Source organism: Pseudomonas paraversuta (assembly GCF_904067025.1).
Lineage (GTDB): Bacteria > Pseudomonadota > Gammaproteobacteria > Pseudomonadales > Pseudomonadaceae > Aquipseudomonas > Aquipseudomonas paraversuta.
The window spans coordinates 170,147-225,925 of record NZ_CAJFDA010000001.1; the positions used below are offsets into that span (position 1 = coordinate 170,147).

Sequence of the window (55,779 nt, forward strand, 5' to 3'; positions counted from 1 at the left end):
TTTGCATCACACTGACGACGCCAAGCAGGAGCCCGAGCAGCGCCACCGTAATCAGTGCAGAAATGCTTAGAAACAGCCGGGTTCGCAGCTTGATCGCAAGTTTCATCGTATGCGGCTCACAAGTTGTACTGCTTGCGCTTGCGATAGAGTGTCGAAGCGTCGATGCCCAGGGTTTTTGCTGCCTGGTCCAGGGTTTCACTCGTGGCCAGTACCGCACCGATGTGGGCTTTTTCCAGCTGGTCGAGACTCAGTGCCGCACCAATGCGCGGAGTGTTGGGCGTGGTTTGCTCGGCCATGCCCAGATGGCTGACTTCAACCACTTCCTGCGGGCAAATGATGCTCGCACGTTCAACCACGTTGCGCAGCTCGCGAATGTTGCCGGGCCAGCGGTAATTGGCCAGCGCCAGTCGGGCTTCTTCGCTGAAGCCCCGGGCTGGGCGAGCGTACTCTTTAACGAAGCGGGCCAGAAAGCGATCGGCCAGGGTCAGAATGTCTTCACTGCGCTCGCGTAGCGGCGGCAGGTGCAGGGTGATGACGTTCAGGCGGTAGAGCAGGTCTTCACGAAAGCGCCCGTCGCGAACCATGTCTTCAAGATTGAGGTTGGTGGCCGCCAGGATGCGCACATCGGCGCGCCGGGTCACGGGGTCGCCGACCCGCTCGTAGGCCTTGTCCTGAATGAAGCGCAGCAGTTTTGGCTGCAATGTCAGGGGGAAGTCGCCGATCTCATCGAGAAACAATGTACCGCCGTCCGCCTGGTTGACCCGGCCCAGTGTGCTTTCACTGGCGCCGGTGAAGGCGCCGCGGGTGTGGCCGAACAGTTCGCTCTCCATCAACTCGGCTGTCAGCGACGGGCAGTTGATGGTTACACAGGATTTCTTGGCCCGTTTGCTCCAGCCATGGATGGCTTGGGCCAGTTCGCCTTTACCGGTGCCGGATTCACCGAGAATCAAGATGTTGGCATCGGTGCCTGCTACCTGGCGCGCGGTTTCCAGCACCGCCATCATGGCCGGGCTGTGAGAGTCGAGCCCGTCTTTAGGCTTGCGAATTTCACCTTCCAGGGCTTCGAGGCGGGCGGAAAGCTGGCGTACTTCCAATTGTTTGGCGGTGGCCAGACGCAACTGATCAGGGCTGCAGGGTTTCACCAGATAATCGGCGGCGCCTGCCTGAATGGCATCCACGGCGGTGTCCACAGCCGAGTGGGCAGTCACTATCACGACCCGCATCCATGGCGCCTGAATGCGCATATGGGCCAGGACATCCAGGCCATTGTCTTCACCCAGACGCAAATCCAGAAAACACAGGTCGAATACTTGTCGCTGCAGCAGCGCATCGGCTTGTGCCGCACTGTTGGCGGTGGCAACGGTGTAACCCTCGTCTTCGAGGCAATAGCGAAATGTACGCAGGATGGCGGACTCGTCGTCCACCAGCAGAATGCGGCCCTGGTGCTCTTTGGCTGTATCCATTTCCTGCCTTCCTCTATGAGTGTTCATGGTTAGTGTCGGAATAATCGGGCAAGTTGCATGATTTTTTCACGATTTTTTAAGAGGCTAGCAGGGAAGGCCTTTGGCTGCATTGCCTAACTAGATGATTTAGAAGCTTTTAAACCTGAATGGACGCAGCAGGTGAGTGCTCATTGGTGCCTCTGTGCCTCACGCAAGCCTTCAGGGCTCTACACAGATCGTGCAGAACGCACGACAGTCTCGGCAGCATCGTGCAGGATGCGCGCACAGCTGTCTTTTTAAAGCGTTTAACTCGTTGATTTATAAGGATTTATTTATTTTATAAAAGCTGGCATGCAGCCTGCAATAACTCAGGTATAGACGCCGTACAGATCAGTCATGACTGGCGGACCATTCCCTGAATTGACCACCGAGTGGCAGGAGTTTGAGCATGCATCGCCAAGGTTTCGCCAGCTTTCATATTTCGCCACTGCACCTGCAGCAGGGTCTGTTCGCCAGCCTTGCTTTGGTGGTGACCCTGATCGGTGGTCAGCAACTGGTTCGCTGGGAGCAAGCGTCGCAGCCTGTGGCCGCGCCCTTGCCTGTTGTCGCCTATCAGCAACAACACTTCAGTACGATCAAGTCGAGTGCACTGAATGCGCGAGTCACTGCCGCGGACAGTTATGCACTGACCGCCGCCGAAGAGACGCAAACAGCTAATTCGCAACCTGCACCGGAACGTTGGGTGTTTTAAGTGTTCACAGTTTTGAGGCCCTTGCTGGCATCGGAATGCACCATTGGTATTAGGCTATTCCCACAGTAATAAGGAGAAACACCATGTTGAGTTGGGCAGTTACCTTCCTGATCATCGCCATCATCGCTGCTGTACTGGGCTTTGGTGGTATAGCGGGCACCGCGACCGGCATTGCCAAGATTCTCTTTGTCGTATTCCTGGTGATGTTCGTGGTGTCCTTCATCTTTGGCCGTCGTGGTAAAGGTTGATCATGCTTAGCCGATCCCTGAAGGCATTGGCCGCTGCCCTGTTGGTGGGCAGCAGTGCCATGGCCCTGGCCGCAAACGATGGCCAGTCGCACGCTAACCAGTTACTCAGCGATCCTGACTACCGTGAGGCCTGGCAACAGGTGGTGAAGAAGGAGGAGCGTTTGCCCGAGTGGGTGATGAACCTCTCCGGTGCGGCCGAGCAAATGAATGCCGTGACTGAAGATGGCGACAAGTATCTGGTCGGTCCTTTATGTGAAACCGCCGATACCTGCACGACCGGGCGCCTGATTGTCGCCGTCAGTTTTGACAAGAAACACGCTTATGCAATGTTGGTTGAGGTGCCGGCCGGTCTGCCTGCAGACAAATCCCCGACACGTCACGCCGACTACCGCTTTTTGGGGCAGCCGGACGAAGGTGTACAGGCCATGCTTAAAGAGCAGTTAAAGAAAGACCCGAATTGGTACTGAGGGGCACGGCTCTGTGATTTTTCGGGAGCAGGTTCGCTTTTTCAGACACGACAGCCCAGGTTTTCTCTGGGCTTTTTTGTGTCTGCAGGGTCGCTGCAGACATAGCTAATGCATTGTCTGTTCTCATTATTTTGCAAAGTATCGACGGGGCAGGAACAACCTCTGAACCCCGACCGTATATCGACCGGATACAAAATCTTTTCTTCAGAATTCCCGATTAATGCAATGGGATATTTCTTAATTGTTTGACGCTTTTTCGTCGCTATTTACGGCCACAAAAGACCTTGAAACAGCCGGTGTGCGGCACTTATGTCGTCTATTCTTAGCTTTCCTCAGCCCATGTTCATGAAGTCTTGTCGGACAAAACCCATGCCGATTCGGCATGGGGTAGGCGTTTACGGCATTAGACGGTTTACTCCGGCATGGGAATAGTTGCGCCTTTTTTCGCCTGCCAAAGAGCCTGTCCGGTTCGATTTGGGCGACCTTCTACGGGGGTGCAGGCTTTCGATTTTTGCGCTTTGAGCGCTCTGGTCAAAGCCTTCACCCGAGTCCACTTGAAGTAAGGGTAATGACATGAAGAAGGCAAAACTTAGCCTCGCCTGGCAGATCCTAATCGGTCTGGTCCTCGGGATTGCAATCGGCGCGCTGCTCAACCACTTCAGTGCCGAAAAAGCCTGGTGGATCAGCAACGTTCTGCAACCTGCCGGCGATATCTTTATCCGTCTGATCAAGATGATCGTGATCCCAATCGTGATTTCCTCACTGGTTGTCGGGATTGCAGGCGTGGGTGATGCGAAGAAGCTGGGTCGCATCGGTCTTAAAACCATTCTTTACTTCGAGGTGGTAACCACCATCGCGATTCTGGTCGGTCTGGTGCTGGCCAACGTGTTCCACCCGGGCGCCGGGATCGACATGAGCACGCTGGGCACGGTCGATATTTCCAAGTATCAGGCCACTGCTGCTGAAGTGACCCATGAGCATGCGTTCATTGAAACCATCCTCAACCTGATTCCGTCGAACATCTTCGCAGCCATGGCTCGCGGTGAGATGCTGCCGATCATCTTCTTCTCGGTACTCTTCGGCCTCGGCTTGTCGAGCCTGAATGCCGAACTGCGCGACCCGCTGGTGAAAACCTTCCAGGGCGTGTCCGAGTCGATGTTCAAAGTGACTCACATGATCATGAACTACGCGCCAATCGGTGTGTTTGCGCTGATCGCCGTGACCGTTGCCAACTTCGGTTTTGCCTCTCTGGTGCCGCTGGCCAAACTGGTATTGCTGGTTTACGCCGCCATTCTGTTCTTCGCCTTTGCCGTGCTGGGCCTAATCGCCAAGCTGTTTGGCTTCTCGGTAATCAGGTTGATGCGCATCTTCAAGGATGAGCTGGTCCTGGCTTACTCCACCGCCAGCTCCGAAACCGTGCTGCCGCGCGTGATCGAGAAGATGGAAGCCTACGGCGCGCCGAAAGCCATTTGCAGCTTCGTGGTACCGACCGGCTACTCCTTCAACCTGGACGGCTCGACGCTGTATCAAAGTATCGCGGCGATATTTATCGCGCAGCTGTACGGCATCGACCTGTCGATCAGCCAGCAACTGCTGCTGGTACTGACCCTGATGGTTACCTCCAAAGGCATCGCCGGTGTACCGGGCGTGTCCTTCGTAGTGCTGCTGGCCACTCTGGGCAGCGTGGGCATCCCGCTTGAAGGCCTGGCCTTTATCGCCGGTGTCGACCGTGTGATGGACATGGCCCGTACCGCCCTGAACGTGATTGGTAACGCCCTGGCGGTACTGGTTATTTCGCGCTGGGAAGGTATGTACGACGACGCCAAGGGCGAGCGCTACTGGAACTCGCTGCCGCACTGGCGCAGCAAGGAAGCCCTGCCAAAAGGCGAATAATCGTCCCTCGGCAGCTGCACCCGCACAAACCCCGGACTTGTCCGGGGTTTGTTGTTTCTGCGGTCTGGCCGCTATCATTCGGCGTATCTTCCAGGAGTTCACTCGATGCTCAACGGCCTATGGCTCAGCTTTTTCGTGGTCGCTACGGTATCGGCGCTTTTCCAGTGGCTGGTGGGCGGCAATGCCGGGATCTTTGCGGCCATGGTGGAAAGTATCTTTGCCATGGCCAAGCTGTCGGTCGAGGTGATGATTCTGTTGTTCGGCACCTTGACCCTGTGGCTGGGATTCCTGCGCATCGCTGAAAAAGCCGGCATCGTCGACTGGCTGGGCAGGGCGCTGGGACCGCTGTTCAAGCGCCTGATGCCCGAAGTGCCGCCCGGGCATCCGGCACTGGGGTTTATCACCTTGAACTTCGCGGCCAACGGCCTGGGCCTGGACAATGCCGCCACGCCCATTGGCCTCAAGGCCATGCGGGCACTGCAAGAACTCAATCCAAGCCCGACCAGCGCGAGCAATGCGCAAATCCTGTTTCTGGTGCTCAACGCCTCGTCCCTGACCCTGTTGCCGGTGACGATCTTCATGTATCGCGCTCAGCAGGGCGCAGCCGACCCTACCCTGGTGTTCCTGCCGATCCTGCTGGCGACCAGCGCCTCGACGCTGGTAGGCCTGCTCTCGGTGGCCTTCATGCAGCGCTTGCGACTGTGGGACCCGGTGGTACTGGCCTATCTGGTACCCGGGGCGTTGATTCTGGGCGCGTTCATGGCGTTGCTGGCGAGCCTTTCGGCTGCAGCGCTGGCGAGTTTGTCCTCGATCCTCGGCAATCTGACGCTGTTCGGGCTGATCATGCTGTTTCTGGTGATTGGCGCGCTGCGCAAGGTCAAGGTCTACGAGGCGTTCGTCGAAGGGGCCAAAGAGGGCTTCGATGTCGCCAAGAACCTGCTGCCCTATCTGGTGGCCATGCTGTGTGCGGTGGGCGTGTTGCGGGCTTCTGGTGCGCTGGATTTCGGCCTGGACGGAATTCGCCATGTGGTCGAGTGGCTGGGCATGGATACGCGCTTTGTCGATGCGTTGCCGACGGCAATGGTCAAGCCGTTCTCGGGCAGTGCGGCGCGGGCCCTGTTGATCGAAACCATGCAGACCCAAGGGGTGGACAGCTTTCCGGCGCTGGTCGCCGCGACGGTGCAGGGCAGTACTGAAACCACCTTTTATGTGCTGGCCGTTTACTTCGGCGCCGTGGGCATCCAGCGTGCCCGCCATGCAGTGGGTTGTGCCTTGCTCGCCGAGTTTTCGGGCGTAGTGGCAGCGATCGCGGTGTGCTACTGGTTCTTCGGTTAATCCTCAAACTACCGATGGCAAGACGGCTTCCACAGGTGTTGTGGGGGCCGGCTTGCCAGCGATAAAGGGCTCAGCGTTGCGCCTGCCCTTGCTGCACCACCCACTGCACCACTTGCGGCATCAGCGTGTCAGCGGCCTGGCCAAAACCTGCAACAACCCCCGGCACCATCGGATTGCTCAGTGGCTGGCGTGCTTCAAAGCGCCTGGACGCCAGCACCCGCTGATCGCTGCTGCGCACCAGCCGGGCGTTGTACTGAATCAGCACCTCGGGGCTTTTACCGTTATAGCGGGTCTGGAACGCCAGTAACTCTCCGCCTAACTCGTAATCGGCCTGCAGGTTGCTGTCGTCGGTGCTCAGCCCCTGAATCCGGCCATCCTGCAAGAACGCATCGAGCAAGCGATTGCGCAGCAGCACAGGCGCCGGATCGCTCCAGCGCGCGCCTTTGTAATTGCTGATCAGATTGCCCTCGGGCACCACCGCAATGTTCTGGCTGTTCAGCGCGTTGCTGGCCATCGGTTTTTCGAGTCGCAGCGACCAGTTAACCGGCGCGCCACGGCTGGCGGCGAGCGGCGCCTGGGCATAGGGCAGCCAATACACGTCAACCTGCTCGGGCTTGGGCAATATCGAACAGGCGCTGAGCAGGCTCAGACTGGCAGCCAGGACGATTGAACCTGCCAGGCGATAAGTACGGGTCATGGCGTGAATTCCTTGTTCTGTTCGCGGCCCAGCAGGTAACCGCTTGGATTGGCTTCCAGGCGCCGCGAAATCGAGCGTAATGTGCCGAGGGTTTCGCGCAGCTCATTGACGGCCGGGCCCAGCTGATTGAGGCCCTGCAGGCCGCTGTTGAGCGACTGTTCATTGTTGTTGATCAACAGATTGATGGTTGCAGTGCTCTGTTGCAGCGACTTCATGGCCTGTTCGGCACTGCTGAACATCTGCTGGCCCTGGTTGCTCAACATGCCATTGGCGTTGCGCATCAGTGCGGTGGTTTGCTCCAGGGTGCCGCTGGCCTGTTTGCTGACCTGGGCCAGCTGTTTCATCATCTGGCTGATATCGTCACGCTGGCTGGCAATGGCAGAGGTGGTCTGCTCCAGGTTTTCCAGAGTCTTGCCCACACGGTTGACGTTGTCGTGGGAGAACAGGCGGTTGGCGTTATGCAGCAGGATGTTGATATTGGCCAGCATGTCATTGCCATCGGTGAGCAACCGGGCAATCGGGGAGGGGGTGGCCACGATGGTGGGTAGTTTGCCGTTTACACCTTTGAGGTCCGGGCTGTTCGGGTCGCCACCGCTGAGCTGGATGATCGAGGTGCCGGTCACGCCCGTCAGCGCCAGCTTGGCCTTGGTGTCGACCTTGACCGGGGTGCCGGCGGCCAGACGAATCCGGGCCAGTACGCGGCGCGGGTCCTTGTCATCCAGACGCAGTTCTATGACATCGCCGACCTTGATCCCGTTGTATTGCACCGAGCTGCCTTTGGACAAGCCACTGACAGCCTCGTTGAATACCACTTCGTAATCCTTGAAGGTGCTGTCCATGCTGGCCTTGGCCAGCCACAGGCCAAACAGCATGGCCCCGACTATGACCAGAACGCTGAACAGGCCGATCAATACATGATGGGCACGGGTTTCCATGTTATTGCTCCTTGATCTTGGTTGCCGCTTCGTATGCAGCGCGGCCGCGGGGGCCATGGAAATATTCATGAATCCACGGGTCGTCGTAGTCTTCGACCTGCTTGATAGGGGCGGCCACCAACACCCGTTTTTGCGAGAGCACCGCTACCCGGTCGGTGATGGTGTACAGCGTGTCCAGGTCGTGGGTCACGAGAAATACGCTCAGACCCATCGCGTCACGCAAGGTCAGGATCAACTGGTCAAACGCCGCTGCGCCAATGGGGTCCAGCCCGGCGGTAGGTTCATCCAGAAACAGAATGTCCGGATCCAGTGCCAGTGCCCGGGCCAGTGCCGCGCGCTTGATCATCCCGCCTGACAGCATGGACGGGTATTTGTCAGCGGCGGACAGGGGCAGCCCGGCCAGCGCCAGCTTTACGCACGCCAGATGCTCTGCATCGGGGCGGCTCAGCCCCGCGTGTTCGATCAGGGGCAGGGCGATGTTTTCCGTCACGGTCAGCGAAGAAAACAGCGCGCCGCTCTGGAACAACACGCCAAAACGCCGCTCAATCTTCGAACGCGCCTCTTCCGGCAGGCTTAACAGGTCCTGGCCGAACACCCGGACCTGGCCTTCAGTCGGTCGCCTTAGCCCGACAATACTGCGCAACAGTACCGACTTGCCGGTGCCGGAGCCGCCGACCACGCCGAGGATCTCGCCCTTGTACACATCCAGGTCGAGGTTCTCGTGCACAGCCTGGCTGCCAAACCGGTTACACAGACCCCGTACTTCGATTATCGCCTCGCGGGGCGCTTGCATTGGCCCACTCACCAGCCCATCTCCATAAAGAACAACGCGGCCACGGCGTCGAGGACGATCACGATAAAGATCGATTGCACCACGCTGGACGTGGTGTGCTCGCCCACAGATTCGGCGCTGCCGCTGACTTTAAAGCCCTCAAGGCAGCCCACTGCAGCGATCAGAAAGGCAAAGAACGGTGCTTTGACCATGCCCACCAAAAAGTGCTGAACGCCGATATCGGAGTGCAACAGCGATATGAACATGTCGGGGGAAATGCCCAGCGAGACCACGCACACCACCGCGCCACCGAGGATGCCGGCCATCATGGCCAGAAAGGTCAGCAGCGGCAGCGCGATAAGCAGTGCCAAAACCCGTGGCAGCACCAGCAAATCCATGGGGTCGAGGCCCAGAGTGCGAATAGCGTCGATCTCTTCGTTGGCTTTCATCGAGCCGATTTGTGCCGTAAAGGCGCTGGCCGTCCGGCCTGCCAGCAGGATGGCGGTGAGCAACACGCCAAACTCGCGCAGGAAGGAGAAGGCAACCAGATCTACGGTAAAGATCCCCGCACCAAAGTTGGCCAGCACCGTGGCACCGAGAAAGGCCACCACCGCGCCCACCATGAAGGTAAGCAACACCACAATCGGCGCGGCGTTGAGGCCGATCTGCTCGATATGCGCCACCATGGGGGTAATGCGCCACTGTTTTGGCCGGAACAGGTTGCGCGCCAGGGTTTGCAGAATCAGCCCGATGAAGCCCAGCAGCTGCAGCGAGTCTTGCCACAGCTTGTAGACCGCGCCGCCGATACGGCTCAACAACAGGATGCAGATGTTCTGCTGGGGGACTTTGACCGGCACACAGAAGTCGCGCAGTGAGGCGTAGACCGTTTGCAGCAGGGCACGGTCAGCGGCGGGAAGTTTATGTGCGGTGTCGGTCAGCTGGCTGACGCGTTCGGCGCCCAACAGATCCACCAGCAACGACGCCCCTGCAGTATCGATGCTAGACACTTCATCCAGATCAATTGCGGTTTGAGCATCGTACTGACCGGCCAACTGCTCGGTCTGCTGTTTGAGCCGGGTGTAATGGGCCAACGTCCAGTCGCCGCTGATACGCAGCCGCGCCGGATTGCTGGAAGTGTCTAGTTGGGCATTGCCCGCCATGGCCGTAATAATCGTAAGCTCCCAGCTAAATACGCTTGAACGTAGACCTTATGTAATAGCACAGTCCTGTAAAACTGCGTCAGTTTGCCTGAACATCGGTCCCCGGGGATTGATCTGGGTTAACCCGAAAGCGCAACACGCCAATCAGTTGCCCGTCTTCGGTGATCACCCGTACTTGCCAGCGTCCCTCGGGATTCGGCGGGAAGTTCTGTTTGTGGGTCCAGGCGCGATAGCCTTCTTTGCGTCCCCCGTGAATATCCAGCGCGATACGGTCGACTTCCTGGCCGTTGAGCTGCCACACATGGTAGATCCGTTCATTCAGGCCACGGGGTGCGTTGATCGAGGTGTAGGCATACAGACCCCTGCTGCGCAGTTCGCTAACGCTGATCTGCTCAACGCTTTCGCCCGGCGTGCGGTCCTGCAATTGGGTGGTCACCGCGACCTCGGTCATCCATAGCGTTGCAGGCGGTACCCACGAGCGCAGCAGCCAGCCGGTGCCCCCCAGTGTCAGTACGATCAAGGGCAGCACCAGCCAGCCGCGCCAGGTCTTCAGCGGCAGGCTCACGGCCAGACTCGGGATTGAAAGCAGTACCGCGGTGCCCAGCGCCAGCTTGTAGCTCTGGGAGGTGGTCAGGTTGAGGATGATCGGCAGTGCCGTCAGCAGGGCCGCGAACAAGGCCAGGGTGTGCATTGCCAGATACAGCCAGCGCCTGGGTGCCAGCCAGCGGTAGTACAGCGGGTCGGTGATGGTCACCAGTGCCGCGGCACCCAGCAGACCGGTAAACACCAGCTGTCCGCTGTTCCAGGTGGTGGTAATGAAGAAGAAGGGCAGGACAAAAAACAGGCTTTCCTGATGAATCATCTGCGTTGCATAACGCAGCAACGGCGGGGGGATTTCGCGTTTGAACACGCGGCTGAACAACTGGGTGAAACTGTTTTCCAGCATCAGCCAGACCCAGCTCACCAGCAGGATCACGGCGATCCAGCGGGCCATGCCTTGCTGGCGGTCCACCAGAATGAAACTGCCCACGCCCGAGCAAAAGCCAAATGCCGCGATCAGCCCCGGATAGCGCTTCATTAATTCAAGGATGCGCTGTACGTAGTGGTTCCAGTTCGGCATTCGGCGGTTCACATTCTGTATAGGAAATATCCTCGACAGAATAGCGTTTTAGAGGACCCAGCGTCCGGGATGTTTACGCCCCCGCAGCCCGAAACAGGTGGGAGCTGGCAAACCAGGCTCCCACTGCGGTTCAGCGCACGCTGCTGTCGAAGCGGCTCACGTCAGTCAGTTCCAGTACCAGTTCATCGCCGACATTCAGCGGGCCAACGCCTGCCGGGGTGCCGGTCATGATCACGTCGCCGGCTTGCAGCGAGAAACAGGCCGCCATGTGCTGGATCATCGGCACGATCGGATTGAGCATCAGCGCGCTGTTGCCGTCCTGGCGCACTTCACCATTGATGCTCAGGCGGATACCGATGTCGGCCAGATCAGCGAAGGTGCAGCTCGGTACGAACGGGGCCAGCACGCAGGCGCCATCGAATGATTTGGCGATTTCCCATGGCAGGCCCTTGCCTTTGAGCTCGGCCTGCTTGTCGCGCAGGGTCAGGTCCAGTCCGGGCGCGAAGCCGGAGATAGCATCCAGCACTTCCTCGCGGCTTGGTTTGTTGGACAGGGCCTTGCCGATCAGCACCGAGATTTCTGCTTCGTAATGCACCGAACCGCGCTCGGTGGGGATCGCAAAACCACCGTCCAGAGCCACGACACAACTGCCCGGTTTGATAAACAGCAGGGGCTCGGTGGGGATCGGGTTATCCAGCTCTTTGGCGTGCTCGGCATAGTTGCGTCCGATGCACACCACCTTGCCGATTGGAAAGTGAATCCGGGTACCGTCGACATACTGGTGCTGATAGCTCATGGACCGCTCCGCTGGGGATTCAAGGGTGAAACCAACCCTGCAGGAGCCAGCGCTAAAGCTCACTCCTGCAGGGGGCATTGTTAGTTAAATCGCAAAAATCTTGCCCGGGTTCATGATGCCGTTCGGGTCGAACACGGCCTTGAGCGCTTTCATGTACTCGATTTCGACCGGCGAGCGGCTGTAGGTCAGGTAGTCACGTTTGGTCATGCCCACGCCGTGTTCGGCAGAGATGGAACCGTTGTACTTCTCGACGGTTTCAAATACCCACTTGTTCACCGTCGCACACTTGGCGAAGAACTCGTCCTTGCTCAGGTTTTCCGGCTTGAGGATGTTCAGGTGCAGGTTGCCGTCGCCAATGTGGCCGAACCAGACGATTTCGAAGTCCGGGTAGTGTTCGCCGACGATGGCGTCAATTTCCTTTAGAAATGCCGGGACTTTCGATACGGTGACCGAAATGTCGTTTTTGTATGGCGTCCAGTGGGAAATGGTTTCGGAGATGTATTCGCGAAGTTTCCACAGATTTTGCAGCTGGGTCTCGCTCTGGCTCATCACGCCATCCAGCACCCAGCCCTGCTCCATGCAGTGCTCGAAGGTTTCCAGCGCGGCATTGGCCACTTCTTCAGTGGTGGCTTCAAATTCCAGCAGGGCATAGAACGGGCAATCGGTCTCGAACGGCGAGGGTACATCGCCGCGGCCCATCACTTTGGCCAGAGCCTTGTCGGAGAAGAACTCAAAGGCTGTCAGATCCAGCTTGCTCTGGAAGGCGTGCAGCACGGGCATGATCGAATCGAAATCGGCCGTACCCAACACCATCGCCGTCAGGTTTTTCGGCGCACGGTCCAGGCGCATGGTGGCTTCGACCACAAAACCCAGGGTGCCCTCGGCGCCGATAAACAGTTGGCGCATGTCGTAGCCGGTGGCGTTCTTGATCAGGTCCTTGTTGAGCTCGAGCACATCGCCCTTGCCGGTCACGACTTTCATCCCCGCCACCCAGTTGCGGGTCATGCCGTAGCGGATAACCTTGATCCCGCCGGCATTGGTGCCGATATTGCCGCCAATCTGGCTGGAGCCGGCCGAGGCAAAATCCACCGGGTAGTACAGGCCGTTTTCTTCGGCCAGGTTCTGCAGATGCGCGGTGACCACACCGGGCTGACAGACCACGGTGCGGTCCGTCAGGTTGATGTCCAGCACCTGGTTCATGTAGTCAAACGACACCACCACTTCGCCATTGGCCGCCACGGCTGCCGCCGACAAACCCGTACGGCCGCCCGACGGTACCAGGGCGATCTTGCGCTCATTGGCCCAGCGCACAATGGCCTGTACTTGCTCAGTGGTTTTGGGGAACACGATGGCCAGCGGGGCCGGGGCGAAATGCTTGGTCCAGTCCTTGCCAAAAGCGTTGAGGGAGTCAGCGTCGGTCAAGACCTTGCCAGGCTCTACCAGGGACTTTAGCTCTTCAATCAAGACTGGATGGGTCATCAACAGAACTCTCGAACAATTCATGGTCATCCTGAGAACGCTTCACGTCGCAGGTATGGGTGTTTAGCGGGGCGCTTATGCTAGCATACGACCCCCCCGTAGAATCGAGCCGTAGGACGATTCTCGGTGCCGGTCTTCACGCCGGACAGGTCAGCTCTCGCTGTCCATTCCCTGCCATTTTTTCTCTGGGACACAGGTTTACGCAGATGAGCAAGACTTCTCTCGATAAGAGCAAGATCAAGTTCCTTCTTTTGGAAGGCGTCCACCAATCCGCTGTTGAAGTACTCAAGTCTGCCGGTTACACCAGCATCGAGTACATCACCAGTTCCTTGCCTGAAGCCCAGCTGAAGGAAAAGATCGCTGATGCCCACTTTATCGGCATCCGTTCTCGTACCCAGCTGACCGAAGAAGTGTTCGATTGCGCCAAGAAACTGGTCGCTGTTGGTTGTTTCTGCATCGGCACCAACCAGGTCGACCTCAACGCTGCTCGCGAACGCGGTATCGCTGTTTTCAACGCGCCTTACTCCAACACCCGTTCGGTGGCCGAGTTGGTGCTGGCTGAAGCGATCCTGTTGTTGCGTGGCATCCCTGAGAAAAACGCTTCCTGCCACCGCGGTGGCTGGATCAAAAGTGCAGCTAACTCCTTCGAAATCCGGGGCAAGAAACTGGGTATCGTCGGTTATGGCTCGATCGGTACGCAATTGTCGGTACTGGCCGAAGGCCTGGGCATGCAGGTGTTCTTCTATGACACCGTGACCAAGCTGCCGTTGGGTAACGCGACCCAGGTTGGCAATCTGCACGAACTGTTGGGCATGTCCGACATCGTGACTCTGCACGTACCTGAAACCGCAGCCACCCAGTGGATGATCGGCGAGAAAGAAATTCGCGCCATCAAGAAGGGCGGGATTCTGATCAACGCCGCACGTGGCACCGTGGTTGAGCTGGACGCCCTGGCTGACGCGATCAAGGACAAGCACCTGATCGGCGCCGCTATCGACGTGTTCCCGGTTGAGCCGCGCTCCAACGACGACGTGTTCGAAAGCCCGCTGCGTGGCCTGGACAACGTGATCCTGACCCCGCACATCGGCGGTTCCACCGCTGAAGCGCAAGCCAACATCGGTCTGGAAGTGGCAGAGAAGCTGGTCAAGTACAGCGACAACGGTACTTCGGTATCGTCCGTGAACTTCCCTGAAGTTGCCCTGCCGGCTCACCCTGGCAAGCACCGTTTGCTGCACATCCACCAGAACATCCCGGGTGTGATGAGCGAGATCAACAAGGTCTTCGCCGAAAACGGTATCAACATCTCCGGCCAGTTCCTGCAAACCAACGAGAAAGTTGGCTATGTAGTGATCGACGTCGACGCCGAGTCTTCGGACCTGGCGCAAGAGAAGCTGCAAACCATCAACGGCACCATCCGTTGCCGCGTTCTGTTCTAAGACGCGGGTCAATAAAAAGGGAGACCCTTGGGTCTCCCTTTTTTATGCGCGGTAAAAACTACTTCACATTGACGGTGATTTTTTTCGAAACCACGGCAGGCTCAAACGGTACGTGGTTTTTGTCGCCCAGTTCCAGTTGCAGGGTGTGCTTGCCCGGGGTCAGCGTTACTTCGGTTTCGACCTGGCCTTTGCCGAAATGCACGTGGTTGGCGTCTGCCGGGATTGGCATGGCGGCGGCAGGCAGCTTGTCGACATCGATCAGCAGATGGTGGTGGCCAGTATTTGCGGTCTGGTCGCCAGCCGGTGCAATGGCGACGTTTTTGGCGCCGAACTTGACGGTGAAGGTTTTATCCACAGTGGCGCCGTCAGCGGGGGAGACGATGAATACTTCGGCGTCTTTAGGTGCCGGGGTAGTCGGCATGCCGGCAGCCGTGGCCATGACCGAGGCGCCCATCAATACAGAAGCCAACGCAACACGAGACAATAGAGCTTTCATTTTTTTCTCCGTTTTTTACAAAATGCTCAGGCTTAGGACAACTTTGAGCGGATCTGTTGTCCAACGCCGCAATTGACCAACATAAAGCAAAGCGGACGCCAGTTGCGAATCGCTTGCATCAAATTCAAAGGAGTGACCATGCGTTTTCTGCCGGGCCTGATGCTTTTACTGCCATTGGCGAGTCCTTTTGTCCAAGCCGAATTGATCGACGATGTGAATGACCGGGGCGAACTGCGTATCGCCCTCGAGGCTGACCTGCCTCCCTTCAGCTTCAAGCAGGACGGTCGTTTGACCGGTTTCGACGTCGAACTGGGCGAGTTACTGGCCAAGGAGCTGGAAGTGACTCCCTCGATTCTCATCACCGACAGCAATGACCTGCTGCCGGGCGTTGAAAGCGGTAAATACGATGTAGCAATCAATCACATTGCTTTGACCCCGGAACTGCAGGATCGGTTCGATTTCAGCGAGCCTTACAGCTATACCGCTGCGCAGTTGATCGTGCGGCAGGAAGAACAGCGTTCGCTCAACACCCCGGGCACCCTCAAGGGCCAGCTCTTAGGCGTAGCCCAGGGCAGCCAGTTTGTCGAGCAGGTGCGTACCGGTCAGGCAGGGGAAGTGCACAGCTACCCGGATGCCCATCAGTCATTGGTGGCGTTGGTGAACAAACAACTGGATGCAGCGGTCAGTGACCGTTTGCTGACCCCGTATGCGATTCGCGATAGCCGGTTGCCGGTGAAGGAAGGTGCAACCATGGGGCCTGTAGTAGCGCTGGCGATTCCCTTCCAGAAGGGCAATCCGGCGTTCCAGACCAGCCTGGACAATGCCTTGCAGCGGATCAAGGCCGATGGTCGCCTCAAAGCCCTGTCGCAAAAATGGTTCGGTCTGGATGCCACCAAGCCCTGAGGCAGCCCCGGGCCCTGCAGGTGCTGGCTTGCCAGCGATGCAGGCGACCGGTGTTGATCCTGTCGCCCGCAAGCCGGCAGGGTCGTGGGCCCTATTCGCGCAACCCCTTCACATCTGCTGCCTTCACATCCCCACCTTTATTGCCCCAGCTGGTGCGGATGAAATTGACCACGTCAGCGACTTCCTGATCCGACAACCGCCAGTCAAAAGCCGGCATGGTGAAGGTCGACGGCGCCGTATGGGTTGCCGGCAGCGTCCCGCCTTTGAGCACGATATGAATCAGCGACGTCGGGTCGTCTGACAGCAGCACCGGGTTCCCCGCCAACGCCGGGAAGACCCGGGTATAACCGTGCCCGTCAGTGCGATGGCAGGCAGCGCAGTTGTCGATATACACCGCCGCACCGCGCTTGCTGTCATCGCCGTTCCACAAGGCATCGGCGACTGCCGGATCGTATTGATGCGGCATGTCCGCCGCGTCCACTGCCGGCAGCGATTTCAGGTAGCGGGCAATGGCTGTCAGATCGGCTTCGGACATGTACTGCATGCTATGCACAATCACATCGCTCATGCCGCCAAACACCGCACTGCGGTCACTGCGACCGGTCTTCAGAAACTGCACCAGTTGTTCTTCGTTCCAGCTGCCCAGGCCATCTTTGTGGTCACCGCGCAGGTTCTTCGCAATCCAGCCTTCCAGCGGTGCGCTGCCTGACAAAAACGCGCTGCTGTCGCCCGCACTCAAGGCTTTTTCCTGCATGGTCAGTGCCCGTGGTGTATGGCATGCACCGCAATGCCCAAGGCCTTCCACCAGATAAGCACCGCGGCTCACTACAGGGTCTTGCCCGGTAACCGGGGTGAAGTCGGCAACGGCCGGTGCGAACGTCCAGCGCCACATCGCCAGCGGCCAACGCATGCTCAGCGGCCAGGGAATATCGACCGCCTTGTTTTCTTGCGCGACAGGTTTTACCCCGTTCATGAAGTAGGCATACAACGCCTGCATGTCGGTTTCAGTGACCCGGGCGTAGGACGGATAAGGCATGGCCGGGTACAGGGTGTCGCCATTTTTGGCGATGCCATGGCGTACGGCCTTGTCGAAATCGTCAAAGCTGTAGGCGCCGATGCCGCTTTTGTCCGGGGTGATGTTGGTTGAATAAATCATGCCAATCGGGGTTTCCATTGGCAGCCCGCCGGCGAACGGCTTGCCATCCTTGGCCGTGTGGCATGCCACGCAGTCACCGGCACGGGCCAGATATTCACCTTGCTTGATCAGCGTCTGCTGATCTTCCTGCGCGGCCACTGCCGAGAAACTGCCCAGCAGGGCCAGGGTCGCGATAACAATTGCTTTCATGCTCATCGCTCCTTATGCCTGAACCAGCGGGCCGGGGTTTTTCAGGTACTGCTCGCGGATCGCCCGGGCCGACCAGTAGGTCAACGCGGCAACCAGACCTGTCGGGTTGTAGCCCAGGCCCTGGGGGAACGCCGATGCGCCGGGGACAAATACGTTATGCACGTCCCAGCTCTGCAAGTAGCGGTTCAGGGCACTGGTTTTCGGATCGGTACCCATGATTGCGCCACCGTTCAGGTGAGTGGTCTGGTAGGACGCGGTGTTGAAGTGATCCCCGACTTTTTTGCCGATGGCGGCGATGGCTTTGGGGTTCATCGCTTCGGCGATCTTGCCCATTTTTTCCATCATGAAACGGTTCATCTTGATGTCGTTTTCCTGCCAGTCGAACGTCATCCGCAGCAATGGCTGACCGTAGGAGTCGCGATATACGGGGTCGAGATCGAGGTAGTTGCAGCGGTAAGACTGATGGGCACCATGTGAGTCCATCGACACCTGATGGGTGTAGTAATCCGCTGTGGCGCGCTTCCAGGCGCTGCCCCATGCCGGCGTGCCGGGCGGGTTCGAGGTGCCGGCAATCGGCCGGCTGCCCGCCTGATTGACCCACATCGGCGAGCCACCGACGAAGCCGTGGGGCCCGTGGTCGAAGTTGTCCGCGTTGAAGTCGTCCACCGCCACGCCGTTGCCGCCAGCGCCGATGAAATTGTTGGTGTGCACATCTTTGTCGAAGTAGGCCTTGATGGTGCCCATGTTCTGGTAGGCGAAGTTACGCCCCACCACGCCTTCATTGGTGATCGGGTCGTAAGGCTTGCCAATCCCCGAGAGCAGCATCAAGCGCACGTTGTGGAACTGGAACGCCCCGAGAATCACCAGATCCGCCGGTTGCTCGATTTCCCGGCCCAGTGCATCGATGTACGTCACGCCAGTGGCTTTGCTTTTGCTGCTGTCCAGATTGACCCGGATTACATGGGCGTTGGGGCGCAGTTCAAAGTTCGGCAGCGGTTTGAGCGCCGGCAGAATGTTCACGTTGGGCGAGGCTTTGGAGTACATGTAGCACACGTAACCGCTGCAAAAACCGCAGAAGTTGCACGGCCCCATCTGTGCGCCATAGGGGTTGGTGTAAGGCCCCGAGGTGTTGGCCGACGGCAGGTTGTAGGGTTTGTACCCCACCTCATTGGCCGCTTTCTGAAACAGCTGTGCGGATACGGTGTTTTTTTGCGAGACCAGCGGAAAATGGTCTGAGCGATCCGGCGCGTAAGGGTTGCCGCCATTGTCTTTGCCGACCAGCTGACCTTTGACGGTCCAGGCCTGGCCCGAGGTGCCGAAGACTTTTTCTGCGTAGTCGAAAAACGGCTCCAGCTCTTCGTAGCTGACACCGAAGTCCTGGATGGTCATGTCTTTGGGGATAAAGTTTTTGCCGTAGCGTTCTTCGTAATGACTGCGCATCCGCAGTTCAATAGGGTCTACCCGGAAATGCACCCCCGACCAGTGCAAACCTGCACCGCCCACGCCGTTACCGGGCAGAAACGCGCCCAACTGGCGATTGGGCAAGGCCACGTCATTCACGCTGTGGCGGATGGTGACGGTTTCTTTCGATACATCCTGAAAGAGCTTCTTGCGCACGCTGTAGGTGAGTTCGTCTATCACCTGCGGATAGTTGCCGTCCGGGTAGGTGTCTTGCATCGGGCCTCGTTCCAGGGCCACAACATTCAGGCCGGCTTCTGTCAGCTCTTTGGCCATGATCGAGCCGGTCCAGCCGAAACCGACGATAACTGCATCAACTTTTTTCATAACGGTCGACATGCTCAAGCCCTCTCGCCGCGGATGGATACTGCCGGGAAGGGGTACGGCTCGTTGCGTTCAACCCAGTCCATGAAATCAGCGCGGGCGCCGGGAAAGCCGATCATGGTCCAGCCGACCATGCCTTTGTTGCCACCGTGGATCGGGTCGCAGAAGAAGCCTTCCTTGGTGTTTTGTAGCAAAAAGCTGAAAAACATCTTGGCCGGAACGCTCTCGAATTCAGGGGTACCAGCTTCCAGCTGTTTCAGCACTTTGTCTCGGGTAGCGCTGTCTAGCCCAGCAAATGTTGAGTTATAGGTCTTTTTGCAAAGCTCCTCCGTTGCAGCAATACCCAGGCGATAAATCTGTTTGGGCACCAGCTTGCTCTGCCAGCCCATTTCCGGGGCAGCGTCTGCATTGAACGGACCTTGCATGAACCACAGGGCACCGCTGGCATAGGGGGTGTTCATCTGCCGATCGATATATTCCGGTACGCCAGCTTCCAGGGCGCCAGGGCCTTGTTCGTCAGCCGGGATCAAGCGCGCCACGGCGGCGTTCACAAACGCCCACTCTTCAGCACTGAAGTAAGTCGGCTCATAGGCGCTGGCCGGAGTCGCAGGGCGCTTCGCCGGCTCAGGTGCGGCGGCGGCAGGCGTAGCCATCAGCACTGAACCGCCAAGGCCGGTACTGGCGACGGTGACCACCGGGATCAGGGTCAGGGTTTTGCGTAAAAACTCACGCCGCGGGTTGTCTTGGTCAGACATGGGGGAGCACCTCATCGGGCAATCACGGGTTTCAGCTGCTCGGTGGCAGCTTGTCGTTTTGGCGGCGGTTTGGAGCGGAGTCGATCCGTTTACAGAACACGCAGGCAACTATTAGTTACAAATTCTAACAGGCTGGGACAGCTGATGAATCGTTTCATGCGTAATTTTGCCGCACCGGTAGTGGCACGGTGCTTTACCGTCTTCACGAAATTTTGACAAACGGCTCACAGAGTTTTGATCGGGCTTAACTCAATCTGACCCCATACCCCCTTAATTACTGTGATGTGGTCTGACTGACATGCCCAAAGCCCGGTTTCTCCCTGCCCTGTGCCTGACATTACTGGCTGCGTTCGCGTTGCCCCAGGCCCAGGCCGATGAAGCGACCCCGGCCCGTCCGGCTCAGTGGGCACAACCCGTTGCTGTGCAGTACAACCTGTATCAAATGTCCCCGACGCTGTATCGCAGTGCATTGCCCGATGGCGAAGCCCAGGCTTTGCTGGAAAATTTGAAGATCGGCACCGTGATCAATTTTTTGAAGGAGCCGGATGAAACCTGGCTCAAGACCCCTGGCGTCTTACAAGTTCAGTTGCCTTATCGCACTAACCATGTGGATGACGCCGATGTACTGGCCGCCCTGCGCGCCATTCAGACCGCACAAGCACGGGGCCCTGTGTTGATGCACTGCAAGCACGGGGTGGACCGCACTGGACTGATGGCGGCGATGTACCGGGTGGTCGTGCAGGACTGGAGCAAAGAAGACGCCCTGAAAGAAATGACCCAGGGTGGCTTTGGCCAGAACTCACACTTCGAGGATGGTGCGAAGTACATGATGCAGGCCGATATCCCGCAGCTGCGCACAGCCTTGAGCAAAGGTGCCTGCAGTACCAGCCCGTTTGCTGCATGCGTGGTGAAGGGCTGGTTGAAATCCGCCTAAGCCCGGGTTGTCCACTGCTGCAAGGCCGCCCGGCGCTGCAGCAGCGGCAATTTACCGAGCTTTTCTACCTCGGCATAAAACACCTGCCAGTCACCTCCCGAGTGTTTGAACAGGGCGGCAAAGGCGGGCACCCACTGGTCGTACAGGCCGAATGGCAAAAGCTTGGCATTATTCATCGGCGAATTTATCCACAGGTCATACCGGTTATTACCGGCCCATTGGTGGTCGCGTAACTGACGGTATTCCCTGCGCAGTCGTGCAAATTCCGCTGCTTTTCGCTGGCGCATTTCAGCTGCCGGCAAGGGCTGGGCGTACAGCTGTTGCAGGCGTTTGCGGGTGTCCAGCACCAGCCCCATGAATTGCTCGCGTTGCTCCAGCCCCGCGCTGCCGGAGGGTGGCAAGCCCTGATAGGTGCGCCATTGGCGAGTGCCTTGCTGTTCCACGAAGCTGGCGAAAGACTCATTGAACTCGGTGTCGTCCTTCAGATAAAAACGCTGATGGGCCAGTTCATGAAAAATCAGGGTGGCCAGTCGCTCATCGCCCCAGTTGAGCATGCTGTTGAGAATTGGATCATCAAACCAGCCCAGGGTTGAATAGGCTTCGACGCCACTGACAAGCACGTCCATGCCTTGCTGACGCTGCAGGGCCGCCGCGCCGCGTGCGGCCCCTTGGGCGTAGTAGCCGCGGTAAGCCACGCACCCGGCAATCGGGAAGCAATGGGTGACGGGGTTCAGGGAAAATTCCGCGGTGGCAAACACGTTCCACACCACGTAAGGCCTTTTCAGGTCGACATACAGGCGATAGCTCTGGTTGTCCGGCAGGTGCAAATGCTGGCTGGCGAAGGTTCTCGCGGCCTGGGCTTTTGCCAGGTGCTCACGTAATGCAGGCGGTTGTTGCGGGTCGGCAATGACCGTAGCTACCGGTTTGCGGGCTTTTAATATCTGCCATTGGCCGTCGGCCAGTTGCGAGTAATACGCTGCACTGGAACAGCCATTGAGCAGGGGCAACAACACAAGGGCGAAGAGGCAGCGAGTGAGCGGCGTCATGGGACGGTCCAGTGGGATAATGGGCCAAGACTAATCGCAATCCCCTGTAGGTGCAGCCGGTCGACGCCCGATTGCCTGGGTTTTGAATAAGCTGGCGCCTGCAGGGGGGTAGCCTGGCATCAGGCTATGCTCATACTTTGATCCCACCTGGAATTCGCCATGCGCACCTTTCTGCTACTGCCGATGGCCTGCCTGCTGAGTGCCTGTGCCAGCACGCCATTGCCTGCCGTCGACCCCGCCAAGGCGTGGATCGACCTGGAAACACAAACCGGAAAACTGGTAATGGCCGAGCGCCTGGATAATCAGCGCCTGAACGACGGACGTTACTTTCAAGTAACGCCAGGCAGTCACGAACTGATGGTGCGATTCGATTTTGAAGTCTTTGTTGGCGGCATGGGTATGTTCAGCGATCCACAGGAGCGCTTGTGCTACATCACGCTCAATTACGACAATTTCCAGCCCGGCCAGCGTTACCGGTTGCAGGCGCGCTCTTTGGGGTTCAACGCTTACGCCCGGCTATACAACGCCGAGGGCAAGGTGCTGAGCGAAGAGAGGCTGGTTAACTGTTTGCCTTGAGGTCAGGCGTCGTTCTTTTGATAGATGATCTTTTTGCTGCCGTTTTCGCACGTACCCACCACCATGTTCTGGTCGTGAACTTCATCGTTGGTCACGATTTCAAGGGTGTAGGACGACACGTTGTTGGCCTGGATCTTGGCTTCGATCTCGGCTTTAAGTTCTTCACACGGCTTTGGCGCGGCCAGTGCCGAAGTGGCCATGGCGCAGCAGATAACAGCTAGAGCAAAACGTTTCATGATGAGACTCCCTTGGGACAGAACGCAAAGTCATGATCTGACGCGACGAACGATCATACGATCACATCTCACCGCGTGCATGACTGATCTGTGGCAGCCATTTGCCTGCTGTCCTGGCCTGCGCGGCTCCGGTCATGGCGACCGGAGCGCACGTGTGTCATCAACCCGTCGGATTAACCCACCAGGGTGGCATCGAGGGTGATTTTGGCATTCAGCACTTTGGACACAGGGCAACCTTCTTTGGCCTTTTTGGTCGCTTCCTCGAATTGTGCCTGGGTCGCCCCCGGCACCTTGGCTTTGAGCGTCAGATGCACGGCAGTGATCCCGTAGCCGCCTTCGACCTTGTCGAGGGAAACCTCAGCCTGGGTGTCGATACTGTCCGGCTTGAGCCCGGCCTCACCGAGAATCATCGACAGGGCCATGGAGAAGCAACCGGCATGGGCCGCGCCAATCAGTTCTTCAGGGTTGGTGCCCTTGCCGCCTTCGAAACGGGCCTTGAAGCCATACGGCGCCTTGTTCAGAACCCCGGTTTCAGTGGAGATGGAGCCGATGCCGGTTTTGACATCGCCTTCCCAATGCGCCGATGCCGTTTTTTTAATAGTCATGCGTGCCTCCTGAAGAACGGCATGAAAGATTTCACACCTTGACTGGATGTGTGAGGGGAGCCGGGCTCACAAAGTTCATCTTCTCTGACCAATCGTCTTTTTTAGTCGCTCAATTGATGGCTTGCCATTGAAACTCGGGTATATGCCCATATTGCTAAAGCACTGGCAGGTTTTGGCGAGCGTCACGGCCTGCGTCCAATTAGGAGAAGCCGGCTCATGACACGATTGTCCGATGTTAAATTCTCGACCCTCGACCTGGTGCCTGTGCGTGAAAATGGCAGCGCCGCCCAGTCGTTGCACAATTCGCTGGACCTGGCGCAGCACGTAGAAAAGTTTGGCTATAACCGTTTCTGGGTGGCCGAACACCACAACATGGACGGCATCGCCAGCTCGGCGACCTCGGTGCTGATTGGCTACCTGGCCGGCGGCACCTCGACCATTCGCGTCGGTTCAGGCGGGGTGATGTTGCCCAATCATGCGCCCCTGGTGATCGCTGAACAGTTCGGCACCCTTGAAAGCCTGTATCCGGGCCGGATTGATCTGGGCCTTGGGCGTGCGCCGGGCTCCGACCAGATGACCGCCCGGGCCTTGCGCCGCGAGCGCTCCGGCAGTTCGGATGATTTTCCTGAAGATGTGGCCGAGCTGATGCGCTATCTGGGCCCGCGAACCCCGGATCAGCGGGTCATCGCAATGCCGGGCACCGGGACTAATGTGCCGGTATGGTTGCTCGGTTCCAGCCTGTTCAGTGCGCAATTGGCCGGTGAACGCGGTCTGCCCTACGCCTTCGCATCACATTTCGCCCCGCGGATGATGCACGAAGCGATTCGCGTTTATCGCAATCACTTCAAGCCGTCAGCGACCCTCGATAAACCTTATGTGATGCTGGGTGTGCCACTGGTGGCGGCCGATACCGACGAGCAGGCCGAGTACCTGTCCACCTCGGTGCTGCAGCGGATTCTGGCGTTGATGCGCGGGCAAAGTCTGGTGCAGCGTGCGCCGGTGGACTCGATGGATGGCTTGTGGCTGCCCCATGAGAAAGAAGCGGTGATGAGCTTTCTGGGCCTGGCGATGGTTGGCAGTCCAGAGAAAATCCGCGCCAGACTCGAAGTGCTGATTGAGCAAACCGGGGCGGACGAGCTGATCTTCACCTGTGATCTGTATGAGCACGCGGATCGCATTCGCTCATATGAACTGCTGGCCCAGGTGATGAAACAGGACTGACCTGCAGAAGCGGGCTGATGGCCACAAAAAAGCCGACCCCGGGGTCGGCTTTTTTGCCTGCGCAGGTTTAACCGCGCTTGTAGACGATGTCCTTGGTGCCTGCTTCGCAGGAACCTACTACTTTTCCGTCCGTCGCCGTGCCTTTGTCCACTACCGTCAGCGAATAATGACGAGCGCCATTGGCCTCAATCTTCGCTGCGATTTCGCTTTTCACTGTTTCGCAAGGTTTGCCAGCTGCGAACGCTGTTCCAGCAAGACTCAGCAAACCTATAGCCAATAAAAACTTTTTCATCGGTCACATTCCCCGGTCGAAACTAAAAGGGTGCAACGCATGTACTGCGTTGCACCCAGACGGTGTAGCGGAGTTTATGGCAAACGGCCAGTCGATCAGGCCTAAAGGATGATGCGGCTCAACTGCTGGCAATCCGGAAGCCGACCTTGAGGGTGACCTGATAGTGGCCCACCTTGCCGTCCTTGACGTGGCCCCGGGTATCGATCACCTCGAACCATTCTATGTGTTTGATGCTTTTGTTGGCCTCTGCCAGTGCATTACCGATGGCGTCTTCTATGCTGCTCGGGGACGAGCCTACCAGTTCGATTTTCTTGTAGGTGTGATGGTCAGACATAACGTTCTCCTTTGTCGTAGATCAAAGCCTAGCAGCGATTGTGCTCAATACTTTGTAGGCGACAGGAAACGAAAAGTTCAGACCGACTGCACTTTTGTGGCACCCCGGAGTCGGAGTTAACACGTACCTCACTCATCAATGCAGGAGAGCCCTAATGGCTAGCAATTCCTTACGTAAAGCCTCATTGCAAAGCATGGAAGCTGAGATCGAGAGCCTGCTCAAGTCTCTGGAAAGCCTGAAGCACGACGCTTCTGACGAGTCCAAAAAAACCTTGAGTGCCCTCAAAGGCAACGCAGAGAATGCGCTGAAACATTCACGTCACCTGATCAGCGATGCTTACGAAGAGGTCAAGGACAAAACGCGGGAAACCGCTGTCGCCACCCGCGAGTATGCCCAAGAGCATCCGTATGCCACCGCTGGCGTTGCCATCGGCGCCCTGGGCCTGTTGGCCGCCTTCCTGATGTGCAAGCGCGGTAACTAATTATCCGCGCTGCGCCCAAGCTCAGTCTTGAGCCATTGCGCCAGTTGCCGGGCGCGTCCGTCTGCGGCGCGCTTGGGCAGCCATAACGCCAGCTGCGCCGGGGTTTGCTTGAAGCCCCAAGGTGCAGCCAGGCGTCCGGCCCGCAAGTCTTCAGCCACCAACGGCTCGGGGGCAATTGCCACACCCAGGCCTGCTACGGCGGCTTCGAGCAAGTAGTACAAGTGCTCAAACCCTTGCCCATATTTCAAATCTTTCGCCTGGATCGCGTTTTGCTGCGCCCAGCTTGGCCATGCCTGGGGCCTCGAAGTGGTGTGCAACAACGCTTCGTCCAGCAGGGCGCTCACGGGTGCCTGGCGCAGTTGCTCATAGCGGGCGTAACGCGGGCTGATCACCGGCCCGATCCGCTCGCTGGCCAGTTCATAGACCTGCATGTCGGCGGGCCAGGGTGGCTCGGCAAACAGCAGCAGGGCATCGAGCCCCGGGCGGCGCGGATCAAGGTCGCCTTCGCCGGCCGACAAGTGCAGGCGCAAGTCCGGCAGGTCGGCATTGAGCCGGCCCAGTCGAGGGATGAACCAGCGCGCCAGCAAACTGCCCGAGCAGCCAAGTACAAAGGGCGCATCGACATGGCTTTGCGTGAGTTCAGTGCACACATTACGCAGGCGGTCGAAGGCTTCGCTGCTGGCCTCACGCAGGCGCAAACCGGCATCCGTGAGCTTAAGGCCGCGTCCTTCCTTGACGAACAGGCTGACGCCCAGGTGCTCTTCGAGCACTTTCAGTTGCCGACTGACGGCACCGTGGGTGACGTTCAGCTGTTCTGCCGCAAGGCTCACGCTGCTCAGCCTGGCAGTGGCTTCGAACGCGCGCAGGGCGTTCAGCGGGGGAAGGTCACGGCTCATGGTATCTGTGAGTTTTCCTGACAGGTTGCAGCGATCTTATCGGTTTTCATCCTCGGCTGTCGCGGTTAAAGTCAGTTCCATCGACCTTCGTACCTTTTTATCTGGAGCGTCCCATGACCCAATCCACTTTGCGTACCGGCCCTGATGCCAATGGCCTGTTTGGCTCATTCGGCGGCCGCTACGTGGCCGAAACCCTGATGCCGCTGATCCTTGATCTGGATCGCGAGTATGAGCTGGCCAAGACCGACCCCGAGTTCATTAAAGAGCTGGCCTATTTCCAGCGCGACTATGTCGGGCGCCCAAGCCCGCTGTATTACGCCGAGCGTCTGACCGAGTTCTGTGGCGGCGCCAAAATTTACCTCAAGCGCGAAGAGCTGAACCATACCGGCGCGCACAAGATCAACAACTGCATCGGCCAGATCCTGCTGGCGCGGCGCATGGGCAAAAAACGCATCATCGCCGAGACCGGCGCCGGCATGCACGGCGTGGCTACCGCCACCGTGGCCGCGCGCTTTGGTCTGCAGTGCGTGATCTACATGGGCACCACTGACATCGAACGCCAGCAGGCCAACGTGTTCCGCATGAAGCTGCTGGGCGCTGAAGTGATCCCGGTCGTGGCGGGCACCGGCACCCTCAAGGACGCGATGAACGAAGCGTTGCGCGACTGGGTGACCAACGTCGATGACACCTTCTATCTGATCGGTACTGTGGCGGGGCCGCACCCGTATCCGGCCATGGTCCGCGACTTCCAGGCCGTGATCGGCAAGGAAACCCGCGACCAGATGCAGGCTCAGGAAGGCCGTCTGCCCGACAGCCTGGTGGCCTGCATTGGCGGTGGGTCCAACGCGATGGGCCTGTTCCACCCGTTCCTGGATGACACCAGCGTCGAGATCATCGGCGTTGAAGCGGCGGGCTACGGTATCGAAACCGGCAAGCACGCAGCCAGCCTCAACGGCGGCGAACCGGGCGTGCTGCACGGCAACCGTACCTTCCTGTTGCAGGACGACGATGGCCAGATCATCGACGCACATTCGATTTCCGCCGGCCTGGACTACCCGGGTATCGGTCCCGAGCACGCCTGGTTGCATGATATCGGTCGCGTTGAGTACACCTCGGTAACTGACGAAGAAGCCCTCGACGCGTTCCATAAATGCTGCCGTCTTGAAGGCATCATCCCGGCGCTGGAAAGTGCCCATGCCCTGGCTGAAGTGTTCAAGCGTGCGCCGACCCTGCCAGCCGAGCACCTGATGGTGGTCAACCTGTCCGGCCGAGGCGACAAAGACATGCAAACCGTGATGCACCACATGGAACAGTCCCAGCAGGAGAAACACTGATGAGCCGCCTGCAAACGCGTTTTGCCGAACTCAAGGAACAAAACCGCGCTGCGCTGGTGACCTTCGTCACTGCCGGCGATCCGGATTACGACACCTCGCTGGCGATCCTCAAAGGCCTGCCTGCTGCTGGCGCCGATGTGATCGAGCTGGGCATGCCGTTCACCGACCCCATGGCGGATGGCCCGGCGATTCAGCTGGCCAATATCCGTGCCCTGGGAGCCAGGCAGAACCTGGCGAAAACCCTGCAAATGGTTCGCGAATTCCGTGAAGGCAACCACGACACACCGCTGGTGCTGATGGGTTACTTCAACCCGATTCACCACTATGGCGTGCCGCGGTTTATTGCTGAAGCCAAGGCAGCGGGCGTCGACGGCCTGATCGTGGTCGACATGCCGCCCGAGCACAACGCCGAGCTGTGCGACCCGGCGCAGGCTGCAGGTCTGGACTTTATCCGCCTGACCACCCCGACCACCGACGACGTGCGTCTGCCCAAAGTGCTGACCGGCAGCTCGGGCTTTGTGTACTACGTGTCCGTGGCGGGCGTGACCGGTGCCGGTTCGGCGACGACCGATCAGGTGCGTGAAGCGATTGAGCGTCTGCGCCGGCATACCGATTTGCCGATCAGTGTGGGCTTCGGCATCCGCACCCCGGAGCAAGCGGCAGCGATTGCCCGCCTGGCCGACGGCGTAGTGGTGGGCTCGGCCCTGATCGACAAAATCGAGAATGCAGCGACCCCGCAACAGGCGGTCGATGGTGTGTTGAGCCTGTGCGCGGCACTGGCTGAAGGTGTACGCAAGGCACGTCAGTAACCCTTGTGGGAGCTGGCTTGCCAGCGATGCGCCCCGGCGGTTGCCATCGCGAGGCAAGCTCGCTCCTACAGAATTCGGGGTGTTGCTTGCAGGCCCTGTGGGAGCTGGCTTGCCAGCGATGCACCCCGGCGGTTGCCATCGCGAGGCAAGCTCGCTCCTACAGAATTCGGGGTGTTGCTAGCAGCCCCTGTGGGAGCTGGCTTGCCAGCGATGCGCCCCGGCGGTTGCCATCGCGAGGCAAGCTCGCTCCTACAGAATGCGGGGTGTTGCTAGCAGCCCCTTGTGGGAGCTGGCTTGCCAGCGATGCGCCCCGGCGTTTGCCATCGCGAGGCAAGCTCGCTCCTGCAGAATGCGGGGTGTTGCTAGCAGCCCCTGTGGGAGCTGGCTTGCCAGCGATGCGCCCCGGCGGTTGCCATCGCGAGGCAAGCTCGCTCCTACAGAATGCGGGGTGTTGCTAGCAGGCCCTGTGGGAGCTGGCTTGCCAGCGATGCACCCCGGCGTTTGCCATCGCGAGGCAAGCTCGCTCCTGCAGAATGCGGGGTGTTGCTAGCAGACCCTTGTGGGAGCTGGCTTGCCAGCGATGCACCCCGGCGTTTGCCATCGCGAGGCAAGCTCGCTCCTACAGGGTGCGGGGTGTTGCCAGCGATGCAGAGTTTTACTTCTGTGTGCCGTCATCGTGCAGCAGGTTGGCCTGGGTCAGGTTGCTGCCCGCCGGTACGCTGCGGGTCAGCCACACATTGCCGCCAATGGTCGAGCCCTGGCCAATGGTGATGCGCCCTAAGATCGTCGCCCCCGCATAGATCACTACGTCATCTTCAACGATTGGATGACGTGGATGACCTTTTTGCAGCTGGCCTGATTCGTCTGCCGGGAAACGCTTGGCACCCAGGGTCACCGCCTGATAAATCCTCACACGTTCGCCGATGATCGCGGTTTCTCCGATCACAACGCCTGTTCCGTGATCGATAAAGAAGCTGCGGCCAATCTGCGCCCCCGGGTGAATGTCGATGCCGGTGGAAGAGTGGGCAATTTCTGCGCTGATCCGTGCCAGCAAGGGCAAGCCTGCGCGATACAGGTGGTGGGCCAGGCGGTGATGGATCACTGCCAGAATCCCCGGATAGCACAGCAGCACTTCATCCACGCTGCGTGCCGCCGGGTCGCCGTGGTAAGCGGCCAGAACGTCGGTGTCCAGAATGCTGCGCAGGCCGGGCAGCGCCAGGGCAAAATCCTGAATCAGCAGCGTTGCACTCGCATCCACACCCTCATCGGGCAGGCCGCCCTGGCGCGCCGCGTAACGCAGCTCCAGTCGGGCCTGAGTCAACAATGCGTTGAGCGCCACATCCAGGGTGTGGCCGACGTAGAAGTCTTCACTTTCCTCGCGCAGGTCCACCGGGCCCAGGCGCATCGGAAACAATGCCCCGCACAGGGCTTCAAGAATATCGGCCATCGCCGCGCGCGACGGCAGCTCGCGGCCTCCCTGTTCACCACTGACGCGCCCGTTTTGCGTGCGCCACTGGTTTCGTGCCGTTCGTAGCTGGCAGACGATGGTTTGCAATTGCCAAGGATTGGAACGATCACTCACGATGAATACTCCGCACGCTGGCGGCTGAATTGAGCAGCCGCGAATTGGCAATTATTTTACGGTATCAAAGCGTTTCAGATACGGACAATTGCGGCTTAACGCCGACGATGACGCCAGGCGCGCCAGCCCACCCCGATGATGATCAGCAACGCCAGCCCGCCAAGGATCACCAGGCTCAGACTGTTGTAGCTGAACAGCGGTTTTTCGATCCGCATATAGCCGGGTTCGGCAAACAGCTCGTGCAGAGCCGCATTGGCCTGCTTGAGGCTGATGGCTTGCAGCTGTCTGGCCGGGTCATAAAAGTGACCATCATCGTAGTCACCCAGCGAAGCCCAGTAATAATCGGCCAGCGCGCTGTTGCCTTGGACGGCCCATGCCTGACGGGCAATGGCGGCATTTTTGAGGCGAGCAAAAACCTCAGGGTCCAGCCCTTCTTTGAGCAGTCGGGTCTTCAGTTGCTCTACAACCTGGCGTGCTTGCGCTACATCGTCGCGGTCAAGATCGGCATTGAGGCTTAAAAAGCCTACGCCACCGAACACCTCGCGCTCGGCCCAGGGGCCGTAAGACAAGCCGTGCTTGAGCCGGAGCTCGCTGTACAGCGCCCACTCCAGATAATCCCTGAGCAGGTCCCAGGTTTCATCGCTCTGGCCTTCGATGACCGGCTCCGGCAACAGCCAGTGCAGTTGCACGGTGTCGCCGACCACGCCGCGCAGCAGGTCGCGTTCGGGCTCGGCCTTGGCTGCGATTGCCGCCAAAGGTTTGTGTTCGGTGGGCTCTACCGGCTCCAGGGCGCCATAGGTGCGCTCCAGGTACGCCGGGAGCAGGCGGTCAAGATCCCCCACGATGATCAGCGTCATGTTGTTGGGGGCATACCAGTTCTGGCGTACGGCTTCCAGTTGCTCACGTGTCAGATTATTTACTTGCGCGCGCTCGGCGCATTTGAGCCCCAGCTCAACCGCCAGTTGATTACTGGCGCTGTGGCCCAGGTCCTGGCGGTCGAGCCAGCGCTGCAAGTGCGAGTAATGGCCACCGTCTTCGCGCTCGACCACTTGTTTGGCGTCGTTGATCCGCTGCTCGGTGAATTGTGTGCGGGTGAGCAGGCTCAGCAACAGGTCGAGAATCTTGCGCTGGTTTTTGGCCGGGGCTTCGATCACGAAGGTGGTGTCGGCATGGCTGGTGAAGGCGTTCCATTCACCGCCCAGCGCTTGCATGCGCTGCTCCAGGCCGCCTTCACCGGTGTCGTCGACGCCGCTGAACAACAGGTGCTCCAGCAGGTGCGGCAGTTGTTGATCGGCGCAGCTGAAGTCGTCCAGGCCCACGCCCACCACTAACCGGATGGCCACATGTCCGCGTTCGGTACCGGGTTTGAGGATCAGTTGCAGGCCGTTGGGCAACTGGTAGCCCTCCACGCTGTAACGATCGAGGGCAAAGCTTGGGACAGTACCCAGCAGCAGGCAGATGAGCAGCAGGCAACGCATAAAAAATCCCTGAATCCTTGTTGGGGTAGTGCAGCAGTCGGTGCAGGTTAGTCGCTGCTTACAGACTGACAACAACCCGGCGCGCAACGTTCAAGGCAAATGCGGGGTGTCATCCGCGTCATCCAGTTCCAGCGCCCCGATATCGGCTGTTTCCAGCACCGCATAGGCGCTGCCGCAAAACAGCGAATTAAGGCGTTTCATGTCTGCGATCAGCTCCAGGTGCACTGAACTGGTCTCGATGCTCTGGGTGATCTTGCGTTGCAGACGGTTGACGTGGGCGTGGGCCAGGCGCCGTTCCTGGGCGCGGAAACGGCGTTTTTCACGCAGTAGCTGGCGCGCACTTTGCGGATCGCCATTGAGGAATACGGTCAGCCCCAGACGCAGGTTTTCGATCAACTGGGTTTGCAGGCCCACCAGTTCTTCCAGGCCCATTTCCGAGAACGAGCGGCGTTGCGAGGTTTTCTGCTGCTGGACTTTACGCAGCATGCGTTCGATCAGGTCGCTGGCGAGTTTGAGGTTGATCGCCAGCTCGATAATTTCTGCCCAGCGGCGGCTGTCCTGTTCGCTCAAGTCTTCCCGGGGCATTTGTGCCAGGTAGAGTTTGACCGCGCTGTACAGCACCTCGACTTCATCGCTCAGGGTGCGCATCTGCTGGGTCACGGCCGTTTGCTTGCCGCGCAGTACGTCAAGGGTGTTGACCAGCATGGTGTCGATCAGGTCGCCGATACGCAGGGTTTCGCGCACCGCGTTGGTCAGTGCCAGGCTCGGTGTGTCGAGCGCAGCAGGGTCGAGATGGCGCGGCTTGATGGCGCCGTTGGCTTGCTCGCGTTCAGGCAGCAGCCAAGCGCAGATTCGCGCCATCAGCCCTACGGTAGGCAACATCAAGAAGCAGCGCACGGTGTTGTAGAGCAAGTGAAAGCCGATGACCAGTTCCTGTGCGCTGTAGTTGAGGCTGTCCATCCAGGCCACGAGCGGATCGAGCACGGGCATGATCAGCAGCAAGCCGATCAGCTTGTACAGCAGGCTGCCCAATGCCACCTGACGCCCGGCGGTGTTTTGCATGTTGGTGCTGATGAGCGCCAGCACGCCGCTGCCGATATTGGCGCCGATCACCAGGCCGATCGCCACGTGCAGACTGATTACCCCGGCACCGGCCAGGGTTGCGGTCAGCAGCACGGCGGCCAGGCTGGAGTAGGACACCATCGCGAACAGGGCGCCAACCAGGGCATCGAGCAGCAGGTCGCCGGTCAGCGAGGCAAAAATCACCTTTACCCCTTGGGCATGGGTGATGGGGCCGGCGGCTTCGACTATCAGTTGCAGGGCCAGAATGATCAGGCCCAGGCCGATCCCGACCCGGCCCAGCTGCCCGGCGCGGGTTTGCTTGCGCGACAGAAAGAAGATCACCCCGAGGAAAATCAGCAGCGGTGACAGCCATGACAGGTCGAAGGTCAGCACCCGTGCCATCAAGGCCGTACCGACGTCTGCGCCGAGCATGGTTGCCAGCGCGGGAGTGAGGGTCATCAGCCCCTGGCCGACAAATGAGGTGACCAGCATCGCGGTGGCGTTACTGCTCTGCACCATGGCCGTGACCACAATACCGGCGACAAAGGCCAGCATGCGCTTGGACACGTTCTGCCCGATGACATGACGCAGGTTTGTGCCGTAGACCCGCAAGATGCCGGTACGCACGATATGCGTGCCCCAAATCAGCAAGGTCACGGCGGAAAGCAGGTTGAGCAGGGTCAGCATGCTGGCTCCCTGTAAAGGATGTACCTGAGGATCAAATAGCTGCGGATCATTCCTACAGACGTTTCTTAAGCTGTAGTCGGCAATTGAGCTGAGCGCCAGCATCGCATAGCTCGCGAGGTCTTGAAACATTTCTGAAACATTCGCCCGGTCCAGGCACCTGTGGGCGCCGGCTTGCCAGCGATGGCAGCACCTCGGTCTTGCGGATAAACCGAGCTGAATCTATCGCTGGCAACCCGGCCCGTGCCGGGTCAGAGGCTGCTGTACAGCGGGAATGTTCCCAGCAACAGGGCCGCCACCATGATGCACAGGCACACCAGTACCGCCCATTTGAGGGTGAAGCGCTGGTGGTCACCGAATTCGATGCCGGCCAGGGCTACCAGCAAGTAGGTGGAGGGCACCAACGGGCTGAGCAAGTGAACCGGCTGGCCCACGATCGAGGCGCGGGCCATTTCGGCGGCCGTAATCCCGTAGTGGCTGGCGGCTTCGGCCAGTACCGGCAACACGCCGTAGTAGAACGCATCGTTGGACATGAAGAAGGTGAACGGCATGCTCACCAGTGCGGTAATCACCGCCAGATAAGGCCCGAGTGCCGGCGGGATCACGGCCAGCAGGCTTTTGGACATGGCGTCGACCATGCCGGTGCCCGACAGGATGCCGGTGAAAATGCCCGCGGCAAAAATCAGCCCGACCACTGCCAGTACGCTGCCGGCATGGGCTGCGACGCGATCCTTTTGCTGTTGCAGGCAAGGGTAATTGACGATCATCGCGATACTGAACGCGACCATGAACAGCACGGGCAAAGGCAGCAGGCCGGCGATCAGGGTGACCATCAGCAGCAGGGTCAAGGCACCGTTGAACCAGATCAGTTTTGGCCGGCGGGCGTCCGGGAACTGCGAGACGCTGATTTCGCTGTGATCAATTTCGTCGCCCTGCAGGTGCAACTCGCCCAGGCGTGCGCGCTCACGCAGGCCGTAGAACCAGGCAATTGCCAGGATGGCCACGCAGCCTGCCAGCATCGCTGGAATCATCGGCACGAAGATGTCCGAAGGGTCGACATGCAAGGCGCTGGCGGCACGGGCGGTCGGGCCGCCCCAGGGCGTCATGTTCATCACGCCCCCGGCCAGAATGATCAAGCCGGCCATGATTCGCGGGCTCATGCCAATCCGGCTGTAGAGCGGCAGCATGGCGGCCACGCAAATCATGTAGGTGGTCGCGCCGTCGCCGTCGAGTGAGACCACCAGCGCCAGTACCGCGGTGCCCACGGCGATCTTCAGCGGGTCGCCTTTAACCAGCTTGAGGATCTTGCGTACGGCGGGGTCAAACAGCCCGGAGTCAATCATCAGGGCAAAGTAGAGGATGGCAAACATCAGCATCACCCCGGTGGGGGCGAGTTTGGTGATGCCTTCGAGCATCATCGGACCGATCTTGGGTGCGAAGCCACCAAATACTGCGAACAGGATGGGTACCAGGATCAGGGCAATCAGCGCCGACAGGCGCTTGGTCATGATCAGGTACATGAACGTAATGACCATGGCAAAGCCAAGGAAGGTCAGCATAAAAGTCACCGTTGTTATTGTTGTTTATTGGGCGCTGGCAGCGATGGGGGTGCTGTCAGGCCGGCCGGTCTGTTGCCGGAGGTGACGGGATGCTAGAGGGGAATTCTTTCAGCCAGCTGTCGCCGGTGAATATTCTGACGCGGGGACCTGATCCTGCAGGAGCGAGCTTGCTCCTGCAGGTATAGGGGGGGCAGGTATTAATCCAGCTTGAGGACTTTGGCCAGGACGATTTTTGGGCCTTTCATCTTTTTGATGATGATGCGCAGGCCTTCAACTTCCAGCTTCTCTTCTTCTTCCGGCACCCGCTTGAGGGTGTCGTAGATCAGGCCGGCAATGGTCTCGGCTTCGATGTGGTCAAGGTCGACACCCAGCAGGCGCTCGATTTTGAACAGTGGCGTGTCGCCGCGCACCAGCAGTTTGCCCGGCTGGTACGACAGAATGCCGCGCTCGGCCTTGCGGTGTTCGTCCTGGATGTCGCCCACCAGTACTTCCAGCACGTCTTCCATGGTCAGGTAGCCAACCACCTTGCCGTCTGCTTCTTCCACCAGGGCAAAGTGCGCGCCGCCCTTGCGGAACCGCTCCAGCAGCTGCGACAGCGGCATGTGGCGCGATACACGCTCCAGCGGCCGGGTCAGCTCTTCCAGGTTGAAGGTCTCGGGCAAGTGCTCAAGGTCGGCCAGTTCCAGCAGCAGGTCCTTGATGTGCAGCAGGCCCAGGAAGGTGTTGCTCTCGGCGTCGTAGACCGGATAGCGGCTGAACTTGTGGCGACGGAACAGCGCCAGGATTTCTTTCAGCGGCGCCTTGGAGTCCAGGGTGACCAGGTCTTCGCGGGAATTGGCCCAGTCGACCACTTCCAGTTCGCCCATTTCCACTGCCGAGGCCAAAACACGCATGCCCTGGTCGCTCGGGTCCTGACCGCGGCTGGAGTGCAGGATCAGCTTCAGTTCTTCACGGCTGTAAGCGTGATCGTGATGGGCGCCGGGTTCACCCTGGCCGGCAATCCGCAAAATGGCGTTGGCGCTGGCGTTGAGCAGGTAAATCGCCGGGTACATGGCCCAGTAGAACAGGTACAGCGGCACGGCTGTCCACAGCGACAGGGTCTCGGGTTTACGGATGGCCCAGGATTTGGGCGCCAGTTCGCCGACCACGATGTGCAGGTAAGAAATGATGAAGAAGGCGGCAAAGAACGACACGCCCTTGATCACTTCGGGCGACTCGACGCCCATGGCGCCCAGTACAGGCTCCAGGATATGGGCGAACGCCGGTTCGCCGACCCAGCCCAGGCCCAGCGACGCCAGGGTGATACCCAGCTGGCAGGCAGAAAGGTAAGCATCGAGCTGGTTGTGTACGGTGCGCAGGATCTGTCCGCGCCAGCCGTTCACGTCCGCGATGGCCTCGACCCGGGTCGAGCGCAGTTTGACCATGGCAAATTCCGCCGCAACGAAGAAACCGTTGAGCAAAACCAGGACCAGTGCAAAAAGAATCATGCCGAAGTCGGCGAAGAGTGTGGCGAGGGTCAAGCCAGGGGAAGGGTCCATGATGGAGTTTTAATGGTTCCGTTGTTTCAAAAAATGGGGAGGTTCGAGTCTGCTACGCAGACTGACGCCGAGCAATGTAGCGGCTGAGGCGGCCCTTGCCTAGTGGGTAAAGGCCATGGCGGCTAGTCGGTCAGTGGCGGGAGGCCGGGTTTTGTCACCTGCGCCGGGGCGAAATGGCAGGTAAAAGTGCTGCCATGTCCCAGCACGCTGTTGATTTCCAGGCTTGCTCGATGGCGCAGCAGTACATGCTTGACGATGGCCAGGCCGAGCCCGGTACCGCCGGTGCTGGCGTTGCGGCTGGAGTCGACACGGTAGAAACGTTCGGTCAGGCGCGGCAGGTGTTTATTGTCGATGCCCACGCCCGAGTCCTGCACGCTAAGGTGCGCGCCCGCGGCGTTGGCCCACCAGCGGATTTTCACACTGCCGCCATCGGGGGTGTATTTGACCGCGTTGAATATCAGATTGGAAAAAGCACTGCGCAATTCGGCTTCGCTGCCTTTGAGCGCCACATCGGCCTCGATCTCCAGACTGATGGTCTGGTTGCGTTGCCCGGACAATGCCTGGGCATCCCCCTTGATCGAGCGCAACAGGGTATCGATGGCCACCGGCTGGTTGTCCGAGGGGTAATCCGTGGCTTCCAGCTTGGCCAGCAGCAGCAGGTCATTGAGCAGGGTCTGCATGCGCTCGCCCTGTTGCTGCATTTGCGAAAGCGGACGTTTCCAGCGCGGGTTCACGTCATCGACATTATCGAGCAGGGTTTCCAGGTAACCGCAGATCACCGTCAACGGGGTGCGCAGTTCGTGGGAGACGTTGGCGATGAAGTCTTTGCGCATTTGTTCGAGCTGGTGCAGGCGGGTGACGTCGCGCACCAGCATCAGGTGTTCGTTGTTGCCGTAGCGGGTGATGTAGAGCTGGATGCGCAGGTGATCATTGATCGGTGAGGGGATATCCAGCGGCTCGGCATAGCTGCCCTGCTCGAAGTACTCCTTGAAACGCGGGTGGCGCACCAGGTTGCTGACCGGCTGGCCGCTGTCCTGGGGCGTTTTAAGGCCCAGCAAGGTCTCTGCGGCGCGGTTCCACCACTCGAGGTTGCCGTCGCTGTCGAGCATGATCACAGCGTCCTTGAGGGCTGCCGTAGACTCCTGCACGCGATCGATGACCGCTTGCAGGCGCCCGCGTGCCCTTTGATCACGGCGTTGCAGGTGGTAAATGCTGTCAAACACATCGCCCCACAGGCCATAGCCGTCGGGGGGCGCTTCATCGGGTTTGTGCTGGCGCAGCCATTTATGCAGGCGCAGCAACTGCTTGAGGGTCCAGCCCAGATAGAACGCCAGGCCGATTGCCATGCTCCAGCCGTAATAACCACTGATCAGCCCGACCAGCAAGCAGCCGGCGACCAGAAGCAGCAAATGACGAATCAGAGTGCCATGCCAATTTTGATTCAAGATCACAAGTCCAGTTGTGAGCTGCAAGCCTCAAGTTACAAGCGTCAAGCCAGGAGCCAGACAGCTCCGGACCTTCAGGTTGCAGTTGATGACGTGCTGCTGCTTTTAAGCTTTGGTCGAAAACCGGTAGCCGGTGCCGCGCACGGTTTGTACCAGATTTTCGTAAGCCTCGCCGAGGGCTTTGCGCAGCCGGCGGATGTGAACGTCCACGGTGCGCTCTTCCACGTACACGTTGCCGCCCCACACCTGATCGAGCAGTTGGCCGCGGGTGTAGGCACGTTCCTGATGGGTCATGAAGAACTGCAGCAGGCGATATTCGGTAGGGCCCATCTCGGCAGGGGTGCCGTCGATGGTGACGCGGTGGCTGATGGGGTCGAGCAGCAAACCGCCAATCTCAATGGGTGACTCACTGTCGGCAGGTCCGGCACGGCGCAGCACGGCTTTGAGGCGGGCCACCAGTTCACGGGGCGAGAACGGTTTGGTGATGTAGTCGTCAGCCCCGACTTCCAGGCCCTGAATCTTGTTGTCCTCTTCACCTTTGGCGGTGAGCATGATGATCGGGATGTCGCTGGTCAGCTCTTCGCGCTTGAGGCGGCGGGCCAGTTCAATGCCGGAAGTGCCGCCGGGCAGCATCCAGTCCAGCAGGATCAGGTCCGGTTTGCGGTCAACGATGATGGCATGGGCATCCTGGGCATTATCGGCTTCAAGGCAGTCGTAGCCTGCCATTTCCAAGGCTACTGCAATCATTTCGCGGATCGGTGCCTCGTCATCAACAATCAAAATGCTCCTGCCAGCCATGCCGTAATCCTCGTGTCATTTAACTGTCTTGTGGCGCATTAGATAACGGAATTATTGCAGTCGTGTGACAGTCCTGGGTGTTGCCCACGGGATGCAGGTTACTGAACTACGCTTTGAGTTCAAATCGTACAACCACAAAAGGACGATTCCGATGATTCGCAGCTCTTTTTCCCTGAAAGCTTTAGTGGTCGCTGCTGCATTGGCCCTGCCGGGCCTGGCGTTCGCGGCTGATCCGGCAATGGCCAAAGACGGCATGCTGGTCGACCACAAAGGCATGACGCTCTACACCTTCGCCAAGGATGCGGACGGCAAATCGATGTGCAACGACAAATGCGCTACCAACTGGCCGCCACTGATGGTCGAGGGCAACCATAACAACATGGGCAAGTGGACCATGGTCAAGCGTGATGACGGCACCCAGCAATGGGCCTATGACGGCAAGCCGCTGTACACCTTTGTCATGGACAAGCAAGCCGGTGACAAGACTGGCGACGGCAAAATGGACGGTGCGTGGAAAGTGGCCAAGCCCTGACCCGCATACTCCTCTGCCCCTGCAGGAGCGAGCTTGCTCCTGCAGGTTGTTTCCAGCCATAAAAAAACCTCGCCTCCTTTGCAGGAGGCGAGGTTTTTTATGGCGCTGTCTTATGCCGCTGTGGGCGATTTCGGACGGCGTACATCAGGTTGTTTCCAGGACTCGGCCGAGGCTTCGTCGATGGCTTGCTGGATCGCCTTTTTGCGGTGTTCTTCGGCGCGGCGGCTGAAGAACCACACCAGGAAGGTCACCAGCGACACCGCCAGCAGAATCAGGCTGGCCACGGCGTTGATCTCGGGTTTGACCCCCAGACGTACCGCCGAGAACACTTCCATCGGCAAGGTGGTGGAACCCGGCCCGGACACGAAACTGGCCAGTACCAGGTCATCCAGGGACAGGGCGAACGACATCATGGCGCCCGCCGCCAGTGACGGCGCGATCATCGGGATGGTGATCAAAAAGAACACTTTCCACGGCTTGGCGCCCAGGTCCATGGCCGCCTCTTCGATCGACAGGTCCAGCTCGCGCAAGCGCGACGACACCACCACGGCCACATAGGCCGAACAGAACGTGGTGTGGGCGATCCAGATGGTGACGATCCCGCGTTCCTGGGGCCAGCCGATCATTTGCGCCATGGCCACGAACAGCAGCAACAGCGACAGACCGGTGATTACCTCAGGCATCACCAGCGGTGCAGTTACCAGGCCGCCGAACAGCGTGCGGCCCTTGAAGTGGCTGATGCGGGTCAGCACGAATGCTGCCAGGGTCCCCAGCGCCACCGCTGCAATCGCCGTGTACAGAGCGATTTCCAGCGAGCGCATCACCGAGCCCATCAGTTGCGTGTTGTCCAGCAGGCCCACGTACCACTTCAGCGACCAGCCGCCCCACACCGTCACCAGCTTGGAAGCGTTGAACGAGTAGATCACCAGAATCAGCATCGGCAAGTAGATGAACAACAAGCCTGCGACCAGCATAAAGCTGGAAAAACGGAAGCGATTCATATCTTGCCCTCCAGTTCTTTAGCCTGGCTGCGGTTGAACAGGATGATTGGCACGATCAGGATCGCCAGCATTACCACGGCAAGCGCAGAGGCTACCGGCCAGTCACGGTTGTTGAAGAACTCTTGCCACAGCACTTTACCGATCATCAGGGTTTCCGGGCCGCCCAGCAGTTCCGGGATCACGAACTCGCCCACCACCGGGATAAACACCAGCATGCAGCCGGCGATGATGCCGTTCTTGGACAGCGGAACGGTGATTTTCCAGAAGCTGTTGAAGGTGCTCGAGCCCAGGTCGGACGCGGCTTCCAGCAGGCTGTGGTCGTGTTTCACCAGGTTGGCGTACAGCGGCAGGATCATGAACGGCAGGTACGAATAGACGATGCCGATATACACCGCGATGTTGGTGTTGAGGATCTGCAGCGGTTCGCTGATCCAGCCCATCGACATCAGGAAACCATTGAGCAGGCCGTTGTTGCTGAGAATGCCCATCCACGCGTAAACGCGGATCAGGATCGCAGTCCAGGTCGGCATCATGATCAGCAGCACCAGCACGGTCTGCATCTCTTTGCGCGCATTGGCAATGGCATAGGCCATCGGATAGCCGATCAGCAGGCACAACGCGGTGCTGAAGAAAGCCATCTTCAGCGAGCCCAGGTAAGCGGCGATATACAGCTCGTCGTCACCCAGCATCGCGTAGTTGCCCAGGTTCAGCAGCAGCTGAATCTTTTGGTCAACGTAGCTGTAGATCTCGGTGTACGGCGGAATCGCCACGTCGGCTTCGGCGAAGCTGATCTTCAGGACGATGAAGAACGGCAGCATGAAAAACAGGAACAGCCACAGGAATGGAATCCCGATGACCATATGCCGGCCACCGGGGGTTATTCGTTGCAGGCGGCGCTTGAATTTTCGAAGGTTCATGAGCGCAGTACCACGCCGCTGTCGTCTTCCCACCAGACGTAAACTTCGTCGTCCCAGGTCGGACGGGCGCCGCGGCGCTCGGCGTTGGCGACAAACGACTGGACAATCTTGCCGCCGGGCAGTTCAACGTAGAACACCGAGTGGCCGCCCAGGTAGGCAATGTCATGCACCTTGCCCCGCGACCAGTTGTATTCACAGGTCGGCTTTTCGGTGGTGACCAGCATTTTTTCCGGACGGATCGCGTAGGTCGTGTGTTTGTCCTCTACCGAGGTGCTCACACCATGACCCACGTAGATGTCGTTCTCCAGCTCCGGGCAGTTGATGCGCGCATAGCCTTCGGCGTCGTCCACCACTTCACCGTCGAACAGGTTGACGTTGCCGATGAATTCGCAGACCAGACGGCTGACCGGCGTTTCATAGATGTCGATCGGGCTGCCGATCTGGGCGATCCAGCCCTGGTGCATGATCGCAATGCGCTGGGCCATGGTCATGGCCTCTTCCTGGTCGTGGGTCACCATGACGCAGGTCACGCCGACGCGCTCGATGATTTCCACCAGCTCGAGCTGCATTTGCGAACGCAGTTTTTTGTCCAGTGCGCCCATCGGCTCATCGAGCAGCAGCAGCTTCGGGCGCTTGGCCAGCGAACGGGCCAGGGCCACACGCTGACGCTGACCGCCGGACAGTTGATGGGGCTTGCGCTTGGCGTACTGGGTCATGTGCACCAGTTTGAGCATTTCGCCTACCCGGGCATCGATCTCCGAAGAGGACATCTTGTCCTGCTTGAGGCCAAAGGCGATGTTCTGGGCCACGGTCATGTGCGGGAACAGGGCGTAGGACTGGAACATCATGTTGATCGGCCGCTCATAGGGCGGCATGTCAGTGATGTCTACGCCATCCAGGAAAATACGGCCTTCTGTTGGGCGCTCGAAACCGGCGAGCATGCGCAGCAAGGTGGATTTGCCCGATCCCGATCCGCCGAGCATGGCGAAGATCTCGCCTTTGTTGATTTCCAGGGACACATCGTCCACGGCAATCGTCTCGTCGAATTTCTTCGTGACCCGGTCGATTTTGACCAACACCTGTTTAGGGGTGTGGTCGCCCTCGAGGGCTTTCTTATAGGCGCCGGAGGCAACAGCCATTTACGAAACTCCCAACAAATTTAGCAGCCCGATCAATAGGGTCGGGCCTTGGATAGGTGGTCTTGCGAGTTATTTACCCGTCTTGACCTTGGTCCACGTGCGCGTCATCAGACGTTGCGTTTTCGGGGGTAGTTCGGTTGAAACGTAAGTTTTGTCCAGCACCGCCTGGGTCGGGTAAACCGCTTCGTCGGTACGGATGGACTCGTCCATCACTTTGTCTGCGGCAAGATTAGGGTTGGCATAGCCAACATAATCGCTGACCTGGGCAATCACCTCAGGCTTGAGCAGGTAATTGATGAATGCGTGGGCTTCCTTGACGTTGCCGGAGTCCTTGGGGATCGCCAGCATGTCAAACCACAGGGCGCCGCCTTCCTTGGGAACGATATAGGCGATGTTGACGCCTTTTTTGGCCTCTTCGGCACGTGCCTTGGCCTGGAATACATCACCGGAGAAGCCGATCGCAACACAGATGTTGCCGTTGGCCAGGTCGGAAATGTATTTGGAAGAATGGAAGTAGGTGACGTAAGGACGCACCGACATCAGGGTAGCTTCAGCTTTTTTGTAGTCTTCGTGGTTGGTGCTGTTTGGATCCAGGCCCAGATAGTTGAGCACGGTGGGCAGCATTTCATCGGCCGAGTCCAGGAAAGCCACGCCGCACGATTGCAGCTTCTTCATGTTCTCGGGTTTGAACACCAGGTCCCAGGAGTCGATGGAATCGACGCCCAGTACTTCCTTGACCTTATCGACGTTGTAGCCAATACCGTTGGTGCCCCACAGGTACGGCACCGCGTACTGGTTACCCGGGTCATTGGCCTGCAGACGCTTGAGCAGGACCGGGTCCAGGTTGGAGTAGTCAGGCAGTTGCGACATGTCCAGCTTCTGGAATGCGCCCGCTTTGATCTGCTTGCCCAGGAAGTGGTTCGACGGAACGACCACGTCGTAACCGGTGCGGCCTGCCAGCAGTTTGCCTTCCAGGGTTTCGTTGGAGTCGAAGACGTCATACACCGGTTTGATGCCGGTAGTCTTTTCGAAATCGGCCAGTGTGTTCGGGGCTATGTAGTCCGACCAGTTGTAAATGTGCACGGTGGGTGCCGCTTGAACGCTGACGGCAAGCGTCAAACCAGCTCCGACCAGCAGGGTCTTGCGAAACAAGGATGTAGACACGTGGTGGTCCTCTAAATAGTCGGGCCTCGGTGGCCCGCGTCACACGGCAGCAGAGCTGGCAAAGACAAAACCGGCGCGCAACTTACCCTCGATAAACCGACACGGCAAAGTTTTCTGCGATTTATTGCCCTAAAGCCATGATTTTCCGTGATTTTGCCCTCCTGCAGGAGCGAGCTTGCCGGCGATCCCGGGGATCTGAACAGCTCGCGAGCAAGTGCGCTCCTGCAAAGGGACCTTATTTACCGGATTTGATCTTGGTCCAGCTGCGAGTCAGCAGGCGCAAGGTTGCAGGCGGCAAATCGCTGATGGCATACAGTTTGGCTTTCACTTCATCCGATGGATAAATGCTCGGGTCACCGGAGATGTCTTTATTCACCAGCGGCGTTGCAGCCTTGTTACCGTTCGGGAAACGCACGCTGTTGGTGATTTCAGCCATGATTTCTGGCTGCATCAGGAAGTTCATCCAGGCGTAAGCGGCATCAACGTTCTCGGCATCCTTGGGAATGGCGACCATGTCGTAGAAGCTGCCGGCGCCTTCTTTCGGAATCGCATATTTCAGTTTGACCTTGCCACCGGCTTCCTTGGCACGGGAGATGGACTGTTCCAGGTCGCCCGAGTAACCCACGGCTACGCAGATATTGCCGTTGGCCAGGTCAGAGATGTACTTGGACGAGTGGAAGTAGCCCACCGAAGGACGAATCTTCAGGAACAGTGCTTCGGCTTCAGCCAGTTGCTTCTTGTCCTGGGAGTCGGTCGGGTAGCCCAGGTAGTGCAGGGCGGCCGGGATCATTTCGGTCGGCGAGTCGAGGAAGCTGATGCCACAGCTTTTCAGCTTGGCAGCGTTTTCCGGCTTGAACAGCACGTCCCAGGAATCGATGGTATCGACGCCCAGTGCGGCTTTGACCTTCTCGGGGTTGTAGCCGATACCGATAGTGCCCCACATGTACGGGAAGGCGTGTTTGTTGTCTTTGTCGCTGGCATCGCCAACGGCCTTGAGCAACGCAGGATCGAGGTTTTTCCAGTCTGGCAGCTTGGAGCGGTCCAGTTCCTGGTAAACCCCGGCCTTGATCTGCTTGGCCAGGAAATTGTTGGATGGCACGACGATGTCGTAGCCGGACTTGCCCGCCAGCAGTTTGGCCTCGAGGGTCTCGTTGCTGTCGAACACGTCGTAAACCACTTTGATACCGGTCTGGTCTTCAAACTTTTTGACGGTATCGGGCGCGATATAGTCGGACCAGTTGTAGATGTGCAGAACCTTGTCCGCGGCTTGAACTGCCCCAGCCATCACCCCCATCAAGGACAGGGCGAGAAGGGTCTTGCCAGCTTTTTTAAAACCTGATGCCTTCATCTGTAATGCTCCAATTGTTCTTTTAAACCACCGATTCAGCGACCTGATCTCAGGATGACTAAAGCCGGCGGGTAGTCTGGCAAGATCCGGGGCAGGCTTTCAAGGGAAGAGCCTTGATTCTTAAGGCTCCGAGCGCAATTGCCGGCAATAAAACCGCCGATGTCATTCACCCGGAGCCTGGCGGTCAACCTTGCAGTACTTCCAGAGTCAGATCCAGGCACTTACGGGCCTTGGTTACCAGCTCGTCGATCTCGTCCTTGCTGATCACCAGCGGCGGCGAGATGATCATGGTGTCGCCCACGGCGCGCATGATCAGCCCGTTCTCAAAGCAGAACTGCCGGCAAATCATGCCAGCGCCACGGCCTTCATAACGTTTGCGGGTGGCTTTGTCCTGAACCAGTTCAATGGCTCCCAGCAGACCCACACCGCGCACTTCGCCCACCAACGGGTGATCGTTCAGTTCACGCAGACGCTTTTGCAAATACGGTGCCGTTTCGGCGTGAACCTTCTCGATAATTTTTTCTTCGCGCAGGATGCGGATGTTTTCCAGCGCAACTGCGGCGGCTACCGGGTGACCGGAGTAGGTGAAACCGTGGTTGAAATCGCCACCTTCGTTAAGCACGGCGACCACTTCGTCGCGCACAATCAGGCCACCCATGGGGATGTAACCCGAGGTCAGGCCCTTGGCGATGGTCATCATGTCGGGTTTGAGGTCGTAGAAATCGCTACCGAACCACTCACCGGTGCGACCAAAGCCGCAAATGACTTCGTCAGCCACGAACAGGATGTCGTACTTGGCCAGGATTTCCTTGATGCGCGGCCAGTAGGTGTCTGGCGGAATGATCACGCCGCCTGCGCCCTGAATCGGCTCGGCAATAAAGGCCCCGACCTTGTCGACGCCAATTTCGAGGATCTTTTCTTCCAGCTGGTTGGCAGCCCAGATACCGAACTCTTCCGGGGACATGTCGCCGCCTTCCGCGAACCAGTACGGTTGCGCGATGTGCGTGATGCCCGGGATCGGCAAGTCGCCCTGTTCATGCATGTAGGTCATGCCGCCCAGGCTGGCGCCGGCCACGGTTGAGCCGTGGTAGCCGTTCTTGCGGCTGATGATGACCTTCTTCTCGGGCTGGCCCTTGATCGCCCAGTAGTGGCGAACCATGCGCAGCATGGTGTCGTTGCCTTCAGAGCCGGAACCGGTGAAGAACACGTGGTTCATGCCTTCAGGGGCAATCTGGGCGATGACCTTGGACAACTCGAGTACTGGCGGGTGAGCGGTCATGAAAAACAGGTTGTAGTACGGCAGCTCGCGCATTTGTTTACTGGCCGCATCGGCCAGTTCGTCACGTCCGTAGCCAATGGCAACACACCACAGGCCGGCCATGCCGTCGAGAATTTTGTGCCCTTCGCTGTCCCACAGGTACACGCCCTTGGCGTGGGTGACAATGCGTGGACCGACTTCTTTCAATTGCTTGAAATCACTGAACGGCGCCAGGTGATGGTCGTTGCTCAGTTGTTGCCAGTGGAGGGTTTGCGGGTTCTTGTTAGTCATAAAGCACTCTCCTTTATTCCGTTAGGTGCCGCGCCTTCCTGGCGCAGCACTCTGGTGACAGACGGGGTGGATCAGACGGCGAACAGCAGGAATTCCCGCTCCCACGAACTGATGACACGCTTGAAGTTTTCATGCTCGGCACGTTTGACTGCGATGTAACCCGCAATGAATTTGGTGCCCAGGTATTTCTCTACAGTCTTGCTGCTTTCCATGCGTGCCAGGGCTTCTTCCAGGGTCAGCGGCAGGCGCAGGTTGCGGCGCTCATAACCGCGGCCCACCACTGGCGCGCTCGGATTGATCCCTTCCACCATACCGATGTAGCCGCACAGCAAGCTGGCAGCAATGGCCAGGTACGGGTTGGCGTCGGCCCCCGGCAGGCGGTTCTCGACCCGGCGGTTTTGCGGGCCGGCATCCGGTACGCGCAGACCTACGGTGCGGTTCTCTTCGCCCCATTCCACGTTTACCGGCGCCGAGGTATCAGGCAGGAAGCGGCGGAAGGAGTTCACGTTCGGTGCAAACAGTGGCAGCAGTTCGGGAATGAACTTCTGCAAGCCGCCGATGTGATTCAGGAACAGCTGGCTCATGGTTCCATCTTCATTGGAGAAGATGTTTTTGCCGGTTTCGATGTCGATGATGCTCTGGTGCAAGTGCATGGCGCTGCCCGGTTCGCCGGTCATGGGTTTGGCCATGAAGGTAGCGGCTACGTCGTGCTTGAGCGCGGCTTCGCGCATGGTGCGTTTGAACACCAGAATCTGGTCGGCCAGCGACAGTGCGTCGCCGTGACGGAAATTGATTTCCATCTGCGCGGTGCCGTCTTCGTGGATCAGGGTGTCCAGATCCAGTTCTTGCAGCTCGCACCAGTCGTATACATCTTCGAACAGGGGATCGAATTCGTTGGCCGCTTCAATGGAGAACGACTGACGGCCGGTTTCCGGGCGTCCTGAACGCCCGATCGGCGGCTGCAACGGGTAGTCCGGGTCGTCGCTGCGCTTGGTCAGGTAAAACTCCATTTCTGGCGCCACGATCGGCTGCCAGCCGTGGTCGGCATAGAGTTTGAGGACCTTTTTCAGCACGTTGCGCGGCGACAGCTCAATCGGGTTGCCTTGTTTGTCGTAGGTGTCGTGAATCACCTGGGCCGTAGGCTCGATCGCCCAGGGCACCATAAAGACAGCGTTCTGATCCGGACGGCAGATCATGTCGATATCGGCAGGGTCCAGCAGCTCGTAGTAGATGTCGTCTTCGACATAGTCGCCCGTTACGGTTTGCAGCAAAACGCTCTCGGGCAGGCGCATGCCTTTTTCGGCAATGAACTTGTTGGTCGGCGAAATCTTCCCGCGTGTAATCCCGGTAAGGTCGGCGATCATGCATTCGACTTCTGTGATCTTGTGGTCTTTCAACCAATCGGTGAGCTGGTCGAGGTTGTTACTCATAAATGCCTCTGGGCTGAGTGTCCTGACTTGGATAAGTCAGGCGTTTACTGACGCATCCGCGTCGTGTTGAGTGGCGCGCCTTCTGCAGGCATCGCGAGATAAATCGGGTTAGAGCTTACCTGCCATTCGGGGTGCCATTGCACGGCTAAAGCAAAAGCCTTGCCGCCTTCGATCGAAACCGCCTCCACCAGGCCGTCCGGAGCCAGGCCTGCCAGTACGCCGCCCGGTTGAATGTTGCATGGCGTGACTCGGTGCGCTGGGGTCTTCTCGATGCTCGATGAAGCCTTCGACTTCGTGCAATTTCTGGTGAAGTGAGCCACCCGGGGCTACATTCAATTCCTGAAACCCGCCACAGATCCCCGGCACAGGAACACCTGTGGCGAGAGCGGCACGGATCAGGGGGAGGGTGGTGCGATCACGGTCAGGATCATGCAGCGTGTCAGGCGCGCTGGTGGGGCCGTGATATAAATGAGGTTCGATATTGGACGGTGACCCGGTAAACAGCAGTCCGTCCAGACTGTCCAGAATATTGGTCGGATCAATCGGTTCCGCCAAGGACGGAAGGATCAGAGGCAAGCCTTTGGCGGCCACCGCGACTGCTCGCACGTACTTATCGCCAGTGATGTGATAAGGATGCAAACCGATCTGCTTGGTGCAGGCGGTGACGCCGATTAACGGCAGGCGTGACATGTAACACCCCGGTATTATTGCTGTTATGGGTTTGAATCGAGCTTAGCCTTGTTCATTTTTTTACACAACACCCCCGTAAAAAATACAATACGCCCCGCTCAAGCCTGCGGGCGGCAAGGTTTTTAAAAGGGCAAAGACGCCCTGAAAAGCGTCAAAAATGGCCTTTAAGCCCTTTTTCAGGGCAAAAAATAGGCTGCTTGACTTCGGTATGCCGTTCGGGTTGACTGAATCCCGTAGCGCTCAATGATTGATATTTTTAACAACAAAGGTGTTGCATCATGTCGGTACCCCCGCGTGCCGTTCAGCTTAACGAAGCGAACGCGTTCCTTAAGGAACATCCTGAGGTTCTGTACGTTGACCTTCTAATTGCGGATATGAATGGTGTGGTGCGCGGTAAGCGCATTGAACGCACCAGTCTCCACAAGGTTTACGAGAAAGGCATCAACCTGCCAGCCTCTCTGTTTGCGCTGGATATCAATGGCTCAACGGTGGAAAGCACCGGTCTGGGTCTGGATATCGGTGACGCAGACAGAATCTGTTATCCAATTCCTGACACCCTGTGCAATGAACCATGGCAAAAGCGCCCCACTGCGCAACTGCTGATGACCATGCACGAACTCGAAGGTGAGCCGTTCTTCGCCGACCCTCGCGAAGTATTGCGTCAAGTTGTTACGAAATTTGACGACATGGGTCTCACCATCTGCGCCGCTTTCGAGCTCGAGTTCTACCTGATTGACCAGGAGAACGTTAACGGGCGTCCACAACCGCCGCGCTCGCCGATCTCCGGCAAACGTCCGCATTCGACCCAGGTTTACCTGATCGACGATCTCGACGAATACGTCGACTGCCTCCAGGACATTCTGGAAGGTGCCAAAGAGCAAGGCATCCCGGCTGACGCCATCGTTAAAGAAAGTGCCCCGGCGCAGTTCGAAGTGAACCTGCACCACGTTGCCGACCCGATCAAGGCCTGCGACTACGCAGTACTGCTAAAACGTCTGATCAAAAACATCGCCTACGACCATGAGATGGACACCACGTTCATGGCCAAGCCTTATCCGGGCCAGGCGGGTAACGGGTTGCACGTACATATTTCGATTCTGGACAAAGAGGGCAAAAATATTTTTGCCAGCGAGGATCCCGAGCAGAACGCCGCATTGCGTCACGCGATCGGCGGTGTGCTCGAGACCCTACCGGCGCAGATGGCGTTCCTTTGCCCTAACGTCAACTCCTACCGTCGTTTCGGCGCACAGTTCTACGTGCCGAACTCGCCGTGCTGGGGCCTGGACAACCGTACGGTGGCCCTGCGGGTACCGACCGGTTCTTCTGACTCCGTGCGTCTGGAACACCGGGTGGCTGGCGCCGATGCCAACCCGTACCTGTTGATGGCCTCGGTTCTGGCGGGCGTGCACCACGGTCTGACCAACAAGATCGAGCCACCACCACCGGTAGAAGGCAACTCCTACGAGCAGAACGAGCAAAGCTTGCCGAACAACTTGCGTGATGCCCTGCGCGAGCTGGATGACAGCGAAGTGATGGCCAAATATATCGACCCTAAATACATCGATATTTTTGTGGCCTGTAAAGAGAGCGAACTGGAAGAGTTTGAACATTCCATCTCCGACCTCGAGTACAACTGGTACTTGCATACCGTGTAAGCGGTTGCAGTCCTGAAAACGCCATCGGCCAACAGCCGGTGGCGTTTTTTTATGTGCGCACCAGCACCTGCGATCCAGGCGAAGGTCTGTGGCGAACATCCAGTCCGGCTCGTACAATGCCTGCTGCCCCGCAGGAGACACCCATGACGCGCCCCGCCTCGCCCCGCGCTACACCTCGCAAGCCCCGCGCCCGCAGTCAGGTCCGAATTGATTCGATACTCGACGCCGCCCGCACATTGCTCGCCGCCGAGGGGGTGTCCAGCCTGTCGATTTACAGTGTGGCGCAGCGTGCGGCAATTGCGCCGTCATCGGTCTATCACTTTTTCCCCAGTGTGCCGGCGTTGCTCCAGGCCCTGACGAGTGATGTCCACGGCGCGTTCCGCGCCTGCCTGAAACAACCGGTTGCCCATGACGAGCTCAATGGCTGGCGTGATCTTTCGCGGATTATCGAGCAACGCATGCTGACCATTTACCACCAGGATGCGGCCGCCCGGCAGCTGATTCTGGCCCAGCACGGGCTTACCGAAGTGACCCGGGCCGACAGTCAGCACGACCTCGAACTGGGCCAGTTGATGCACGGGTTGTTTATGCGCCACTTCGAGCTTCCGGTACTGCCGCAAGAGGTGGACGTTTTTGCCCTGGCCATGGAGCTGGGTGACCGCGTGTATGCGCGCTCCATCCAGATAAACGGCAGCATCACCCCGCGCATGGCCGAAGAAGGCGCGCGGGTGGTCGATGCCTATCTGGGGTTGTACCTGCCGCCGTACCTGCCCAAACGCCCAAGCCCGGCCTTACCCCTGTAGGAGCTAGCTTGCCTCGCGAGCTTTTAACGCTGTATCCCGGGTCGTGAAGAGCTCGCGAGGCAAGCTCGCTCCTACAACAGGCTCGCTCCTGCAACAAGCTTGCTTCTGCAGGTCAGAAGGGCGCATCACCGAGGATAGTCGCGCGGTGCATCACGCGGCGATTCGGGCGGTAATCATCCACGGCGTAATGCTGGGTCACGCGATTGTCCCAGAACGCTACGTCGTTCTCCTGCCAGCGCCAGCGGATGGTGTACTCCGGGCGGGTGCTTTGGGCGAACAGCAACTTGAGGATCGCTTCGCTTTCAGCCTCTGAAAGTTCATTGATTCTGGTGGTGAAGCCTTCGTTGACGAACAACGATTTGCGCCCGCTGACCGGGTGCGTGCGGATCACCGGGTGCGACAGCGGCGGGTTGTTTTTGCGGGTCTGTTCCCAGCGCTGCAAATCTTCGGGTGTCGAACCAAAACGCTCCAGCGGGAACGACTTGGTGAAGTCGTGGGTAGCGGTCAAACCATCCAGCAGCACTTGCAGTGGCCTGGACAGACCCTCGAACGCTGCAATCCCGCTGGCCCACAAGGTATCGCCGCCAAAAGCCGGCAATTGCTTGGCACTCAGCACCGCGCCCAGCGCCGGGGTCGGCAAGAAGGTCACGTCGGTGTGCCACACCGCGTTGTCACGGACATCGGTAACGGCCGTGTCCAGCACCAGCACTTCAGGTTGTTCCGGTACGTTGGGATAAATCGGATGAATATGCAGATCGCCAAAATTGGCCGCAAAGCGTGCTTGCTGTTGCGGGGTGATCGACTGTTGTTTAAAGAAAATCACCTGATATTCGAGCAGCGCCTGCTCGATGGCATCACGCTGCAGCGGGCTCAGAGGCCGGGTCAGATCGACGCCGTCAATCTGGGCGCCAAGGGCAGAGCTAATCGGGGTAATGGTCAGGCTCATGGTCTATCTCTTTATCAGCGCGCCGATTGATCAGCGTCGAGTGCAATTCGAAGTATCTAGTGAGCCTGGCCGTGCCACGGCACCAGCTTGCGTTGCAGGGCGCGCAGGCCCATTTCCATGGCAAAGGCGATGATGGCAATCACCAGAATCCCCAGGACCACCACGTCGGTGACCAGGAATTGCGCAGCGGACTGCACCATAAAACCCAGACCGCTGGTGGCGGCGATCAACTCGGCTGCCACCAGGGTCGACCAGCCCACGCCCAGACCAATACGCACACCGGTCAGAATGTCCGGCAGGGCGCTGGGCAAAATCACATGGCGAATCAACTGCCAGCGAGTGGCACCCAGCGACTGGGCGGCGCGGACTTTGGCCGGGTCGACGGTACGCACGCCGGTGGCAGTGGCAATTGCAATCGGGGCAAAGATCGCCAGATAAATCAGCAGTACTTTCGACAGTTCGCCAATCCCGCACCAGATCACAATCAGCGGCAAATAGGCCAGCGGCGGAATCGGCCGATAGAACTCGATCAGCGGGTCGAAAATCCCCCGCGCGATGCGGTTGTGGCCGATAGCGATGCCCACCGGCACCGCGGTCAGAATCGCAAAGCCCAGGCCCAGGCCGATACGGGTCAGACTGGCGCCCAGGTGCTGCCACAAGGTGGAGTCCATATAACCTGTGGTCGCCAGCAACCAGCCTTTTTCCAGCACGGCCGAAGGTGGCGGCAAAAACAGCGGCTCGATGAGTCCGGCGGCAGTCACGGCCCACCAGACGGCAAGCAGCGTGAGGATGGTCAGGACGCTGATCCAGCGCGTACTCAGGCTGCGTTTTACCGGGCGCGGTGCGTGGGGCGCTGCAACTGCAGCTTCGGCGACGGCTTCATAACTGCTCATGCGTGCTCCTGGTGCCGGGCGGCACCGCGTTGGGAAAACACACGTTCCAGCACGTGTTCACGGGTTTCGATAAAGCGCGGATCGGATTTGATCGAACGGGCCGATTCGCCGGCGTTGTAACGCTGACCGAAGTCCAGGCTCAGCCGCTCAACAATGCGGCCCGGATTGGGCGCGAGCAAAATCAGGTCGGTAGCCAGAAAAACCGCTTCTTCAATGTCGTGGGTAATCAGAAATACGGGTTTGTCCGTGCGCTTGCACACTTGCAGCAGCAACTCTTGCATCTGTTCGCGGGTGAAGGCGTCCAGTGCGCCGAAAGGTTCGTCCATCAGCAACACGCGCGGGTCGGCCGCCAGGGCCCGAGCCAGGCCGACACGTTGTTTCTGGCCGCCCGAAAGCTCCCAGACGCGGCGCTGTTCAAAGCCCGACAAATCCACCAGCGCCAGCATTTCACGGGCGCGGCTTTCACGCTTGTTGCGGGGGACTCCGGCCAGTTCAAGGCCGAAGGCCACATTGGCCAACACGTCCTGCCAGGGCAGCAGTACATCGTCCTGAAACACCACTCCGCGTTCGGCGCTTGGCCCTTTGACCTGAGCCCCGTCGAGGGTGATGCGTCCGCCGCTGGGTTCAACAAAACCGGCGATCAGATTCAGCAAGGAGGTTTTGCCGCTGCCCGACGGGCCAAGGGCGACCAGCAGTTGCTGAGGGCCGAGGCTGACGGAAATATCCGACAGCACCGGCTCAGCTGCGCCCGGGTACTGTGCGCTGATACGCTCCAGTGATAACAAGGCCATGACGGTCGACTCCTCAGCGGGCGAAAATTATTGAGTAATGAAACTGGCGTTAACCGACGGCGCGTAGTCCGACAGAACCGCGTCGACCTTGCCTTGCTCTTTGAGGAAGGTCGCGGTGTCGGTCAGCGCTTTGGTGGTAGGTGCGCCCAGCAGAACCACCTGATCGGCGGCCAGCGGGTAGACATTGCCTTGCAGCAGTAGCGCAATATCAGCCGCTTTGGCGCCCGAGAGCTTCACCACCTTGTCGACGTTGCTTTGCTTGGCCAGCCAGGCTTTTGGGTCCTTGTGATAGTCGGCGTAAGCATCCAGGGTGACTTTGGCGAACGTTTTAACGATTTCCGGGTGCTTGGCGGCGAAGTCCTTGCGCACGATCCAGGCGTCAAAGGTCGGTGCGCCGAATTTGGCCAGCTCGCCAGAGGTGATCAGCACCTTGCCGTTTTCCTTGGCTGCGCCCAATGCCGGGTCCCACACATAGGTGGCATCGATATCGCCACGCTTCCAGGCCGCCACAATGGCCGGCGGCGCCAGGTTCAGAATCTGTACTTTCGAAGGATCAATATTCCAGTGCTTTAGCGCTGCCAGCAGGCTGTAGTGGCCGGTAGAGACAAAGGGCACGGCGATTTTCTTGCCGATCAGGTCCTGCGGGCCATTGATCCCGGAACCGTCACGGGCCACCAGGGCTTCGGCGCCGCCGATCTGGGTTGCGATCAAAAAGGTTTCCACCGGCACCTTGCGGGTGATGGCTGCGGTCAGCGGGCTTGAACCCAGGTAGCCGATCTGCACATCGCCCGAGGCAATGGCGGCAATGATGTCGGAGCCGTTATCGAATTTGCGCCAGTTGATTTTGGCACCGGTAGCTTTCTCGTAAGCGCCGTCGGCCTGGGCGACTTTCGCCGGGTCTACGGTGGTTTGGTAGGCCACGGTCACATCGTTGGCTGCGGCCTGGGCAAAGAAGCTGGCACCCGCCAGGGACAAAGCTGCCAAAAGGCGTAATGGAGAGTGCAGTTTCATCAAGTAGCTCCTCGGCAGGTGGCCGGATATCGGCAGAGCGCGAGGTTAAATGATCTAAGAATGCGTAAATAAATAACTTTTAAGCATTAGCTTATGTTGTTCCGCAACATGCACAAACGCGCGCGAGCTCTATCTGCTCCGGTGTTTCGCCTGGCAACTGATCGGGTAGGAGTTAAGCGCTAAATGTTATTAAAAAATTCATAAATTTTTGTTTAGGAATTAGACAAAAGGCCGATAGGATTCCTCCGATTTTGCGCGGGTAATATTTAGACATATATCCATTCGATCTGAAAAAATTCTAAACAATTCTTTTTAGTTTTATGGAGTAGCCATTATCCTGCGCATAAATGGCAGACGACTAGACAAAGGTCGTAGACATGATTGGTTACGATTGACTTGTCAGTCATTGTCCGGCGCTAATCGCGCATCTGTAGCACCGAGACGTCAGATCTTGGGTTAAAGAACTACAAAAATTAGAAACGCATAGGAGCAACACCATGAACAAGTCCACCTTGGCCATCGCTGTGGCCGTAGGTTTGTTGGCGCAACAGGCAAGCGCTGCCGGTTTTATTGAAGACAGCAAGGCCACGCTGAAACTGCGTAACTTCTATATCAACAACGATAACCGTGATTCGGGTGCGCCGAAGAACTCCAACTACACCGCTGAATGGGGCCAAGGCTTCCAGCTGGACTACACCTCGGGTTTCACCCAGGGCACAGTTGGTTTTGGTGTGGATGCAATTGGCCTGCTGGGCGTCAAGCTGGACTCCAGCACTGCCAAGCACGGTAACCCGACTGGCCTGAACGCCGGTGGCTCGGTATTCCCAAGCGACGGCGACCACGCTGTGGACGATTTCTCCAGCCTGGGCCTGACGGCTAAAGCCAAGATTTCCCAGACTGAATTGCGCATCGGTACCTTGCAGCCAAAACTGCCGGTCATCGTGACCAACGACGGTCGCCTGCTGCCGCAAACCTTCCAGGGTGGCCAGATCACCTCCAGCGAGTTCAAGGACCTGACCTTCACCGGCGGCCAGATCGAACACGCCAAGGGTCGTAACTCCACCAACAACGAAGGCCTGTCGATTGCTGGCGCCAACGGTGGCTCCAACTACGACACCGGCAAATTTGTTAACAAGTTCTATTACGGCGGTGCCGACTACAAGGTCAACAAAGACCTGTTGCTGCAGT

At 58.7% G+C, this 55,779-nt stretch carries 54 protein-coding genes and 1 pseudogene (2 of these 55 only partly in view); 17 read left to right on the forward strand and 38 right to left on the reverse strand.

Annotation, left to right across the window (positions count from 1 at the left end; all coding sequences use genetic code 11):
- Positions 1–106: the 5' portion of an ATP-binding protein gene (locus JQ848_RS00805; RefSeq protein ID WP_003437664.1), read on the reverse strand. It extends 1,685 nt beyond the left edge of the window; only the first 106 of its 1,791 coding nucleotides appear in the window; its start codon is at positions 104–106; its stop codon lies off the left edge, out of view.
- Positions 107–116: 10 nt separating this feature from the next.
- Positions 117–1,463, reverse strand: coding sequence for a sigma-54-dependent response regulator transcription factor AlgB (algB, locus tag JQ848_RS00810; protein ID WP_003437663.1), 1,347 nt, complete (start codon positions 1,461–1,463; stop codon positions 117–119).
- Positions 1,464–1,890: 427 nt separating this feature from the next.
- Between algB and JQ848_RS00815 the strand changes: the two genes are divergently transcribed.
- The 5 genes from JQ848_RS00815 (at position 1,891) to JQ848_RS00835 (ending at position 6,136) form a co-directional block, all read left to right on the forward strand.
- Positions 1,891–2,193 (forward strand): hypothetical protein, encoded by a 303-nt coding sequence (locus JQ848_RS00815; protein WP_010656774.1) that lies wholly within the window; start codon positions 1,891–1,893, stop codon positions 2,191–2,193.
- Between the two features lie 83 nt (positions 2,194–2,276).
- Entirely contained in the window at positions 2,277–2,441 is a 165-nt protein-coding gene (locus tag JQ848_RS00820; protein ID WP_003437658.1) for a DUF1328 domain-containing protein, read from the forward strand.
- 2 nt (positions 2,442–2,443) lie between these two features.
- Positions 2,444–2,908: an inhibitor of vertebrate lysozyme family protein gene (locus tag JQ848_RS00825; protein ID WP_003437656.1), complete on the forward strand. Its 465-nt coding sequence runs from the start codon at positions 2,444–2,446 to the stop codon at positions 2,906–2,908.
- Between the two features lie 573 nt (positions 2,909–3,481).
- Positions 3,482–4,801, forward strand: coding sequence for a glutamate/aspartate:proton symporter GltP (gene gltP, locus JQ848_RS00830; RefSeq protein WP_003437653.1), 1,320 nt, complete (start codon positions 3,482–3,484; stop codon positions 4,799–4,801).
- Positions 4,802–4,906: 105 nt separating this feature from the next.
- A complete protein-coding gene (locus JQ848_RS00835) occupies positions 4,907–6,136 on the forward strand; it encodes a nucleoside recognition domain-containing protein (RefSeq protein WP_202210186.1) in 1,230 nt (409 codons plus the stop codon).
- 70 nt (positions 6,137–6,206) lie between these two features.
- Here JQ848_RS00835 and JQ848_RS00840 read toward each other — a convergent pair whose 3' ends face one another.
- From JQ848_RS00840 to JQ848_RS00870, 7 genes are all read right to left on the reverse strand, one after another.
- On the reverse strand, positions 6,207–6,833 hold the full coding sequence (locus tag JQ848_RS00840; RefSeq protein WP_161719174.1) for an ABC-type transport auxiliary lipoprotein family protein: 627 nt from the start codon (positions 6,831–6,833) through the stop codon (positions 6,207–6,209).
- Positions 6,830–7,768 carry an MlaD family protein gene (locus tag JQ848_RS00845; RefSeq protein ID WP_003437645.1) on the reverse strand — a complete coding sequence of 313 codons (939 nt, stop codon included), beginning with the start codon at positions 7,766–7,768 and terminating at the stop codon, positions 6,830–6,832. Before JQ848_RS00845 ends, JQ848_RS00840 begins: the two co-directional genes overlap by 4 nt.
- Position 7,769: 1 nt before the next feature.
- Complete coding sequence (locus JQ848_RS00850; protein ID WP_003437642.1) at positions 7,770–8,561, reverse strand: ABC transporter ATP-binding protein; 792 nt, start codon at positions 8,559–8,561, stop codon at positions 7,770–7,772.
- Positions 8,562–8,569: 8 nt separating this feature from the next.
- Positions 8,570–9,700 (reverse strand): ABC transporter permease, encoded by a 1,131-nt coding sequence (locus JQ848_RS00855; RefSeq protein ID WP_003437638.1) that lies wholly within the window; start codon positions 9,698–9,700, stop codon positions 8,570–8,572.
- Positions 9,701–9,779: 79 nt separating this feature from the next.
- Positions 9,780–10,820 (reverse strand): DUF5924 family protein, encoded by a 1,041-nt coding sequence (locus JQ848_RS00860; protein ID WP_003437635.1) that lies wholly within the window; start codon positions 10,818–10,820, stop codon positions 9,780–9,782.
- A 130-nt stretch (positions 10,821–10,950) separates the two neighbouring features.
- Positions 10,951–11,616 (reverse strand): fumarylacetoacetate hydrolase family protein, encoded by a 666-nt coding sequence (locus JQ848_RS00865; RefSeq protein ID WP_010656776.1) that lies wholly within the window; start codon positions 11,614–11,616, stop codon positions 10,951–10,953.
- 84 nt (positions 11,617–11,700) lie between these two features.
- Complete coding sequence (locus JQ848_RS00870; protein WP_003437628.1) at positions 11,701–13,095, reverse strand: FAD-binding oxidoreductase; 1,395 nt, start codon at positions 13,093–13,095, stop codon at positions 11,701–11,703.
- A gap of 206 nt (positions 13,096–13,301) precedes the next feature.
- On the opposite strand from JQ848_RS00870, the gene serA reads away from it, so the two are divergent.
- Positions 13,302–14,531, forward strand: coding sequence for a phosphoglycerate dehydrogenase (gene serA / locus JQ848_RS00875; RefSeq protein ID WP_003437626.1), 1,230 nt, complete (start codon positions 13,302–13,304; stop codon positions 14,529–14,531).
- Positions 14,532–14,589: 58 nt separating this feature from the next.
- On the opposite strand, the gene JQ848_RS00880 is transcribed toward serA, so the two are convergent.
- Positions 14,590–15,027: a DUF4399 domain-containing protein gene (locus JQ848_RS00880; RefSeq protein WP_003437624.1), complete on the reverse strand. Its 438-nt coding sequence runs from the start codon at positions 15,025–15,027 to the stop codon at positions 14,590–14,592.
- Between the two features lie 138 nt (positions 15,028–15,165).
- Between JQ848_RS00880 and JQ848_RS00885 the strand changes: the two genes are divergently transcribed.
- Positions 15,166–15,930 carry a transporter substrate-binding domain-containing protein gene (locus JQ848_RS00885; protein ID WP_003437621.1) on the forward strand — a complete coding sequence of 255 codons (765 nt, stop codon included), beginning with the start codon at positions 15,166–15,168 and terminating at the stop codon, positions 15,928–15,930.
- 91 nt (positions 15,931–16,021) lie between these two features.
- Here the strand turns inward: JQ848_RS00885 and JQ848_RS00890 are convergent, their stop codons facing one another.
- Genes JQ848_RS00890 through JQ848_RS00900 form a run of 3 tightly spaced genes read right to left on the reverse strand, consistent with a single transcriptional unit; the run spans position 16,022 to position 19,812 of the window.
- Positions 16,022–17,275, reverse strand: a complete 1,254-nt coding sequence (locus JQ848_RS00890; protein ID WP_003437619.1) for a cytochrome c — start codon at positions 17,273–17,275, stop codon at positions 16,022–16,024.
- Positions 17,276–17,287: 12 nt separating this feature from the next.
- The gene (locus JQ848_RS00895; protein ID WP_003437617.1) at positions 17,288–19,072 is read right to left on the reverse strand and encodes a GMC family oxidoreductase; all 1,785 of its coding nucleotides are present in this window, start codon (positions 19,070–19,072) and stop codon (positions 17,288–17,290) included.
- Between the two features lie 2 nt (positions 19,073–19,074).
- Entirely contained in the window at positions 19,075–19,812 is a 738-nt protein-coding gene (locus JQ848_RS00900; RefSeq protein ID WP_202210187.1) for a gluconate 2-dehydrogenase subunit 3 family protein, read from the reverse strand.
- A gap of 298 nt (positions 19,813–20,110) precedes the next feature.
- On the opposite strand from JQ848_RS00900, the gene JQ848_RS00905 reads away from it, so the two are divergent.
- Entirely contained in the window at positions 20,111–20,746 is a 636-nt protein-coding gene (locus JQ848_RS00905; protein ID WP_160626518.1) for a dual specificity protein phosphatase family protein, read from the forward strand.
- Here the strand turns inward: JQ848_RS00905 and JQ848_RS00910 are convergent.
- Complete coding sequence (locus tag JQ848_RS00910) at positions 20,743–21,792, reverse strand: aminopeptidase (protein ID WP_202210188.1); 1,050 nt, start codon at positions 21,790–21,792, stop codon at positions 20,743–20,745. The genes JQ848_RS00905 and JQ848_RS00910 overlap by 4 nt on opposite strands.
- A gap of 159 nt (positions 21,793–21,951) precedes the next feature.
- Between JQ848_RS00910 and JQ848_RS00915 the strand changes: the two genes are divergently transcribed.
- Positions 21,952–22,368 carry a PA0061/PA0062 family lipoprotein gene (locus JQ848_RS00915; protein ID WP_003437607.1) on the forward strand — a complete coding sequence of 139 codons (417 nt, stop codon included), beginning with the start codon at positions 21,952–21,954 and terminating at the stop codon, positions 22,366–22,368.
- 2 nt (positions 22,369–22,370) lie between these two features.
- On the opposite strand, the gene JQ848_RS00920 is transcribed toward JQ848_RS00915, so the two are convergent.
- Together JQ848_RS00920 and JQ848_RS00925 are read right to left on the reverse strand one after the other, a co-directional pair.
- The gene (locus JQ848_RS00920) at positions 22,371–22,604 is read right to left on the reverse strand and encodes a DUF1161 domain-containing protein (protein WP_003437596.1); all 234 of its coding nucleotides are present in this window, start codon (positions 22,602–22,604) and stop codon (positions 22,371–22,373) included.
- 173 nt (positions 22,605–22,777) lie between these two features.
- Positions 22,778–23,209: an OsmC family protein gene (locus JQ848_RS00925; RefSeq protein WP_003437594.1), complete on the reverse strand. Its 432-nt coding sequence runs from the start codon at positions 23,207–23,209 to the stop codon at positions 22,778–22,780.
- 216 nt (positions 23,210–23,425) lie between these two features.
- On the opposite strand from JQ848_RS00925, the gene JQ848_RS00930 reads away from it, so the two are divergent.
- Positions 23,426–24,430 (forward strand): LLM class flavin-dependent oxidoreductase, encoded by a 1,005-nt coding sequence (locus JQ848_RS00930; RefSeq protein ID WP_003437593.1) that lies wholly within the window; start codon positions 23,426–23,428, stop codon positions 24,428–24,430.
- A 67-nt stretch (positions 24,431–24,497) separates the two neighbouring features.
- Here the strand turns inward: JQ848_RS00930 and JQ848_RS00935 are convergent, their stop codons facing one another.
- Positions 24,498–24,722, reverse strand: coding sequence for a DUF1161 domain-containing protein (locus tag JQ848_RS00935; protein WP_003437590.1), 225 nt, complete (start codon positions 24,720–24,722; stop codon positions 24,498–24,500).
- A 118-nt stretch (positions 24,723–24,840) separates the two neighbouring features.
- A complete protein-coding gene (locus JQ848_RS00940) occupies positions 24,841–25,056 on the reverse strand; it encodes a dodecin (RefSeq protein WP_003437588.1) in 216 nt (71 codons plus the stop codon).
- A 154-nt stretch (positions 25,057–25,210) separates the two neighbouring features.
- On the opposite strand from JQ848_RS00940, the gene JQ848_RS00945 reads away from it, so the two are divergent.
- Positions 25,211–25,537, forward strand: coding sequence for an ElaB/YgaM/YqjD family protein (locus tag JQ848_RS00945; protein WP_003437585.1), 327 nt, complete (start codon positions 25,211–25,213; stop codon positions 25,535–25,537).
- Here JQ848_RS00945 and JQ848_RS00950 read toward each other — a convergent pair.
- A complete protein-coding gene (locus tag JQ848_RS00950) occupies positions 25,534–26,433 on the reverse strand; it encodes a LysR family transcriptional regulator (protein ID WP_010656782.1) in 900 nt (299 codons plus the stop codon). The two genes, JQ848_RS00945 and JQ848_RS00950, sit on opposite strands and share 4 nt — an antisense overlap.
- Before the next feature lie 113 nt (positions 26,434–26,546).
- Between JQ848_RS00950 and trpB the strand changes: the two genes are divergently transcribed.
- Both trpB and trpA read left to right on the forward strand, forming a co-directional pair.
- On the forward strand, positions 26,547–27,767 hold the full coding sequence (gene trpB, locus JQ848_RS00955; protein WP_003437581.1) for a tryptophan synthase subunit beta: 1,221 nt from the start codon (positions 26,547–26,549) through the stop codon (positions 27,765–27,767).
- Positions 27,767–28,576, forward strand: coding sequence for a tryptophan synthase subunit alpha (trpA, locus tag JQ848_RS00960; protein WP_003437578.1), 810 nt, complete (start codon positions 27,767–27,769; stop codon positions 28,574–28,576). The genes trpB and trpA overlap by 1 nt, the downstream gene beginning before the upstream one ends.
- A gap of 655 nt (positions 28,577–29,231) precedes the next feature.
- Here trpA and epsC read toward each other — a convergent pair.
- From epsC to phoB, 7 genes are all read right to left on the reverse strand, one after another.
- Positions 29,232–30,158 (reverse strand): serine O-acetyltransferase EpsC, encoded by a 927-nt coding sequence (gene epsC, locus JQ848_RS00965; protein WP_003437573.1) that lies wholly within the window; start codon positions 30,156–30,158, stop codon positions 29,232–29,234.
- A 95-nt stretch (positions 30,159–30,253) separates the two neighbouring features.
- A complete protein-coding gene (locus JQ848_RS00970; RefSeq protein WP_003437558.1) occupies positions 30,254–31,636 on the reverse strand; it encodes a M16 family metallopeptidase in 1,383 nt (460 codons plus the stop codon).
- 90 nt (positions 31,637–31,726) lie between these two features.
- The gene (locus JQ848_RS00975) at positions 31,727–33,385 is read right to left on the reverse strand and encodes a Na/Pi cotransporter family protein (RefSeq protein ID WP_003437547.1); all 1,659 of its coding nucleotides are present in this window, start codon (positions 33,383–33,385) and stop codon (positions 31,727–31,729) included.
- 248 nt (positions 33,386–33,633) lie between these two features.
- Complete coding sequence (locus JQ848_RS00980; RefSeq protein ID WP_003437544.1) at positions 33,634–34,941, reverse strand: CitMHS family transporter; 1,308 nt, start codon at positions 34,939–34,941, stop codon at positions 33,634–33,636.
- Positions 34,942–35,138: 197 nt separating this feature from the next.
- On the reverse strand, positions 35,139–36,479 hold the full coding sequence (locus tag JQ848_RS00985; RefSeq protein WP_003437542.1) for a hemolysin family protein: 1,341 nt from the start codon (positions 36,477–36,479) through the stop codon (positions 35,139–35,141).
- Between the two features lie 122 nt (positions 36,480–36,601).
- Positions 36,602–37,930 (reverse strand): phosphate regulon sensor histidine kinase PhoR, encoded by a 1,329-nt coding sequence (gene phoR / locus JQ848_RS00990; RefSeq protein WP_177412991.1) that lies wholly within the window; start codon positions 37,928–37,930, stop codon positions 36,602–36,604.
- A gap of 99 nt (positions 37,931–38,029) precedes the next feature.
- Positions 38,030–38,722 carry a phosphate regulon transcriptional regulator PhoB gene (gene phoB, locus JQ848_RS00995; RefSeq protein WP_003437538.1) on the reverse strand — a complete coding sequence of 231 codons (693 nt, stop codon included), beginning with the start codon at positions 38,720–38,722 and terminating at the stop codon, positions 38,030–38,032.
- Between the two features lie 151 nt (positions 38,723–38,873).
- Here phoB and JQ848_RS01000 point away from each other — a divergent pair, with 151 nt between their 5' ends.
- Positions 38,874–39,254 carry a COG4315 family predicted lipoprotein gene (locus JQ848_RS01000; RefSeq protein WP_003437533.1) on the forward strand — a complete coding sequence of 127 codons (381 nt, stop codon included), beginning with the start codon at positions 38,874–38,876 and terminating at the stop codon, positions 39,252–39,254.
- Between the two features lie 110 nt (positions 39,255–39,364).
- Here the strand turns inward: JQ848_RS01000 and JQ848_RS01005 are convergent, their stop codons facing one another.
- From JQ848_RS01005 to JQ848_RS01040, 8 genes and pseudogenes are all read right to left on the reverse strand, one after another.
- Positions 39,365–40,255: an ABC transporter permease subunit gene (locus tag JQ848_RS01005; protein ID WP_060781708.1), complete on the reverse strand. Its 891-nt coding sequence runs from the start codon at positions 40,253–40,255 to the stop codon at positions 39,365–39,367.
- Complete coding sequence (locus JQ848_RS01010) at positions 40,252–41,172, reverse strand: ABC transporter permease subunit (RefSeq protein ID WP_060781709.1); 921 nt, start codon at positions 41,170–41,172, stop codon at positions 40,252–40,254. The genes JQ848_RS01005 and JQ848_RS01010 overlap by 4 nt, the downstream gene beginning before the upstream one ends.
- Complete coding sequence (locus JQ848_RS01015; protein ID WP_010657423.1) at positions 41,169–42,311, reverse strand: ABC transporter ATP-binding protein; 1,143 nt, start codon at positions 42,309–42,311, stop codon at positions 41,169–41,171. The genes JQ848_RS01010 and JQ848_RS01015 overlap by 4 nt, the downstream gene beginning before the upstream one ends.
- A gap of 69 nt (positions 42,312–42,380) precedes the next feature.
- Positions 42,381–43,475 carry a polyamine ABC transporter substrate-binding protein gene (locus tag JQ848_RS01020; protein WP_202210189.1) on the reverse strand — a complete coding sequence of 365 codons (1,095 nt, stop codon included), beginning with the start codon at positions 43,473–43,475 and terminating at the stop codon, positions 42,381–42,383.
- Between the two features lie 235 nt (positions 43,476–43,710).
- Positions 43,711–44,823, reverse strand: a complete 1,113-nt coding sequence (locus JQ848_RS01025) for a polyamine ABC transporter substrate-binding protein (protein WP_003444615.1) — start codon at positions 44,821–44,823, stop codon at positions 43,711–43,713.
- 184 nt (positions 44,824–45,007) lie between these two features.
- Positions 45,008–46,372, reverse strand: a complete 1,365-nt coding sequence (locus JQ848_RS01030) for an aspartate aminotransferase family protein (RefSeq protein WP_003444612.1) — start codon at positions 46,370–46,372, stop codon at positions 45,008–45,010.
- Positions 46,373–46,443: 71 nt separating this feature from the next.
- Entirely contained in the window at positions 46,444–47,802 is a 1,359-nt protein-coding gene (locus JQ848_RS01035; RefSeq protein WP_003444610.1) for a glutamine synthetase family protein, read from the reverse strand.
- Positions 47,803–47,838: 36 nt separating this feature from the next.
- Positions 47,839–48,492: pseudogene (locus JQ848_RS01040) on the reverse strand (gamma-glutamyl-gamma-aminobutyrate hydrolase family protein).
- Positions 48,493–48,770: 278 nt separating this feature from the next.
- Here JQ848_RS01040 and JQ848_RS01045 point away from each other — a divergent pair.
- Positions 48,771–50,147 (forward strand): glutamine synthetase family protein, encoded by a 1,377-nt coding sequence (locus JQ848_RS01045; protein ID WP_003444606.1) that lies wholly within the window; start codon positions 48,771–48,773, stop codon positions 50,145–50,147.
- Between the two features lie 143 nt (positions 50,148–50,290).
- A complete protein-coding gene (locus JQ848_RS01050; protein WP_003444604.1) occupies positions 50,291–50,950 on the forward strand; it encodes a TetR/AcrR family transcriptional regulator in 660 nt (219 codons plus the stop codon).
- Between the two features lie 112 nt (positions 50,951–51,062).
- On the opposite strand, the gene tauD is transcribed toward JQ848_RS01050, so the two are convergent.
- The 4 genes from tauD to tauA are packed head-to-tail and all read right to left on the reverse strand — an operon-like array spanning position 51,063 to position 54,591.
- Positions 51,063–51,896: a taurine dioxygenase gene (gene tauD / locus JQ848_RS01055; protein ID WP_202210190.1), complete on the reverse strand. Its 834-nt coding sequence runs from the start codon at positions 51,894–51,896 to the stop codon at positions 51,063–51,065.
- 56 nt (positions 51,897–51,952) lie between these two features.
- Positions 51,953–52,789 carry a taurine ABC transporter permease TauC gene (tauC, locus tag JQ848_RS01060; RefSeq protein WP_003444601.1) on the reverse strand — a complete coding sequence of 279 codons (837 nt, stop codon included), beginning with the start codon at positions 52,787–52,789 and terminating at the stop codon, positions 51,953–51,955.
- Positions 52,786–53,580 (reverse strand): taurine ABC transporter ATP-binding subunit, encoded by a 795-nt coding sequence (gene tauB / locus JQ848_RS01065; RefSeq protein WP_003444599.1) that lies wholly within the window; start codon positions 53,578–53,580, stop codon positions 52,786–52,788. The genes tauC and tauB overlap by 4 nt, the downstream gene beginning before the upstream one ends.
- A gap of 27 nt (positions 53,581–53,607) precedes the next feature.
- On the reverse strand, positions 53,608–54,591 hold the full coding sequence (gene tauA / locus JQ848_RS01070; RefSeq protein WP_202210191.1) for a taurine ABC transporter substrate-binding protein: 984 nt from the start codon (positions 54,589–54,591) through the stop codon (positions 53,608–53,610).
- Between the two features lie 497 nt (positions 54,592–55,088).
- Between tauA and JQ848_RS01075 the strand changes: the two genes are divergently transcribed.
- Positions 55,089–55,779 carry the 5' portion of an OprD family porin gene (locus tag JQ848_RS01075; protein ID WP_003444596.1) on the forward strand. The gene runs 671 nt beyond the window's last position, so the window shows 691 of its 1,362 coding nt (coding positions 1–691); its start codon is at positions 55,089–55,091; its stop codon lies off the right edge, out of view.

Excerpts from the sequence above, each read along its gene's own strand:
- algB (WP_003437663.1), bottom strand. The coding sequence starts at position 1,463 with ATGGATACAGCCAAAGAGCACCAGGGCCGCATTCTGCTGGTGGACGAC.
- JQ848_RS00815 (WP_010656774.1), top strand. The coding sequence starts at position 1,891 with ATGCATCGCCAAGGTTTCGCCAGCTTTCATATTTCGCCACTGCACCTG.
- JQ848_RS00820 (WP_003437658.1), top strand. The coding sequence starts at position 2,277 with ATGTTGAGTTGGGCAGTTACCTTCCTGATCATCGCCATCATCGCTGCT.
- JQ848_RS00825 (WP_003437656.1), top strand. The coding sequence starts at position 2,444 with ATGCTTAGCCGATCCCTGAAGGCATTGGCCGCTGCCCTGTTGGTGGGC.
- gltP (WP_003437653.1), top strand. The coding sequence starts at position 3,482 with ATGAAGAAGGCAAAACTTAGCCTCGCCTGGCAGATCCTAATCGGTCTG.
- JQ848_RS00835 (WP_202210186.1), top strand. The coding sequence starts at position 4,907 with ATGCTCAACGGCCTATGGCTCAGCTTTTTCGTGGTCGCTACGGTATCG.
- JQ848_RS00840 (WP_161719174.1), bottom strand. The coding sequence starts at position 6,833 with ATGACCCGTACTTATCGCCTGGCAGGTTCAATCGTCCTGGCTGCCAGT.
- JQ848_RS00845 (WP_003437645.1), bottom strand. The coding sequence starts at position 7,768 with ATGGAAACCCGTGCCCATCATGTATTGATCGGCCTGTTCAGCGTTCTG.
- JQ848_RS00850 (WP_003437642.1), bottom strand. The coding sequence starts at position 8,561 with ATGCAAGCGCCCCGCGAGGCGATAATCGAAGTACGGGGTCTGTGTAAC.
- JQ848_RS00855 (WP_003437638.1), bottom strand. The coding sequence starts at position 9,700 with ATGGCGGGCAATGCCCAACTAGACACTTCCAGCAATCCGGCGCGGCTG.
- JQ848_RS00860 (WP_003437635.1), bottom strand. The coding sequence starts at position 10,820 with ATGCCGAACTGGAACCACTACGTACAGCGCATCCTTGAATTAATGAAG.
- JQ848_RS00865 (WP_010656776.1), bottom strand. The coding sequence starts at position 11,616 with ATGAGCTATCAGCACCAGTATGTCGACGGTACCCGGATTCACTTTCCA.
- JQ848_RS00870 (WP_003437628.1), bottom strand. The coding sequence starts at position 13,095 with ATGACCCATCCAGTCTTGATTGAAGAGCTAAAGTCCCTGGTAGAGCCT.
- serA (WP_003437626.1), top strand. The coding sequence starts at position 13,302 with ATGAGCAAGACTTCTCTCGATAAGAGCAAGATCAAGTTCCTTCTTTTG.
- JQ848_RS00880 (WP_003437624.1), bottom strand. The coding sequence starts at position 15,027 with ATGAAAGCTCTATTGTCTCGTGTTGCGTTGGCTTCTGTATTGATGGGC.
- JQ848_RS00885 (WP_003437621.1), top strand. The coding sequence starts at position 15,166 with ATGCGTTTTCTGCCGGGCCTGATGCTTTTACTGCCATTGGCGAGTCCT.
- JQ848_RS00890 (WP_003437619.1), bottom strand. The coding sequence starts at position 17,275 with ATGAAAGCAATTGTTATCGCGACCCTGGCCCTGCTGGGCAGTTTCTCG.
- JQ848_RS00895 (WP_003437617.1), bottom strand. The coding sequence starts at position 19,072 with ATGTCGACCGTTATGAAAAAAGTTGATGCAGTTATCGTCGGTTTCGGC.
- JQ848_RS00900 (WP_202210187.1), bottom strand. The coding sequence starts at position 19,812 with ATGTCTGACCAAGACAACCCGCGGCGTGAGTTTTTACGCAAAACCCTG.
- JQ848_RS00905 (WP_160626518.1), top strand. The coding sequence starts at position 20,111 with ATGCCCAAAGCCCGGTTTCTCCCTGCCCTGTGCCTGACATTACTGGCT.
- JQ848_RS00910 (WP_202210188.1), bottom strand. The coding sequence starts at position 21,792 with ATGACGCCGCTCACTCGCTGCCTCTTCGCCCTTGTGTTGTTGCCCCTG.
- JQ848_RS00915 (WP_003437607.1), top strand. The coding sequence starts at position 21,952 with ATGCGCACCTTTCTGCTACTGCCGATGGCCTGCCTGCTGAGTGCCTGT.
- JQ848_RS00920 (WP_003437596.1), bottom strand. The coding sequence starts at position 22,604 with ATGAAACGTTTTGCTCTAGCTGTTATCTGCTGCGCCATGGCCACTTCG.
- JQ848_RS00925 (WP_003437594.1), bottom strand. The coding sequence starts at position 23,209 with ATGACTATTAAAAAAACGGCATCGGCGCATTGGGAAGGCGATGTCAAA.
- JQ848_RS00930 (WP_003437593.1), top strand. The coding sequence starts at position 23,426 with ATGACACGATTGTCCGATGTTAAATTCTCGACCCTCGACCTGGTGCCT.
- JQ848_RS00935 (WP_003437590.1), bottom strand. The coding sequence starts at position 24,722 with ATGAAAAAGTTTTTATTGGCTATAGGTTTGCTGAGTCTTGCTGGAACA.
- JQ848_RS00940 (WP_003437588.1), bottom strand. The coding sequence starts at position 25,056 with ATGTCTGACCATCACACCTACAAGAAAATCGAACTGGTAGGCTCGTCC.
- JQ848_RS00945 (WP_003437585.1), top strand. The coding sequence starts at position 25,211 with ATGGCTAGCAATTCCTTACGTAAAGCCTCATTGCAAAGCATGGAAGCT.
- JQ848_RS00950 (WP_010656782.1), bottom strand. The coding sequence starts at position 26,433 with ATGAGCCGTGACCTTCCCCCGCTGAACGCCCTGCGCGCGTTCGAAGCC.
- trpB (WP_003437581.1), top strand. The coding sequence starts at position 26,547 with ATGACCCAATCCACTTTGCGTACCGGCCCTGATGCCAATGGCCTGTTT.
- trpA (WP_003437578.1), top strand. The coding sequence starts at position 27,767 with ATGAGCCGCCTGCAAACGCGTTTTGCCGAACTCAAGGAACAAAACCGC.
- JQ848_RS00970 (WP_003437558.1), bottom strand. The coding sequence starts at position 31,636 with ATGCGTTGCCTGCTGCTCATCTGCCTGCTGCTGGGTACTGTCCCAAGC.
- JQ848_RS00975 (WP_003437547.1), bottom strand. The coding sequence starts at position 33,385 with ATGCTGACCCTGCTCAACCTGCTTTCCGCCGTGACCTTGCTGATTTGG.
- JQ848_RS00980 (WP_003437544.1), bottom strand. The coding sequence starts at position 34,941 with ATGCTGACCTTCCTTGGCTTTGCCATGGTCATTACGTTCATGTACCTG.
- JQ848_RS00985 (WP_003437542.1), bottom strand. The coding sequence starts at position 36,479 with ATGGACCCTTCCCCTGGCTTGACCCTCGCCACACTCTTCGCCGACTTC.
- phoB (WP_003437538.1), bottom strand. The coding sequence starts at position 38,722 with ATGGCTGGCAGGAGCATTTTGATTGTTGATGACGAGGCACCGATCCGC.
- JQ848_RS01000 (WP_003437533.1), top strand. The coding sequence starts at position 38,874 with ATGATTCGCAGCTCTTTTTCCCTGAAAGCTTTAGTGGTCGCTGCTGCA.
- JQ848_RS01005 (WP_060781708.1), bottom strand. The coding sequence starts at position 40,255 with ATGAATCGCTTCCGTTTTTCCAGCTTTATGCTGGTCGCAGGCTTGTTG.
- JQ848_RS01010 (WP_060781709.1), bottom strand. The coding sequence starts at position 41,172 with ATGAACCTTCGAAAATTCAAGCGCCGCCTGCAACGAATAACCCCCGGT.
- JQ848_RS01015 (WP_010657423.1), bottom strand. The coding sequence starts at position 42,311 with ATGGCTGTTGCCTCCGGCGCCTATAAGAAAGCCCTCGAGGGCGACCAC.
- JQ848_RS01025 (WP_003444615.1), bottom strand. The coding sequence starts at position 44,823 with ATGAAGGCATCAGGTTTTAAAAAAGCTGGCAAGACCCTTCTCGCCCTG.
- JQ848_RS01030 (WP_003444612.1), bottom strand. The coding sequence starts at position 46,372 with ATGACTAACAAGAACCCGCAAACCCTCCACTGGCAACAACTGAGCAAC.
- JQ848_RS01035 (WP_003444610.1), bottom strand. The coding sequence starts at position 47,802 with ATGAGTAACAACCTCGACCAGCTCACCGATTGGTTGAAAGACCACAAG.
- JQ848_RS01045 (WP_003444606.1), top strand. The coding sequence starts at position 48,771 with ATGTCGGTACCCCCGCGTGCCGTTCAGCTTAACGAAGCGAACGCGTTC.
- JQ848_RS01050 (WP_003444604.1), top strand. The coding sequence starts at position 50,291 with ATGACGCGCCCCGCCTCGCCCCGCGCTACACCTCGCAAGCCCCGCGCC.
- tauD (WP_202210190.1), bottom strand. The coding sequence starts at position 51,896 with ATGAGCCTGACCATTACCCCGATTAGCTCTGCCCTTGGCGCCCAGATT.
- tauC (WP_003444601.1), bottom strand. The coding sequence starts at position 52,789 with ATGAGCAGTTATGAAGCCGTCGCCGAAGCTGCAGTTGCAGCGCCCCAC.
- tauB (WP_003444599.1), bottom strand. The coding sequence starts at position 53,580 with ATGGCCTTGTTATCACTGGAGCGTATCAGCGCACAGTACCCGGGCGCA.
- tauA (WP_202210191.1), bottom strand. The coding sequence starts at position 54,591 with ATGAAACTGCACTCTCCATTACGCCTTTTGGCAGCTTTGTCCCTGGCG.